Source organism: Acinetobacter tandoii DSM 14970 = CIP 107469 (genome assembly GCF_000400735.1).
GTDB classification, from domain to species: Bacteria; Pseudomonadota; Gammaproteobacteria; order Pseudomonadales; family Moraxellaceae; genus Acinetobacter; species Acinetobacter tandoii.
Window position 1 is genome coordinate 150,942 of the sequence record NZ_KE007359.1, and the last position, 40,943, is coordinate 191,884.

Annotated in this window: 39 protein-coding genes and 2 rRNA genes (1 of these 41 only partly in view); 23 read left to right on the plus strand and 18 right to left on the minus strand. The window is 42.8% G+C overall.

The window, feature by feature from the left end; translation table 11 throughout:
* On the plus strand, positions 1–258 hold the end of the coding sequence (locus tag I593_RS00780; RefSeq protein WP_016165690.1) for an LTA synthase family protein. The gene continues 1,512 nt to the left of window position 1, outside the view; 258 of the gene's 1,770 nt are visible here — the last part of the coding sequence; its start codon lies beyond the left edge, outside the window; the stop codon is at positions 256–258.
* A 4-nt stretch (positions 259–262) separates the two neighbouring features.
* Here I593_RS00780 and I593_RS20565 read toward each other — a convergent pair whose 3' ends face one another.
* Both I593_RS20565 and rph read right to left on the minus strand, forming a co-directional pair.
* A complete protein-coding gene (locus I593_RS20565; RefSeq protein WP_016165691.1) occupies positions 263–424 on the minus strand; it encodes an ABZJ_00068 family colistin stress protein in 162 nt (53 codons plus the stop codon).
* A gap of 156 nt (positions 425–580) precedes the next feature.
* Positions 581–1,297 (minus strand): ribonuclease PH, encoded by a 717-nt coding sequence (gene rph, locus I593_RS00785; RefSeq protein ID WP_016165692.1) that lies wholly within the window; start codon positions 1,295–1,297, stop codon positions 581–583.
* Between the two features lie 193 nt (positions 1,298–1,490).
* Between rph and I593_RS00790 the strand changes: the two genes are divergently transcribed.
* Positions 1,491–2,117 carry a hypothetical protein gene (locus tag I593_RS00790; protein ID WP_016165693.1) on the plus strand — a complete coding sequence of 209 codons (627 nt, stop codon included), beginning with the start codon at positions 1,491–1,493 and terminating at the stop codon, positions 2,115–2,117.
* Between the two features lie 79 nt (positions 2,118–2,196).
* On the opposite strand, the gene I593_RS00795 is transcribed toward I593_RS00790, so the two are convergent.
* On the minus strand, positions 2,197–2,814 hold the full coding sequence (locus tag I593_RS00795; protein WP_016165694.1) for a thiol:disulfide interchange protein DsbA/DsbL: 618 nt from the start codon (positions 2,812–2,814) through the stop codon (positions 2,197–2,199).
* Positions 2,815–2,991: 177 nt separating this feature from the next.
* On the opposite strand from I593_RS00795, the gene ubiG reads away from it, so the two are divergent.
* From ubiG to I593_RS00855, 13 genes are all read left to right on the plus strand, one after another.
* On the plus strand, positions 2,992–3,708 hold the full coding sequence (gene ubiG, locus I593_RS00800) for a bifunctional 2-polyprenyl-6-hydroxyphenol methylase/3-demethylubiquinol 3-O-methyltransferase UbiG (RefSeq protein ID WP_016165695.1): 717 nt from the start codon (positions 2,992–2,994) through the stop codon (positions 3,706–3,708).
* A complete protein-coding gene (locus I593_RS00805; protein WP_016165696.1) occupies positions 3,705–4,394 on the plus strand; it encodes an HAD family hydrolase in 690 nt (229 codons plus the stop codon). Before ubiG ends, I593_RS00805 begins: the two co-directional genes overlap by 4 nt.
* A gap of 33 nt (positions 4,395–4,427) precedes the next feature.
* Positions 4,428–5,174, plus strand: a complete 747-nt coding sequence (locus tag I593_RS00810) for a YciK family oxidoreductase (RefSeq protein WP_016165697.1) — start codon at positions 4,428–4,430, stop codon at positions 5,172–5,174.
* Positions 5,175–5,349: 175 nt separating this feature from the next.
* Positions 5,350–5,505, plus strand: coding sequence for a hypothetical protein (locus tag I593_RS20570; protein WP_016165698.1), 156 nt, complete (start codon positions 5,350–5,352; stop codon positions 5,503–5,505).
* 243 nt (positions 5,506–5,748) lie between these two features.
* A complete protein-coding gene (locus tag I593_RS00815) occupies positions 5,749–6,144 on the plus strand; it encodes an RcnB family protein (RefSeq protein ID WP_016165699.1) in 396 nt (131 codons plus the stop codon).
* A gap of 250 nt (positions 6,145–6,394) precedes the next feature.
* Positions 6,395–6,754, plus strand: a complete 360-nt coding sequence (locus I593_RS00820) for an RcnB family protein (RefSeq protein ID WP_016165700.1) — start codon at positions 6,395–6,397, stop codon at positions 6,752–6,754.
* 134 nt (positions 6,755–6,888) lie between these two features.
* Positions 6,889–8,241: an amino-acid N-acetyltransferase gene (argA, locus tag I593_RS00825; protein ID WP_016165701.1), complete on the plus strand. Its 1,353-nt coding sequence runs from the start codon at positions 6,889–6,891 to the stop codon at positions 8,239–8,241.
* Between the two features lie 442 nt (positions 8,242–8,683).
* Positions 8,684–9,649, plus strand: a complete 966-nt coding sequence (locus tag I593_RS00830) for a sulfonate ABC transporter substrate-binding protein (RefSeq protein WP_016165702.1) — start codon at positions 8,684–8,686, stop codon at positions 9,647–9,649.
* A gap of 18 nt (positions 9,650–9,667) precedes the next feature.
* Entirely contained in the window at positions 9,668–10,663 is a 996-nt protein-coding gene (locus I593_RS00835; protein WP_016165703.1) for an aliphatic sulfonate ABC transporter substrate-binding protein, read from the plus strand.
* Positions 10,664–10,690: 27 nt separating this feature from the next.
* The gene (gene ssuD, locus I593_RS00840; protein ID WP_016165704.1) at positions 10,691–11,866 is read left to right on the plus strand and encodes an FMNH2-dependent alkanesulfonate monooxygenase; all 1,176 of its coding nucleotides are present in this window, start codon (positions 10,691–10,693) and stop codon (positions 11,864–11,866) included.
* The gene (gene ssuC, locus I593_RS00845; RefSeq protein ID WP_016165705.1) at positions 11,866–12,681 is read left to right on the plus strand and encodes an aliphatic sulfonate ABC transporter permease SsuC; all 816 of its coding nucleotides are present in this window, start codon (positions 11,866–11,868) and stop codon (positions 12,679–12,681) included. The genes ssuD and ssuC overlap by 1 nt, the downstream gene beginning before the upstream one ends.
* A gap of 10 nt (positions 12,682–12,691) precedes the next feature.
* Positions 12,692–13,498 carry an ABC transporter ATP-binding protein gene (locus tag I593_RS00850; RefSeq protein ID WP_016165706.1) on the plus strand — a complete coding sequence of 269 codons (807 nt, stop codon included), beginning with the start codon at positions 12,692–12,694 and terminating at the stop codon, positions 13,496–13,498.
* Between the two features lie 298 nt (positions 13,499–13,796).
* On the plus strand, positions 13,797–14,420 hold the full coding sequence (locus I593_RS00855) for a TetR/AcrR family transcriptional regulator (RefSeq protein ID WP_016165707.1): 624 nt from the start codon (positions 13,797–13,799) through the stop codon (positions 14,418–14,420).
* A gap of 53 nt (positions 14,421–14,473) precedes the next feature.
* Here the strand turns inward: I593_RS00855 and I593_RS00860 are convergent, their stop codons facing one another.
* Both I593_RS00860 and I593_RS00865 read right to left on the minus strand, forming a co-directional pair.
* Complete coding sequence (locus I593_RS00860; RefSeq protein WP_016165708.1) at positions 14,474–15,043, minus strand: phosphorylase family protein; 570 nt, start codon at positions 15,041–15,043, stop codon at positions 14,474–14,476.
* Between the two features lie 109 nt (positions 15,044–15,152).
* Positions 15,153–16,283 carry a TDT family transporter gene (locus I593_RS00865; RefSeq protein ID WP_016165709.1) on the minus strand — a complete coding sequence of 377 codons (1,131 nt, stop codon included), beginning with the start codon at positions 16,281–16,283 and terminating at the stop codon, positions 15,153–15,155.
* A 209-nt stretch (positions 16,284–16,492) separates the two neighbouring features.
* On the opposite strand from I593_RS00865, the gene ribF reads away from it, so the two are divergent.
* The 4 genes from ribF to I593_RS00885 all read left to right on the plus strand — a co-directional run bounded on the left by ribF (position 16,493) and on the right by I593_RS00885 (position 21,415).
* Positions 16,493–17,494 (plus strand): bifunctional riboflavin kinase/FAD synthetase, encoded by a 1,002-nt coding sequence (ribF, locus tag I593_RS00870; RefSeq protein ID WP_016165710.1) that lies wholly within the window; start codon positions 16,493–16,495, stop codon positions 17,492–17,494.
* A gap of 64 nt (positions 17,495–17,558) precedes the next feature.
* Positions 17,559–20,405 carry an isoleucine--tRNA ligase gene (gene ileS, locus I593_RS00875; RefSeq protein ID WP_016165711.1) on the plus strand — a complete coding sequence of 949 codons (2,847 nt, stop codon included), beginning with the start codon at positions 17,559–17,561 and terminating at the stop codon, positions 20,403–20,405.
* A complete protein-coding gene (gene lspA / locus I593_RS00880; protein WP_016165712.1) occupies positions 20,398–20,940 on the plus strand; it encodes a signal peptidase II in 543 nt (180 codons plus the stop codon). The genes ileS and lspA overlap by 8 nt, the downstream gene beginning before the upstream one ends.
* Positions 20,933–21,415, plus strand: coding sequence for an FKBP-type peptidyl-prolyl cis-trans isomerase (locus tag I593_RS00885; RefSeq protein ID WP_016165713.1), 483 nt, complete (start codon positions 20,933–20,935; stop codon positions 21,413–21,415). Before lspA ends, I593_RS00885 begins: the two co-directional genes overlap by 8 nt.
* A 64-nt stretch (positions 21,416–21,479) precedes the next feature.
* On the opposite strand, the gene I593_RS00890 is transcribed toward I593_RS00885, so the two are convergent.
* From I593_RS00890 to ilvD (I593_RS00910), 5 genes are all read right to left on the minus strand, one after another.
* Positions 21,480–22,628 (minus strand): acetyltransferase domain-containing protein, encoded by a 1,149-nt coding sequence (locus I593_RS00890; protein WP_016165714.1) that lies wholly within the window; start codon positions 22,626–22,628, stop codon positions 21,480–21,482.
* A gap of 118 nt (positions 22,629–22,746) precedes the next feature.
* Entirely contained in the window at positions 22,747–23,034 is a 288-nt protein-coding gene (locus I593_RS00895; RefSeq protein WP_016165715.1) for a chorismate mutase, read from the minus strand.
* The gene (locus tag I593_RS00900; protein ID WP_016165716.1) at positions 23,015–24,358 is read right to left on the minus strand and encodes a thioredoxin domain-containing protein; all 1,344 of its coding nucleotides are present in this window, start codon (positions 24,356–24,358) and stop codon (positions 23,015–23,017) included. Before I593_RS00900 ends, I593_RS00895 begins: the two co-directional genes overlap by 20 nt.
* Positions 24,359–24,507: 149 nt before the next feature.
* Positions 24,508–26,193, minus strand: coding sequence for a dihydroxy-acid dehydratase (gene ilvD / locus I593_RS00905; protein WP_016165717.1), 1,686 nt, complete (start codon positions 26,191–26,193; stop codon positions 24,508–24,510).
* Between the two features lie 482 nt (positions 26,194–26,675).
* A complete protein-coding gene (gene ilvD, locus I593_RS00910; protein ID WP_026441151.1) occupies positions 26,676–28,505 on the minus strand; it encodes a dihydroxy-acid dehydratase in 1,830 nt (609 codons plus the stop codon).
* 419 nt (positions 28,506–28,924) lie between these two features.
* On the opposite strand from ilvD (I593_RS00910), the gene fmt reads away from it, so the two are divergent.
* Together fmt and rsmB are read left to right on the plus strand one after the other, a co-directional pair.
* Complete coding sequence (fmt, locus tag I593_RS00915; RefSeq protein ID WP_016165719.1) at positions 28,925–29,884, plus strand: methionyl-tRNA formyltransferase; 960 nt, start codon at positions 28,925–28,927, stop codon at positions 29,882–29,884.
* Entirely contained in the window at positions 29,884–31,191 is a 1,308-nt protein-coding gene (rsmB, locus tag I593_RS00920; protein ID WP_016165720.1) for a 16S rRNA (cytosine(967)-C(5))-methyltransferase RsmB, read from the plus strand. The genes fmt and rsmB overlap by 1 nt, the downstream gene beginning before the upstream one ends.
* 49 nt (positions 31,192–31,240) lie before the next feature.
* Here rsmB and zupT read toward each other — a convergent pair whose 3' ends face one another.
* The 3 genes from zupT to I593_RS00930 form a co-directional block, all read right to left on the minus strand.
* On the minus strand, positions 31,241–32,050 hold the full coding sequence (gene zupT, locus I593_RS00925) for a zinc transporter ZupT (RefSeq protein WP_016165721.1): 810 nt from the start codon (positions 32,048–32,050) through the stop codon (positions 31,241–31,243).
* An 87-nt stretch (positions 32,051–32,137) separates the two neighbouring features.
* Complete coding sequence (locus I593_RS19855; RefSeq protein WP_016165722.1) at positions 32,138–32,281, minus strand: methionine/alanine import family NSS transporter small subunit; 144 nt, start codon at positions 32,279–32,281, stop codon at positions 32,138–32,140.
* Positions 32,282–32,291: 10 nt separating this feature from the next.
* Positions 32,292–33,770 carry a sodium-dependent transporter gene (locus I593_RS00930; protein ID WP_016165723.1) on the minus strand — a complete coding sequence of 493 codons (1,479 nt, stop codon included), beginning with the start codon at positions 33,768–33,770 and terminating at the stop codon, positions 32,292–32,294.
* 773 nt (positions 33,771–34,543) lie between these two features.
* Between I593_RS00930 and I593_RS00935 the strand changes: the two genes are divergently transcribed.
* On the plus strand, positions 34,544–35,239 hold the full coding sequence (locus tag I593_RS00935; RefSeq protein ID WP_016165724.1) for a TIGR04219 family outer membrane beta-barrel protein: 696 nt from the start codon (positions 34,544–34,546) through the stop codon (positions 35,237–35,239).
* Between the two features lie 67 nt (positions 35,240–35,306).
* On the opposite strand, the gene I593_RS00940 is transcribed toward I593_RS00935, so the two are convergent.
* Positions 35,307–35,828, minus strand: coding sequence for a GNAT family N-acetyltransferase (locus I593_RS00940; protein ID WP_016165725.1), 522 nt, complete (start codon positions 35,826–35,828; stop codon positions 35,307–35,309).
* A gap of 456 nt (positions 35,829–36,284) precedes the next feature.
* On the opposite strand from I593_RS00940, the gene I593_RS00945 reads away from it, so the two are divergent.
* Positions 36,285–36,770 (plus strand): lytic transglycosylase domain-containing protein, encoded by a 486-nt coding sequence (locus tag I593_RS00945; protein ID WP_016165726.1) that lies wholly within the window; start codon positions 36,285–36,287, stop codon positions 36,768–36,770.
* 60 nt (positions 36,771–36,830) lie between these two features.
* Here I593_RS00945 and I593_RS00950 read toward each other — a convergent pair whose 3' ends face one another.
* The 4 genes from I593_RS00950 to I593_RS00965 all read right to left on the minus strand — a co-directional run bounded on the left by I593_RS00950 (position 36,831) and on the right by I593_RS00965 (position 40,904).
* Entirely contained in the window at positions 36,831–37,142 is a 312-nt protein-coding gene (locus tag I593_RS00950) for an ankyrin repeat domain-containing protein (RefSeq protein WP_016165727.1), read from the minus strand.
* Positions 37,143–37,276: 134 nt separating this feature from the next.
* On the minus strand, positions 37,277–37,438 hold the full coding sequence (locus I593_RS00955; protein WP_016165728.1) for a cupin domain-containing protein: 162 nt from the start codon (positions 37,436–37,438) through the stop codon (positions 37,277–37,279).
* 246 nt (positions 37,439–37,684) lie between these two features.
* A 5S ribosomal RNA gene (rrf, locus tag I593_RS00960) occupies positions 37,685–37,799 on the minus strand.
* 213 nt (positions 37,800–38,012) lie between these two features.
* A 23S ribosomal RNA gene (locus tag I593_RS00965) occupies positions 38,013–40,904 on the minus strand.
* Positions 40,905–40,943: the final 39 nt, after the last annotated feature.

Below are 40,943 nucleotides of genomic sequence, written 5' to 3' on the forward strand. Positions count from 1 at the left end.
TTCCAGCAAAAAAATATTGCAGCACATTTTCTTGCTCCTAAGGTGCTGACAGCAGCTCAATTGCCTCTGCCCCCTTATTACCAATTTATTCAGGCTGTAAATGCCTGTTATAGTGCCATTCATCAAACTGGGGTAGAGCTAAAACCTGAATGTAAATATCCGCATCCACAGTTGTTAAATCAATACAAAGATTTAAATATGGATGTGTTGAATGGGAAGAATCATAGCTATCAACTGCTGACTCAAAAGGCACCGTAAGTTTTTATGATGCTGTTGAATCTTTTGACGTTTGCTGATCTTGTTGTGAGGGATGAATCGTTTGATCCCAAGCAGAAGCCGTTTGTTTTAATTCAGTCGGGCGTGGATCACACGCCATGAGTGCAAAGGTCACCACTGCACAAAACAGGATAAAAAATTGAGCCATAAATCCATGCTCCAATAAAATGAATGGCATGGAGTTTACATCGCGATCATGGGTATAAAATTAAGTGCATGTTATGGATTGAGCTTGATTTGATTAGGTTTTGTAATAAAAAAGCACCCATCTAGGTGCTTTTTTATTTTCCAAAGATCAGACGTATTACCAACCCAAAGCTTCTTGCTGCTTCTGGATCAAGGCTTGAATACCTTGTTCAGCCATTTCTAACATCGCATTGGTTTGAGCACGGGTAAATGGTTTATCTTCCGCAGTACCTTGAATTTCAATAAACTCACCTGCTTGCGTCATGACAACATTCAAGTCGGTCTGACAATTTGAATCTTCTTCATAACATAAGTCCAATAAGACCTCATCCTTGAAGATACCAACAGAAATAGCTGCGACCAAACCTTTTAATGGATCATGCTTAATTTTCTTTTGTTCAAGCAAAACATTCATGGCATCCACTAATGCAACTGCTGCACCTGTAATTGCAGCAGTACGTGTGCCACCATCAGCTTGAATCACATCACAGTCGATAGTAATGGTGTTTTCACCCAGTTTTTTCAGGTCCACCATGGCACGTAAACTACGGCCAATCAAACGCTGGATTTCTTGAGTACGTCCAGATTGTTTACCACGCGCCGCTTCACGGTCACTACGGGTATGCGTTGAACGTGGCAACATTCCGTATTCTGCGGTTACCCAGCCTTGTCCTTTGCCTTTCAGGAAACGGGGTACAGAATTATCAATACTGGCGGTACATAGCACTTTGGTATGGCCAAATTCAACCAGCACAGAACCTTCAGCATAACGTGTGTAATTGCGGGTAATTTTTACATCACGTAATTGATCTAGAGTACGTTGGTCGATACGCATAATTCGCCTTTAATATTGCCAGAAATTCGTTGCGCACAAGTATAGCAGATGCAATCTCGTCAAATGGTATATCCACAACCCTGTCATGAAAAAACTCAAGGCAATAACATGACACCGCTTTTAGCACCAAATTACTGCTGTTTTTCTGGTCAAAAAATTTGTTAAACTCCAGCAAAGCCATTCGAGAGTCCTTATGTCTATACGAGATGAACGTAAACAACAAAGCCGCCAAGCGCTGTTGGATGCCGTCTTAAGTTTAAGTTCATCGGGAATGTCTTTTAGTAGTATGAGCCTACGCGAAATTACTCGCCTTGTCGGTTTAGTGCCAACCGCGTTTTACCGCCATTTCTTAGATAAAAATCAGCTTGGTTTAGAATTAATTGACCAGATCGCCCTACAACATAAACGAGTCTTGCATGAACTCAAATTAGCCTCCTTACTACAACAACCTAGGAATATCGAGCCCCGTTTGGATCAATTCTTTACCGCGGTACAACAGCATCCCGAATGGTGGATTTTTATTAGTGCTGAACGTTGGGGAGGCAATGCTTTATTGCGTTATGCCATTGCCCGAGAAATTGAATATCTCATTGAAGATTTAACTGATGAGTTGAGTGAAGTCGAACCAACTTATGCCTTGAATGACCTTCAGGTATTGTCCAACTTACTGATTAATTCATCTTTTAACTGGGCCATGTCTTGGATTAATTTCATGGTCGCAACAGACAATCTGCAGCAGCTACAACAACGCCAGCATTTTAAAGCTCAAACCATTGAACAAATTGAACTGCTCTTTCGAGGAATCATTCATAAGAAATAAAAGCTTTTGCCTATCCTTAACCTCGAAAATCTCTCATAAAAAACCTGCATCGTTGCAGGTTTTTTTAACACTTCACAAATTATTTGGCTTTACGCTCTTTCTCAACCAAGTAGCTCACGACTTGGGTCACTTTGGCATCTTCACCTTGTACCACATATTTACCATTCACCACGACCGCAGGTACACCTGTTAACTGATACTGTTTTGCCAGTTGATTGGCTTGTGCGACTTTAGAGGTAATCATGAATGAGTTAAACATGCTGTTAAATTTAGCTTCAGGTACACCATATTTGGTAAAGAATTTCGCCTGAGATTGCTGATCAAAAATTTGCTGACCATTCACATGGATCGCATGAAACAAAGGTAAATGGGTCTTCTGACGCACACCTAAGGCTTCAGAAACATAGTAACCACGTGCACCTTGTTCCCACACTGGGTTCATTGCAGCTGGAGTACGCACAAAACGCACATCTTTTGGAATATTTTTTAGCCAAGTCTGCATATGCGGTTCTAACTTAAAGCAATGTGGGCAACCATACCAAAAGAATTCACGCACTTCGATTTTTCCTGGCACTTCAACTTTGCCTGGGTTGGCGACTACGGTGTAGTCCTTACCTGCAACAAAATTCGCTGCCATAACACTACCAGAAAATGCAAATACGGCCGTTGCAAGGCTACCCAAAAGGAATTTTTTCATTGCGTTTGTTGTCCTCTAAATCATTATGATGAGCTTATGCGAAAACTATAAAACAATTTAGTCGATTTCGTTTTCCTTCTGTGAACTTTTTTACTGCTTTTATCGCTTTTTTTAGAATTAACGCTACACTAGCCATATTGATCTTTATACCAAAACAACTTGATTGAGGTGGCGCAAATGTCGCAATTAAATGTTGATCCGCAAGAAATTGCCAAATTTGAAGCCTTCGCTGCTATATGGTGGGATCAGCATTCTGAATTCCGACCACTCCATCAAATTAACCCGCTACGCCTCAATTGGATTGATGAGCATGCCAATGGTCTTGCGGGGAAAAAAGTGCTTGATGTTGGCTGTGGTGGCGGCATCTTGGCAGAAAGCATGGCACGCCGTGGTGCAAATGTGCTGGGCATTGATATGGGTGTAGCACCACTCAATGTCGCACGAATTCATGCAGAACAAGAAGGCGTACAAAATATCGAATATCGCCAAATTCCAGTTGAAGAATTAGCCAAAGAACAAGCAGGTCAATACGACGTGGTGACCTGTATGGAAATGCTGGAACACGTGCCAGACCCTGCTTCCATTATTCAAGCCTGCCAAACCCTAGTAAAGCCTGGGGGGCATGTCTTTTTCTCGACCATTAACCGTAATCCTAAGGCCTATTTATTCGCGATTATTGGTGCAGAATATATTTTAAGAATGTTGGCCAAAGGCACACATGATTATCATAAATTTATTAAGCCATCGGAATTGGCGCATGATATTCGTCAAGCAGGACTTAACCTGAAAGACATGACAGGATTACATTATAATCCGCTGACGAAACGCTACTGGTTGGCGCCGAATGTCGATGTGAACTACATGGTCTACACTGTAAAAGCAGGTGCAGAATGAAAGCCGTTCTGTTCGATTTAGATGGTACCTTAATTGATACCGCTGCGGACTTTATTCGCATTATTCAAGACATGTGCCGTGAAGAAGGTCGTGCAATAGTTGATGCCGAACTGATTCGTACTCAAGTGTCTGAAGGTGCTCGGGCGATGGTCAAACTGGTCTATCCAGAACTTGAAGTCGATGACCCTATTTTTCTGGCACACCGTCAACGCTTTCTAGACTTGTACGGCGCTGAGATTGCAGTAGACACCGACCTGTTCGCAGGCATGTATCCCTTATTGGAACAATTGGAACAGCAGAATATTCCTTGGGGGATTGTCACCAACAAGCCTCGCGGACTCAGCGAGTCTTTACTGACTGCGCTGAATCTGACCGAACGTTGTGCAGTATTGGTTTGTCCTGAAGATGTCAGTAAAACTAAGCCTGATCCTGAACCGATGTATCTCGCAGCACAACAATTGCAACTGCCTGCAGAACAATGTATTTATGTCGGTGATCATCCGCGTGATATCGATGCAGGTCGCAACGCTCAGATGTATACCATCTTGGCGGCGTATGGTTATTTACCATTGGCGCACAAAGATGACCTCGCGGCATGGCAGGCGAATTGTATTGTGAATACTGTGACCGAATTACAACACGTGATTCAACAAAAACTCACGCTCAACAGTGCTATAAATACATAAACTTGATGAAGTAAAAATAAGAAGGAGGTGACCATGAAATATTCTGAATATCAGCCTCGCCCTGATCTACTTAAAGATCGCATCATTTTAATTACTGGGGCTGGTGATGGCATTGGTCGTGCGGCTGCACTCAGTTATGCCTTACATGGAGCAACTGTAGTCTTGCATGGTCGTACCTTAAACAAACTAGAAGTCATTTATGATGAAATTGAAAGTTTGGGTGCGCCACAACCTGCAATTTTGCCGCTGCAATTGTCTAGTGCTTCACCGCGCGATTATGAATTGTTGTACGACACTTTAGAAAAACAGTTTGGTCGTCTGGATGGCATTTTGCACAATGCAGGCATTTTAGGTGAACGTACCGAGCTTGAACATTATCCGATTGATGTATGGGATGATGTCATGGCTGTTAACCTGCGTGCACCCTTCATTTTGACCCAAGAACTATTACCTCTGCTGCAAAGATCTGAGCATGCCTCTGTCGTGTTTGCAAGTTCTGGAGTTGGACGTCAGGTTCGAGAAAAATGGGGAGCTTATTCGGTGTCTAAAGTCGCGATTGAAGCGGTAAGTCAATTGTTTGCCAAAGAAAATCAGCATCCCAATGTCCGCTTTAATTGTATTAACCCTGGTGCAACACGTACAGCGATGCGCGCCAAAGCCTATCCAGATGAAGACCCAAAAACTTTGGCAACGCCAGAATCGATTATGCCAGCGTACTTATATTTAATGGGCGATGATAGTCTGCACCTCAGTGGACAAAGCATTGATGCTCAAGATTAATCTCTTGACCGTTTAAGTCTAAACTAAAAATCCTTTGCTTTCGGCAAAGGATTTTTTTACAGCTCAATAATCGTTTTATTTTATCAATTTAATAAATATATTCGGTTTTATAAATCAAAACATCTCTCTTAAACTCTCTGTATCGGCTTAGCCACTGATTTAGGAGATAATTTTCATGACCGATTTACAACACAAAGCTAAATTGATCCGTTCAATCCAATCCCTGCAACTACCTGAAACGTTCATACACGCCTTGGAGGATGAACAACAAGCACCGAGCGTCATTCAGGCGGTCGACTATTTACAACACTGGACTGAACAGTGGAACTAGAGCATTAACTGACTCAGTATAAAGATGCCTGCCACTGAAAATTTGCACTGTTGTTGCCCCGTATATCGACAGCACAGATAAAATTGACCACGCAGAAAGATTTCCAAAATAGATGATTTCATGGATAATATTCTTAATTTATCTATTTTTTTAAAGAATTAATCCAATTCCTTCACAGTTTCTCTGCATTTTTTTCGTACATTAAGAACTGTGAAATGAATACATCTATAACGAGGGGTCAACATGAAAAAGACGATGGCGATATTGACCATTTCTTTCAGTGCATTGATGGCAAGCAGCCTGAGTTCTGCTGCACCCCACTTTGATCATCGTGGCGATGACCATCCACGTAGTAATCAAGGTAAAGGGCGCGACTTTCGTGATTTTGATCAAGATGATGAACGCATGCAAGATAAACGCCGCATGCGTGAAGAACGTGGGGTAAAACGTTTACAGCAGCATCAATGGCAAACGGGTTATGTCATGCCACAGCATTATCGTGGTAACGGCTATAAAGTTGATTATAAAGACCATAGTCTCCCTAAGCCCGCACGTAATCAACAATGGTACAAAATCAACAATGACTATATTTTAATCGATTCGGGCAGTAATGATATTTTACGGATCGTGAATGATTAAATACTCAACTTAACGGTTCTATTTTCGCCAGTCTTACATCACGTTAGACTGGCTTTTTTATAGCTGTTTTTTTTAAAACGCTTCGATTCACTGTGCTGAAAGGCTTGTGCTTAAACGCTTAGATGCTGTTTACAATCTTCTTTTTTTCTTCATTAAATTCACATTTGCATAATAGTGCTCTCATTGTTTCTCTGCTGTTGTTCGTTACCTTAATCTCATCGAAAGACATAAACAGACATTGAGGTACATCATGAATAAATTGGTTTCTGCTGTAATTTTTACCTTGGGTACTGCGGTGACCGCATCTGCGATTGCTGCTCCAGCTTATGAACATCGTTACGATGAGCGCCGCTACGCAGAACAACATCATGATTGGCACAAAGAAGATGGTCGTTGGCAAGATCAGCGCTATCAACGTATTAATCCAAGCCGCGATTGGCGTGTAGGTCAAACACTACCTCGTGGTTATGATTCTTCACGTTATGCCGTGGATTATCGTGATGCAAAACGCTTACACAAACCTGCCCGTTATCAACAATGGTACAAAATTAATGGCGATTACGTGCTGGTGAACGAACGCAACAACCGCATTATTCGTATTTTGAACTAATACTTAGAGTCCATATAAATTCCTTCCCCTCCGTCGACACCTTAACCAAAGTTAAGGTGTTTTTTTATCTAAGATTGTTCGCCTGTCATTTTTTTGATTAGAATCTACTATTGATCGGCTTTTTTGAGATAGGCATGCAAGCGAATTCGAACGATGTTTCACAAAGCACAACCTTACAATATGTGCACTGGTTTCGACATTCTGCACCCTACATCAACGCACACCGTAACAAAACCTTTGTCATTATGTTTGATGGTGAAGCCGTTCAGCATGAAAACTTCCAACATATCATTCACGATATTGCCTTGCTCAATTCATTGGGTATTCGACTGATTCTGGTACATGGCGCGCGTCAACAAATTAATCAGAATTTAAAAAGCAGTGGGCTCAGTACACCATTTCATCAACACCGTCGCATCACCACCCGAGAATCTCTGGGCTGTGTGATGAATGCCGTAGGTTCGGTTCGCCTACAAATTGAAGCGTTATTGTCTATGGGTTTGGCTAATTCGCCGATGTATGGCGCGCGCATTGATGTCGTTTCAGGTAATTTTATTACTGCTAAACCGTATGGAATCCGCGATGGCATTGATTTTCAACTGACAGGAGAAGTCCGCAGTGTCGACACCGATGCCATTCAAAAACATCTGCAACAACACAATATTGTGATGCTCGGCCCAGTGGGATATTCCACAACGGGCGAAGTCTTTAACTTACCTGCCGAAGAAGTGGCGACCAAAACTGCCATTAGCCTCAAAGCAGATAAATTGATTTTCCTTGGCAAACAGCATGGTCTGCTCAATGCCCAAGGCCAGTTACAACGCGAAATTACCCCTCAAGGTCTAGATCAATACATTTCACAATCACAAGACACTAATTCTGAACTGGCACAGCAACTCCGCAGTGCACAAAATGCCTCACTCAAAGGCGTGCATCGTGTGCATCTGATTTCTTATACCTATGATGGGGCTTTACTTGAAGAGTTATTTACTCGTGATGGTTCAGGCACGATGGTCACAGATGCACATTATGAAGATGTACGCATGGCGAATATTCAAGATGTCGGTGGACTGATCAATTTGCTGCGACCACTCGAAGAAGAAGGAATTCTGGTTTACCGTTCACGGGAACGACTGGAAACGGAAATTGAACAATTTGCAGTGATTGAACGTGATGGCATGATTCTGGCCTGTGCAGCCCTGTATCCGATTCCTGCTCAAGAACATGAATTACGTAGTGCTGAAATTGCCTGCGTAGCTGTGCACCCAAGCTACCGAAAATCAAATCGTGGTAGCCAAATTTTGCACTATTTGGAAGGCAAAGCCCGCAGTATGGGCATACAACAGTTGTTCGTCCTGACCACACGAACAGCGCACTGGTTTTTAGAACATGGCTTTGAAACCGCCAATGTCGATGATTTACCCAATGCACGTCAGGCGTTGTACAACTATCAGCGCAATTCTTTGGTGTTCAAAAAGCGAATTTAAGTCGCTTTACCCATTTTCAAGAACATTTCACTTGAATCACAATGACTTTACCTAGCTCTCAAAAGGCGAGGTAAAGTCTATCTAAGATTGATCTTTGCACCTGAGCATTCACCTGTTCATGTGCCATCACCTTAGCAGCATTTATGCAATGTATATCGTCCAACGTGCTAATTCAGGCTGAAAGCTATATTCCGCTCCAGCATAAACTTATACAGATAGCTTAATTACAAAATAAATTTAATATTTTCAACAAATTAAATAAATACAAATTGATATTCTATTTTTCCTCTAAATCAACTTTAACGCTAAGTTTTGCATTTTTTTATTTATCTTTTTTTTTCATGACCAATCCCTTTTTTTTTATTTTTTTCGCAAAAGAAAGCGCTATAGCGTATCTGCTCAACCTTATATCAGCATTTATTCATTGCGGAGCACATCGAACATGAGCAAGCCATATTTTACTTCAACACGTCCATGGATTCTTTTGACTGTTGTGGCAGGTAGCATGCTCATGGCGGGCTGTACGCCAAAAAAAGTTGAAACCACGACGTTAAATATTGGTTTTCAAAAGTACGGCATCTTACCGATTGTGAAAGCACGTGGCACTTTAGAGCAAGCTTTGGCAGCACAAGGCGTACAGGTGAAATGGGTCGAATTTCCAGCAGGTCCACAATTACTGGAAGGGCTAAATGTGGGTAGTGTAGCGTTGGGTGAAGCAGGTGAAGCACCACCTATTTTTGCCCAAGCTGCCAACTCGAATTTAGTTTACCTCGCCAATCAACCACCCGCACCACAAGCTGAAGCACTGATTGTGCCAAAAACCTCGAACCTTAAAACCATTCAAGATTTGAAAGGTAAGCGTGTAGTGCTGAACAAAGGCTCAAACGTACATTATTTACTATTAAAAGTCCTTGAAGCCAACCAGCTCAAACTCTCTGATATTGAAGTGGTATACCTTCCACCTGCGGATGCTCGTGCCGCCTTTGAACGCGGTGCAGTCGATGCATGGGTAATTTGGGACCCGTTCTTTGCCGCAGCCGAGCAACAGCTTGGGGCACGTGTACTCGCAACGGGTAAAAATCTAGTCAACAACCATCAGTTTTACTTAGCAGATCGCAAATTTGCACAACAACATCCTGACATTTTAAAAACAGTGGTCAATGAATTAAATCAGACCACCACTTGGGTATCACAGCATCAGCAACAGGCTGCTCAGTTGTTACAACAACCGACTGGTTTGCCCGTCGAAGTCTTAAACCGTTCGATTTCTCGCATGGGATTTGGAGTTCAACCTATTTCTGAAGAAGTGGCAAAACAACAGCAATTTGTCGCAGACGCTTTTTATCAACAAAAGCTGATTCCAAACAAAATTGACATTCAAACTGCGCTCTTAAAAGCGACACCATAATAATGAGGAATAGCAAAAATGAACGCCCTTAAAACAATAACTTTCGTTGGCATTACTGCACTGAGCCTTGCGCTGAGTGCTTGCCAAAAATCTGAATCGAGTCAGACCCAAGCGGCCACCCAAAATAAAGCTGAATCGGTAGATACACTTTCTATTGGCTACCAAAAATCTTCCCTAAATTTGTTGGTAGCACGTCAGCAAAAGTTGTTTGAACAGGAATTTCCTCACGCCAAAATTGAATGGAAAGAGTTCCCTGCGGGTCCACAAATGTTAGAAGCTCTAGCTGTAGGCGCTGTTGATTTTGGTGCCGTAGGCAATACTCCTCCCATTTTTGCTCAAGCAGCAGGTAAAGACTTAAGTTATGTCGGTTATGAGCTAGTACCTGCCAACTCTCAGGCATTACTGATTCCCAAAAGCAGTGGCATACAGTCCATTCAACAATTAAAAGGCAAACGCATTGCGGTACAGAAAGGTTCAAGTGCGCATGAATTACTCGCCAAAATTTTGCAAAAAGCTGGCTTAAGTTGGCAGGACATTCAACCGATTTGGTTACCACCTGCCGATGCACGCGCGGCCTTTGACAAACAGTCGATTGATGCTTGGGCCATTTGGGAACCCTACCTCAGTGCGGCGGAGCAAGATGCACATGCCAAAGTGCTGATTGATGGGACCGCTTTCCCAAAAACCTACTCCTTTTATATTGGTAACCCAAAATTCATCGCGGCACATCCTCAAGCGACTGCACAGTTTTTACATGGCTTGAATCAGGCCGATCAATGGGTATTAAAAAATCAGCCGCAAGCCTTAACCGTCTATACCCAAAGTACAGGTTTACAGACTTCAATTGCCCAACGTGTAATTGATAAACGCCTGAAACCATCGCCAATTCAGACCCTAACCCCTGAAGTGGTACAAGCGCAGCAACAAATCGCAGATCTGTTCCAACAGGTTCAATTGATTCCGAAAAACATTCAAGTTCAAACCACCGTTTGGGCAGCACCTAAAACCCACTAATCTGTAGAAATTGTAAGGATATTGATAATGAAAATTTTCTGGTTTATTCCCACCCATGGTGACAGTCGTTATTTAGGAACCAGCAAAGGCGCACGCCAAGTCGATCATGCTTATATGAAGCAAATTGCAGTTGCAGTGGACAATTTAGGCTATGAAGGTGTGCTGATCCCAACGGGACGTTCATGTGAAGATCCATGGATTACGGCTGCCAGTTTGATTGATGCAACCAAAAATCTGAAGTTTCTCGTGGCATTACGCCCAGGCGTAACCACACCTGCATTAGCTGCGCGTATGGCTGCCACGTTTGACCGTTTATCCAATGGACGTGTCTTGTTAAATCTGGTGACGGGTGGTGACGAACAAGAGCTTAAAGGTGATGGCATTTATGAAGACCATGCCACCCGTTATGAAACTGCCAGTGAATACACCAAAATCTGGCGTGAGATTCTGACCCGTTCACACACAGGCGAATCTTTCAGTTTTCATGGAGAACACTTAAAAGTTGATGATGCCAAACTACTTTACCCGCCAGTGCAACAGCCCTACCCACCTTTATGGTTTGGTGGTTCTTCAGAAGCAGCGGTTGAACTAGCAACCGAACAGGTTGATACCTATTTAACTTGGGGTGAACCACCCGCAGCAGTCAAAGAAAAACTTGAAAATGTCCGCGCGAAAGCCGCAGCAAAAGGACGCCAACTTAACTACGGTATTCGTCTGCACGTCATTGTGCGTGAAACCAACGAAGAAGCCTGGAAAGCGGCCGATGAGCTGATTCAATATGTCGATGATGCGACCATTGCTGCGGCACAACAAAAGTTTAAGCAAATGGACTCTGTGGGACAGCGTCGTATGGCTGAACTGCATAATGGTGATCGTAGCAAACTTGAAGTATCACCAAACTTATGGGCAGGGGTTGGACTGGTACGTGGCGGAGCGGGTACCGCTTTGGTAGGTGACCCACAAACTGTGGCAGATCGAATTCAGGAATATGCCGATTTGGGCATCAGCACCTTTATTTTTTCTGGCTATCCGCACTTGGAAGAATCTATTCGTTTTGCTGAATTGGTTTTCCCACTCTTGCCACTTGAAACGCGCAAAAAATTGTCGCAACCAAATCTGACTGGACCTTTTGGAGAAATTGTCGCCAACAATTATGTGCCGAATCAGACCACGGTTTCACGTCCAATTAAGGAGCCTGCCTAATGTCCAAAATAACTGCGACTGAAACTTTCCCAAAACGGAAAGTTTCACGTGGAACAAACTTTGGGCAGCGTTTGCTGCCTTGGTTGTTCCCTTTTTTACTGATTCTGATCTGGCAAATTGCATCCAGTACAGGTTTGCTACAGAGTCGCATTTTACCTGCACCTACAGCAGTGGTCAGTGCATTCTGGCATTTACTCATCAGTGGTGAGCTTTGGCATCATGTCAAAGTTAGCGCAGGACGTGCCTTATTAGGGCTGGCTATCGGTGGTGGCTTAGGGTTGTTGTTGGGCTTACTCAACGGCTCATCCAAAACAGCCTCAACCCTACTCGATACCACCTTGCAGATGATCCGCAATATCCCTGCCCTCGCCTTGATTCCATTGGTAATTCTCTGGTTTGGCATTGATGAAACTGCAAAACTATTTTTGGTGGCGGTTGGGGTATTTTTCCCAATTTATATCAACACCTACCACGGCATTCGTTCGGTCGACCCCCAACTGATTGAAATGGGAAAAAGCTACGGTTTCAGCCGATGGGAACTGTATAAAAATATTATTTTACCTGGGGCGATGCCCTCCATTTTAGTCGGCTTACGCTTTGCTCTTGGCTTAGTTTGGGTCTTACTCATTGTCGCGGAAACTATTTCTGCCCAAGCGGGCATTGGCTATATGACCATGAATGCACGTGAATTTTTACAGACTGATGTGGTTCTGGTCGGCATCTTACTCTATGCCCTATTAGGTAAACTGGCAGATGTGCTAGCAGTCAGTTTAGAAAAATACTTATTGCGCTGGCACCCAGGCTATCAAAAATAAGGAGCCGAAGATGACAGATCTCAGTATCGGTCAGCATGTTGCTGAACAGATTCAACACCCACCGTCACCACAGGCAGATATCCAACCGAATGCCGTAATTGGTGCAGAAATTCTGATTGAACAACTCTATAAGTTTTATGGTGATGTCAAAGTTCTTGAAGATTTAGATCTCCATATTCAACCTGGAGAGTTTCTTGCCATTGTTGGACGGAGTGGTTGTGGCAAAAGTACCTTATTAAGACTGATTGCTGACTTAGAACAACCGAGTTACGGCGAAATTAAATTTAAATCGGCACGCCATTTGCGTGAAGGCATTACCAGTGACGACATTCGGGTTATGTTTCAGGACCCACGTCTGCTGCCTTGGCGTAGTATTGAACAGAATGTACAGCTTGGTCTCCATAAAGATGCACATGCTCAAGCCACTGCCTTATTAGAAAAAGTGGGTTTAAAAGAAAAAGCGCCGCTCTGGCCTGCACAGCTTTCAGGCGGACAGCGCCAACGCACCGCACTCGCACGCGCACTCTCTCATCAACCCCGTGTATTGTTATTAGATGAACCGCTTGGTGCTCTCGATGCCTTAACTCGGCTAGAAATGCAGAATCTAATTGAAAAGCTATGGCGAGAACAGGGTTTTACTGCCGTTTTAGTCACCCATGACGTTAGTGAGGCCGTACAACTGGCCGACCGTATTATTCTACTCGACAAAGGCCATATTGCCCGTCAATTTCAGGTTAACTTACCCCGCCCACGTGAAAAAAATCTAAATTTCGCTGAACTTGAACAGCAAGTCTTGAATGCCGTTCTCGCCACTTAAATGATATTTTTGAGCCAAGCTTAACCCCAAGCTTGGCGTAAAAACTCGAAGTTGATGCGATCGAAGGCATGCGCCGACCTGTCATCAAACTGTCACATTTAAAATAAAAAATGATCCAAATTGATGCATTTTGGTCTTTAGTTATCCTTTTGTTTTTTTTAATGGAATGAATATGAAATCGAGCAGTGTTTTTTTATCCGTAAAATACACGATTTCATCAAATTACCTGATTTGTTGATGCACAAATCTGATGATTTGCCGTACAATTTGACCTTCCCTGAATTTTTTAAAGCTACGAATGGAACAAAAAAAGAGTACTCAAAAGCGCCATCAATTGCTGAATGCCGCACTTGATGTTTTTTCCTTATATGGATTTAACGGGGCTAGTTTAGATGAAATTGCTCAACTTGCAGAAATGCACAAGTCGAACATTTTTTACTATTATGAAAATAAAGAAGCACTATATGTGGAAGTGCTGACGACCGTTTTACAAAAATGGTTAGCGCCACTGCAAATGCTAGAAGCAGAGCTTGAACCGACGGAAGCAATTACCAATTATTTAATGCAGAAAATTGAACTGTCGCGCACTCAGCCGAAAGCATCACGTTTATTTGCCTTAGAAATTATCCAAGGTGCACCGCATATTTTAGAGATCTTAAAAGGTCCACTAAAAAAACTGGTCAAACGCAAAGCTAAGGTCATTAGCATGTGGCAAGAACAAGGGAAAATTTCAGCAGATATTGATCCTGAATTGCTCATTCTCAATATCTGGGCAGTGACCCAAAACTATGCCGACTTTGCAACTCAAATGGAAATGGTGACCGGTAAAACCTTACGCAACCGCAGTATGCAACAACGCGTCATTCAACATACCGTCCATATGATGCTCTACGGTATTCTACCGCGTGAGCAACACAACTAAGCCCTATATTGATTTTGGCATACGACCATAGCCATCTATGGTCGCCGAGCCAATTAAGTCGTAATAGACTGATATAAAGACAATAATTTTTTTGCCCCAAGCATTAAATTTTCTTCCCAGTCGAGATGTGCACTGTCGTCTGCACCATCGGTGATATATTTTACCGAAATTAAACGCACCCCCAGTTTTTTACACACTTTGGCCATCGCATAGCCTTCCATGTCGACCAAATTACATGGGACTTTTGGCTGACCTGTCTCAAAACTATCCCCTGTACCACATACACCTTTCGGTAAATGGGAAAAATAAGGTTCTAAGTCAATTGCCCCAGGATGATCCTGATCCATCGGCGTCACCCCGACTTCAAAGCCGAGCGGTGAAACATCCATATCGCGTTGTACGAAGCTGGTGACTTCGACCAAAGCATGACGCTCAAAGTAAGAACTGCCTGCACTACCAAGGTTTAATAAAGTTTTACAGCCTGTCGCCTGAATCACCTCAAAAGCTTTAAATGCTGCATTGACCTTGCCAATGCCACTGTAATGCACATCAATCTGAGCTTGTTCAAATAAACCTTTCGATTCATTTGGTAAAGCCATAATCAGCGCCAAAGAGGATTTCATCGCATCTACTCAAAATCAGAACGGTGCTATTAAAAATCAAAACCACACTGTGTGCAAATTCTGTCATCCTCTATCTCTCAATGAGTTTTTTAGCCCGTGCTGTGCAACTTTATTTTTGTTGCAGATAGAGGTTTAAACACGGTGAAAAGAAAAGTCGTCCTGCATAAAACCCAGCCACAGTTTTGCTCATAACCAATCCCCATAACAGCATCAACAAGATTGCCAAGCCATAGCCTATATTCAGTAACCAATGAAGCTGCAATTGTTGGGCAAGCTGTAACGTTGCCAAACTGAATACGCCCAATGGGAAAGTCATGCCCCACCAGCCTAAATTAAAAACCAAATGTGAACCTGCGTGTTTCAGGGTAATCATGATCGCTATTCCTAACCACCACACTCCAAAACCAAGTAGCAACAAACTGCTCAAAAACCCTGCCTGATGGAGAAACTCACCCAGTCCGATGAAATGTGTTGCATGTAGTAAGCGTGTAGCCTGCTCACCCAAAAGTAATAATGCCAATGCACCTGTGCCAATCGGCCCGACCGCCAACCAGCCTGTCATGGCTAATTCCTGACTTGGCAATTGGTGCAAGGCCAATCGTAAAAATAAAATGCCCAAAATCAGCATGGCAGGAAAAACTGAAATGCCCCACAAAATATAGCTGCCAAATAAAATACCCACCGCATGAGGAGTTACTGGCAAATGCTGTAACAACACTGCACCCGAAGCTGCTGCCACTTCACAGGCAACTATCGGAAGTAACCAGACTGCAGTCATCTGTTGTAATTGGTGGCGCTGACAACTGAACATACAAAATGGCACCACAAACGCCACCATCACAGCCATCAATACGTCGAGATACCACACCCACTCTGCAATACCAATTATGGCTGTACCATACAGCACTACCCCATATTTCAAGGCACCATTAATCAGCGTCGCCAATGCCATTGGAATGGTCCCTAAAAATAAACTCATACTGGGATGGGCAAAAATCTGTTTGGCTTCCTGCGGGTACAGCAACCAACGCAAAGCATATAAACTGCTAAATAAAGTAAAAATCAGCCCATTCAACAACCACAATCCTGCACCGAATTGCCAAAACATAGGATGAACAGCACTAAATTCTGCCAATATAATCGACAAAATGCCGGTACCCATACAGACGGTAAACCAGTTCGGTGTGAACTGACGGATCACATCATGCCATTGTGGCAACTGATGAAAGGGCTTGTTCATACGGCGTCAACCCAAATTAAGAAGTTATATTGATATTACAACACACCACAAATAAGTAAAATTGATTATTATTCATTTTAAAAATCAGTTTTTATGATATAAAGAGAATTGATCAATAAATTTTTCTGGGTAAAAACACAACAACAAGACGAATGCTCAAGAATATGGCAATATATAAGCCTGATTATTTTTCATTTATTGATTAGCCCATGAAGCTGCTCCGCCTGAATGCTTTAGCGCCAGACTTTCAATTACCTCTAACTGCTGTGACCATTGGTAATTTTGACGGCGTCCATTTAGGACATCAAGCGATGATTCAGCAACTGAAACAGGTTGCTGCACAACAACAACTTAAATCTTTAGTCATGATTTTTGAGCCACAGCCTTTAGAATTTTTTCAAGGTTATGAAGCACCACCACGCATTAGCTCACTCCGTGAAAAAGTGGAATATTTAACTGAATTGGGAGTGGACTATATTGCCGTTGCCAAGTTCGACAATACCTTCCGTAGCTTAAGCGCAGAAGCATTTGCCAGTATTTTAAAAGACCAACTAAATGCACAAAGCCTAATCTTGGGCGATGACTTTCACTTTGGCAAAAACCGTCAAGGCAATAGTGAATTCCTGAAAAATTACGGTTTTGATGTTCATAATTTACAAACCATTGCACTTGAAGGTGAACGTGTCAGTTCAACCCGTATTCGTCAAACCCTTGCAGAAGGTAATTTAGCACTCGCGGCACAGTTATTAGGACGGCCTTATAGCATCACAGGTCGTGTGCAATATGGCGACCAAATTGGACGAACCCTCGATTTTCCAACGATTAATGTGCGCCTCAACCGTCATAAACCCTGTTTAAACGGCATATATGGCGTCGATGTGATTTGTGAAACTACATCTTTACAAGACAAAGTTGTGCAAGAGAATCCTGAACAAAAAGGAGTTCTGGGTTATCAGGAAACGGCTTTGTTTGGTGCGGGGCATGTCGGCACCCGACCTGCCATCAAACAAGAGCATCCAGAATGGCGATTAGAAGTACATTTCCCTAATGTTTCTGCTAATCTGTATGGCTTGTTAATGCGGGTAACTTTCTTGAACTACTTACATGGTGAAAAGAACTACCCTTCGCTGGAAGCACTGAAAGCGGGAATTGATGATGATGTGGAGAAACTACTTGAGTTTCGCCATAACAACCCAACTTTTCCCTTTTAAACACCGAAAAATTTTATGTAAAACGCGTCAGTCTAAACCCTGATAAAATTGGAAGATATCTTGCATGAGCGATAAGCAAACTCCTGAAAATGCAGTGGATTATAAAGCCACACTCAACCTCCCAGGTACTGAATTTGCAATGAAAGCAAACCTTGCAGTACGTGAAGCGAAATGGTTAGAAGAGTGGTATGCCGACAACATTTATCAGCAGATTCGTGCGTCGCGTATTGGCAAGAAAAAGTATGTCCTGCATGACGGCCCTCCATATGCCAATGGTCAAATCCATTTAGGTCATGCGGTCAATAAAGTCTTAAAAGACATTATTATTAAAAGCCGAGTCATGGATGGTTTTGATGCTCCTTACGTACCAGGTTGGGACTGTCACGGTCTACCGATTGAACTAAAAGTGGAAGAAAAAGTTGGTAAGGTCGGCGTAAAAGTCGATGCTTCAACCTTCCGTAAAGCGTGTCGCGAATATGCTTACACCCAAGTCGAATTACAGAAAAAAGACTTTGTGCGTATGGGTGTATTTGGGGATTGGGACAATCCTTACTTGACCATGAACTTCAAACAAGAAGCAGACATCGTACGTTCAGTGGGTGCAATTGCCAAAGCAGGTCACATCGAACCTGGTCTTAAACCTGTGAACTGGTGTTTAGATTGTGGTTCGGCTTTGGCTGAAGCTGAAGTTGAATATGAAGATAAAAAATCAGATGCCATTGACGTAGGTTTTACTGTTGTTGATTTGGCCGACCTTTCTGCACGTTTGGGTGTAGAAGTTGCTGACCGCACAGACATCGTGATCTGGACCACAACGCCTTGGACTTTACCTGCCAACCAAGCGGTTGCATTCCATGCTGAACTTGAATATCAGTTGGTCAAAGCCCGTGGTGAAGAAAAACAGCCACAAAACTTTATCTTGGCGAAAAACCTAGTTGAATCTGCCACTGAGCGTTATGGCTTTAACAGCGTTGAAGTCTTGGCCGAGTTCACAGGCAATAAACTTGAGCATGTCAGCCTACAACACCCACTGATCGCAGAGCGCCAAGTCCCTGTAATTTTAGGTGAACACGTGACCGCAGACAGCGGTACGGGTGCGGTGCATACTGCCCCAGGTCATGGTGTGGACGACTATAAAGTTGGCTTACTCTATAACTTAAAAGTTGACAATCCAGTTGGCGGAAACGGTGTCTACTTACCAACTTCTCCAATTTTTGCGGGCGAGCATATTTACAAAGCCAACCCTCAAATCATTGCGGCTTTAAGCGAGGCAGGCAAACTTTGGGCACATAAGCCAATCAAGCATAGCTATCCACACTGCTGGCGCCACAAAACTCCAATTATCTTCCGTGCGACACCACAATGGTTTATCAGCATGGATGCCAAAGGTTTACGCCAAGGTGCATTGAACGCCATTGAAAACGAGATCAGCTTTGTACCGGATTGGGGTAAAAACCGTATTCAAGCCATGATCGAAGGTCGTCCAGACTGGTGTATCTCACGTCAGCGTACGTGGGGTGTGCCAATCCCATTCTTCGTCCATAAAGACACTAACGAGTTACACCCACGTACAGCAGAATTAATCGAAGAAGTCGCGTTGCTGATCGAACAAGAAGGCATTGACGCATGGTATAACCGCGATGCCAAAGACTTTATCGGTGAGGAAGCAGAGCAATATAACTGCGTACGTGACACCTTAGACGTTTGGTTCGATTCAGGAACAACGCACTATGCTGTGCTACGTGAACGCGAAGAACTGACTGATCCTGCTGATTTATACCTTGAAGGTTCAGACCAGCACCGTGGTTGGTTCCAGTCTTCATTGTTGACTTCGATTGCCATCAATCAACGTGCGCCGTACAAAGGCTTGTTGACCCACGGTTTCGTGGTGGATGAGAAAGGTCGTAAGATGTCGAAGTCTTTGGGCAACATCATCACCCCACAAGACATCATTAAAGATATGGGTGCAGACGGTTTACGTTTCTGGATTGCCTCTGCCGATTACCGTTATGAAATGACGGCTGGTAAAGAAATCTTTAGCCGTGCATCAGATGGTTACCGTCGTATTCGTAATACCTTACGTTTCTTATTGGCAAACTTGAATGGTTTCAAACCATCCACGGATGCCCTGCCTGTCGATCAATTGATCGCACTAGATCAATACATCTTGCAACGTGCGGCAGATGTACAAAAAACCATTCAACAAGCCTATGAAGATATGAACTTCCATATCGTCACCAATGCCTTGACTAACTTCTGTATTAACGACTTGGGTGGTTTCTACCTCGACATCATCAAAGATCGTCAGTACACCACCAAAGCAGACTCACAAGCGCGTCATTCGGCACAAACTGCGCTGTATCACTTGGTGCAAGCTTTTGTCCGTTGGATGTCTCCAATCTTGAGCTTTACCGCGCAAGAAGCATGGCCACTGATTCCAGAACAAACCGAGAAATATGTATTCACCGCGGAATGGTACGATATTCCTGTGGCGTCGACTGCAAACTTATTGTCTGAAGCCGATTGGCAAACCTTGATTACCGTAAAATCTGCGGTGAACAAGCATATTGAAGTTGCACGAAACGAAAAACTGGTAGGTTCTAATCTCTCTGCCAAAGTTGAATTATGGGCAAATGAAGGCTTGAAAGCGGTACTAGATCGCCTAGGCGATGAACTTCGCTTCGTCCTCATCACGTCTCAAGTACAAGTTCATGCCTTTGATGCAACTCAAGGTCAAGAAGCCGATCTAGATGGTTTACGTGTGAAAGTCTCAGCTGCGGAAGGTGAAAAATGTGCGCGTTGTTGGCATGTTCTTCCTGATGTGAATACACATCACGAACATCCAGGTCTGTGTGCACGTTGTATTATTAACCTCCCTACTGGTCAAGGCGAAGAGAGAAAATATGCCTAATCCACAACAGAAAGCGGGCCTGTTTCAATTCTACCTACACAATTTGCTGTGGGTGGGGTTATCCATTTTGGCGATTGTGTTAGATCAATGGACGAAATGGATTGCGTCTACACACCTGAATTATGCAGATCCGGTACCTGTACTGCCTTTTTTAAATTGGACTTTGTTACATAACTATGGCGCAGCCTTTAGTTTCTTGTCCGATGCAGGCGGCTGGCAACGTTATTTCTTTACCTCACTTGCAGCCTTGGTTTCAGTGATTTTTGTGTTTTGGTTAATGCGTATGCCAAAGCACGTCACGATTTTACCCATGGCAATTGCCCTGATTTTAGGCGGTGCTGTAGGAAATTTAATTGATCGCGTGACCTTAGGTTACGTGGTCGATTTTATTCATGTCTATTACAACAATAGCCACTTCCCTGCCTTTAACCTTGCCGACAGTGCCATTACTTTGGGCACCATTTTGCTGCTTATAGATACGTTTTTCTTAGAAAAACATCGAATTCAACGTGCGGATGCGCAACACCATGAATGAAATTATTAATCCAAATGAAGAAACCCGTATTGAACAAGGTTCGAAGGTTGATCTTCATTTTTCCGTTGCCATTGAAAATGGTGTAGAAATTGACAACACCCGTAGCCGTGCTGAACCGGTCAGCTTGGTGATGGGCGATGGCAGTTTACTCCCAGGCTTTGAAAAAGCCTTGTTTGGTTTACGTGCAGGTGACCGTCGTACCGTCAGCCTTCCACCAGAAGATGCGTTTGGGCCATGGAACCCTGAAAATGTGCAGACATTTGATACAGTAAAATTCGAGCAACGCCCTATTGAAGGCCACATGATTGAGTTTGAAGATAAAGCCAAACAAAGCCTGTATGGCGTCGTTAAAACTGTCGGGGATGACATTACCGAAGTGGATTTTAACCATCCATTGGCAGGTAAAAATATTACATTTGAAGTGGAAATCTTCAAAGTGACTCCTGCGGGCCAACAAGGCGTTAAATTCATGTAAAAGCCTACTTTTACAATATAAAAAACCCTTCATCTGTGAAGGGTTTTTTATGTAATTTCAAAAACTATAGATATTTTAAAAATGGTATCTGCTTATTTTGATGCTTAAATTTAGAAAACCACCGCATCAATGGATAAAGCACGATGCACAGAATAATCGCAATCCACCAAAGGGTGGAGACCTGATTTACCCCAAAATAGTCGCCATGATTCTGTCCCCAAAGCGCCACGGCAACCACATACAGTAGTTTTAAAACAAATAAATGCACAATATAAAAGAACATCGGTACTGAACCATAAATAATTAAGGGATGCACCCATGCCTGCTGTTGCACTTTTTCCAATGCTACAAGCAGTAACAGCCCCAAGCCAACATTCCATAAAATAAACAATAAGGACGGCGGATACTTGGTCAGGTTAAAAAAACTCATTAAAGTTTGCAGTGGCGTCGACATCTCTAACCATGCCCTATCGCCATATACATTCAACATTCTCAGGATTACAAATCCAACAATGCTGCTACAGCCAAATATCCATAAATATGTCGTTCTTCGTTGTGGCGTCATCTGCGCTTGAAAAATAGTTGCCCCAATAGAATAACCCAGCAAAATCACCCCAATCCAAGGCAGTACAGGATAAGAAGTACGAAGTTTGAGGAATTCCCCCCATTCAATCCAACCACGCTCATGTAAAATCAACCAAATCGGCTGTAAAATTGGCATTTGTTGCAAAGAAACCTGATCCAATAGGTTATGCCCAAAAATAATCAATACAGCAATCAACCACAAAATTCTCTGTGGCAACCCAATCAGCAGTGCTAAAACAATCATGCTGATCCCAATTGCCCAAATCACTTGCAAATAAATCACGTGCGGTGGGAACTGTCCTGTCCATGCAAAATTGATCACCAATAATTCAAGTATCACTAAAAATAAACCACGTTTAAGCAAAAATTCTCGCGTCATACTCAAGCTGTTGTGTTTCGCTTGATATAAATATGCCGACAATCCCGTCAAAACGACAAAAACAGGAGCACACAAATGCGCCAAAATTCGGCTAAAGAACAAACTGGCTTCCGTTTCCTCAATACGCATTGGATCGAGAACTTGATGGTGTAAATAAAAGGTTTCACGCACGTGGTCGACCATCATAATTAGAATGACTAGACCTCGCAGTGCATCAATCGCCTGTAGGCGTTGAGAAAGTGCAGACATGAGCAAATAAATAGATATGTTATAATATTACATATGCTATTCAATTTTAAGCCCAAAATAAACCTAAGCGCACTATTTAGCACGCTAAAATTTTAAGAAAAATTAAATAAAAAATGATTTATGGGCGAATTTCTTTGAGCTCACGGCGAATAAAATGCTGAATCATTTCCCGATAAATCTGTTCAATTAAGTCTGGATCAGTGCCCTGTTGTGCCGCCTGTTGACGAACTTTGGCAATCACCTGTTCAACCCGCTCTGGCGATTGCACTTCATGTTCAGTGCGCTTAAAACGCACCGCCTGATCGACATAAAACTGTCGGGTCGTAATTAATTCAATCAGGTGCTGATCAATCAGATCAATTTTGTCTCGAACTTGCTCAAGCGACTCACATTTCTCTTTCTGCATTAGTTTTATCTTCTGTTGTTAAGCTGGAGGAATCCGCTTCGTTTTCAATTTTATATTTTTCTTCTAACACATTACTGAAAATACTTTCAATCATCCAGACCCGATATAAGCTATTAAAGGTATAACTTTGCCCATCTATCCGTAATTCGAGCACAGGAAAATCAGGTTGTGACTTCATTTCACACAGGACATCGTTTTCTTTCAACTTGGCTTGAATATCCTCTTGCTTTACTTCCTGCAACTCTAAGCCCAACTCGCGTTGTAGCTCTTGATAGTGCGCCTTAAAGGACAAATCTTTGCCTTGGGTCCATACCGCTTGCAAAATACGGTGCATGGCTGCAATCCGCTGCTCTTCAGGCACACGATAATATAGCTGTGCCATCGCATAAGTAGCTTCTTTGGTCGGACGACAAAATGGGGTAAATGCCACTTCTGTCCGTTTAGATAAACGGGTTGCCAAGCTCCAGTCAAACCAGTCTCGCCCATGATAACTGAGTGGGTACACGGTCAACTGAATATTATAATAATCTGCCAATTCCTCTTTAATATAGGCCAATAACAGCCATGAAACTGGGTCTTCTAACGCAATATATAAATCTAACTCTGGATCAAGTGCTTGAATTTCATTTAGTTCTTCTGCATCACTAATTGAATGCTCGCGCCATTCAATATGATTGATGAGAAAAATCGGATTGCCTGTCAGTAATTTTTGTTGCTTTAAACGGCGGGTTAGACGCAGCAGATCATCTACTGCATGATATTTACGGTCTGAAAATTCAAAATAACTGGCAAGGACGGCATCATCATTAAATACCCGCTCTGGAAAGTGCTGTTCTTGATGATGTTTACTCGCCATGGCATATAACGTGCGCAACTTGCCATACTGCTTCTGCCACAGCATATGAAACACATCTTCGAGTAAATAGAGAAAATCCTGACCTTGTAGCGGAGTATTTCTTAAAATAGTTTCCGCCTGCGCCAAGGCTTCTTGTGACGGCTGTTCAGGGGTTTCGTGGAAACTGAATCGGTGCTGTTTCGATAAAATCTGTGCATCGTTCAAGCAATAGTGTTGCCATTCTTGCGCCGACATGTGATTCGGTGGCTCGGGAGCTTGACTGGAAATAATGACTTTGAGGGGTTTAAGTTCATCACTTAAAATTTCTTCTAATTGTGGCAACTGCTGCACAGCCAAATAGCTATAAACATCGTCTAAACGCAAATGAATATTGAGCCCATGCTCCGTAGGCAATACCTCTTGACGAGTTGGTTTTTGATAAAACCATCTCGATCGGATCGGATCAAACCAACGGCGTAACAGTGACATGAGTTGCCTCTAATGTAAAAAGAGCGAGTGATGTTGTTTCCAACCCGCAGAAAATGACCAATATGGTGAACAGAATGTCTTAAAATACAATAAGTCTTGAGCAAAACGTAACATAATTCAAGACAAAATGTTCAATCCTTCCCGATAGCTTACAGTTCTAAATTTAAATCAGTCACTGCACCCTTTTCGGCTCCAGTGGTCAGTTTAGCAAACTTCGCTAGCGCACCGTGGGTATAATTCGGTTTTGGCTTGACCCAACGGTTTTGCCGTGCAGCGATTTCTTGTTCAGAAACATGCCAAGTCATTTCCCGTGTTTCGGCATTAATCGAGATACGATCTCCATTCTGAACAAGACCAATTGGTCCGCCTTCATAGGCTTCAGGGGTCACATGCCCAATTACAAAACCATGACTGCCTCCAGAAAAACGACCATCGGTAATCAGTGCCACAGATTTGCCCAGACCTTTACCAATAATCGCTGAAGTCGGTTTCAGCATTTCTGGCATACCTGGTCCGCCTTTAGGGCCTTCACCACGGATCACCACCACTTCACCTGCTTGAACTTCACCATCTAAAATGCCACGCATGGCGCCAATTTCACCTTCGAAGACCCGTGCTGGCCCTTCAAAATACAAGCCTTCTTTGCCTGTAATTTTAGCCACAGCACCTGTTGGAGACAAATTACCCTTGAGCACCACCAAGTGAGAGTCTTTTTTAATCGGGGCATCAAACGGTAAGATAATCTGTTGACCTTCAGGGTAGTCTTCAACCTCGGCTAAATTTTCCGCCAAGGTCTTTCCTGTCACAGTTAAACATGAACCATCGAGCATACCAGCATCCAACATCCGCTTCATCAGTGGTTGAATGCCTCCAATCGCAATCAGCTCTGACATCAGATATTGACCTGAAGGACGTACATCTGCCACTACGGGAATATCTTGCCCGATACGAACAAAATCATCCAAACTCAGTTCAACCCCAGCGGTATGTGCCATCGCCAGTAAGTGCAGCACCCCATTGGTCGAACCGCCCAAGGCAATCAGCACTTTAATTGAGTTTTCAAACGCGGCTTTAGTCATGATATCGCGCGGTTTAATATCTAAACGCAACAAATTCATCACCGCTTCGCCTGCTTTCTGACAGTCGATCCGCTTCTCATCGGAAACCGCTTCTTGTGCCGATGAACCCGGTAAACTCATGCCCAAAGCTTCAATCGCAGAAGCCATCGAGTTTGCAGTGTACATCCCGCCACAAGAACCCGGCCCCGGTAGTGCTACTTCTTCAATCTGTTTGACTTGAATGGCACTGATTTCACCTTTGGCGTGCTGACCCACAGCTTCAAAGACTGAAATCATGTCGGTATGCCCTGCGCCCGGCTTAATCGTACCACCATAAACAAACAAACCCGGACGGTTTAAACGGGCTAAGCCCATGATGCAACCCGGCATATTTTTGTCACAACCACCAATCGCAATCACGCCATCATAGGCCTGACAGCCCACTACCGCTTCAATCGAATCTGCAATAATTTCACGGCTCAGCAATGAATACTTCATGCCTTCGGTGCCGTTAGAAATGCCATCTGAAATGGTGATGGTATTAAAAATAATGCCTTTCCCACCTGCCTGATTGACCCCTTTTTCAGCCTCACGTGCCAACTCATTGATATGCATATTACACGGCGTGACATTGGCCCATGTCGAAGCAATACCGACAAAAGGACGAGTAAAGTCCGAATCTTTAAAGCCTGTGGCACGCATCATAGAGCGTGCAGGCGCATTTTCGATGCCTTCATAAACGGGCGCTGAATGTTCGCGGATATTGTCTTTACTCATTGTATTTTTCCTTGGCGGTGGCTGCGTATTGCTCTACGGTCTTGGCAATTTTTTCTATTTTTAGTGTATAGAAAGTAAGCGATACATGAAAGTACAATGAGGCTTTCGAGTTAATAACCGCTAATCTCTTAATAGTCTTAATATTTTTATCCTGAATCTATCCTGTTGTTGGATACACGGAAACGTCATCCGCAACCTGAGCAAGAATAAAAGCATTGCTTTTATTTGCAGCGCAAGACGAAGTAGTTGCCTATTAAATGGACTGTTTTTTCAAGATATTCTTTTAGATGCCGAAAATAAACAGGTTTTGCGGATGACCAATGGTTTTGCCTACTTTTGCCGAAACAAAAGTAGGTCGAACCGAAGGTTATAAACCGCAATTTGAGCTACACCTTTAAGATCCCATTGTGCTGAACCAATAACTTTTAAATAAAAAGCACCCCAAAATGGAGTGCTCTTTCTAATCGGTAAAAAACTACAAATTAAATTTCACGTACCGCACCTTTAGAAGCACTGGTAGTATGCATCGCATAGGCTTTTAAGGCTTTAGACACTTTACGCGGACGCGGCTCAGCAGGTTGCCAACCTTTGGCTTCTTGTACTTCACGGCGCGCTGCCATTGTTGCTTCGTCCACAGCCAAGTGAATCGTACGGTTTGGAATATCAATTTCAATACGGTCACCGTCTTCAACCAAACCAATCGCACCACCTTCAGCGGCTTCAGGCGAAACGTGACCAATAGAAAGACCAGATGATCCACCTGAGAAACGACCATCGGTAAGTAAGGCACAATCTTTACCTAAACCTTTCGATTTTAAATAACTGGTTGGATACAACATTTCTTGCATCCCCGGACCACCACGTGGGCCTTCGTAACGAATTACCACCACATCACCTGCGGTAATTTTCCCACCTAGAATCGCTTCTACCGCAGTATCTTGGCTTTCAAAAACACGTGCTGTGCCGTTGAATTTCAAGATGGAGTCATCCACACCTGCTGTTTTCACAATACAGCCTTCAAGGGCAATGTTACCGTAAAGAACAGCCAGACCACCATCTTGAGAGAAAGCATGTTCAGCATTACGAATAACACCGTTGTTACGGTCACCATCTAAACGAGAGTAGTAACGGTCTTGTGAGAATGCAGTTTGCGTCGGTACACCACCTGGTGCTGAACGGAAGAACTGATACACTTCTTCGTCTTCTGTACGGATAATGTCCCATTTATCCAAAGCATCTTTTAAGGTTTTTTCATGCACAGTCGGTACAGACGTATCCAACAAGCCTGCACGGTCTAATTCACCCAAAATTGACATGATACCACCTGCACGGTGGACATCTTCCATATGTACATCTTGTTTTGCAGGCGCAACTTTACACAAAACAGGCACTTTACGTGACAAACGGTCAATGTCAGTCATGGTAAAGTCAACTTCTGCCTCATTCGCAGCAGCCAATAAGTGAAGAACGGTATTGGTTGACCCCCCCATTGAAATATCAAGGGTCATGGCATTTTCAAAGGCTGCTTTGGTCGCGATAGAACGTGGAAGAATGCTGTAATCTTCTTGCTCATAATGGCGTTTTGCCAGTTCAACAATCAACTGACCTGCTTTTTCAAATAATTTTTTACGATTTGCATGTGTCGCCAAAGTTGAGCCGTTACCTGGAAGCGATAGGCCCAACGCTTCGGTTAAACAGTTCATTGAGTTTGCCGTGAACATGCCTGAACATGAACCACACGTTGGACAAGCTGAACGTTCGTATGCAGCCACTTCTTCATCGGTGAAGCTGTCATCTGCCGCAACAATCATGGCATCGACAAGGTCAATCGCATGTTCATTGCCACGGATTTTGACTTTACCCGCTTCCATCGGCCCGCCAGAGACAAACACCACAGGAATGTTCAGGCGCATAGAAGCCATCAACATGCCTGGGGTGATTTTGTCACAGTTCGAAATACACACCATGGCATCAGCACAATGCGCATTGACCATGTATTCTACAGAGTCTGCAATTAAGTCACGTGAAGGCAATGAATACAACATGCCATCATGTCCCATCGCAATCCCATCATCGACTGCAATGGTATTAAATTCTTTTGCTACACCGCCTGACGCTTCAATTTGACGTGCCACAAGTTGACCTAAGTCTTTAAGATGCACATGACCAGGAACAAATTGAGTAAAAGAGTTGACCACCGCAATAATCGGTTTGCCAAAATCTTCATCTTTCATACCTGTTGCACGCCATAAACCACGTGCGCCAGCCATATTTCTTCCATGTGTTGATGTTTTTGAACGATAATCAGGCATTTGCGTTTCCAACAAAGTTTGTGCTTGATATGAATCTGCGATTCACTCTGGCTAAATAAGACTGATGGATCATCTAGAATCAGTCGAAATATAGGCAACATCATACTACAGCGAAGTGTTTAACAGACAACCAGCATTCAACTTTCCTGCATTCAAACAACACAGGCTATATTCCGACACATGATCTCAAAGAAAGCTTTAATGAAACTACTATAAACCGAACACAGCAGATTAAATACAAAACTTTCATGAATATTTTTTTAATTTTGCATAACTAAAAGTTTTCAAACACCGATACCCTTGCTATTTTTTGCATCGCATATTCAACCAATCCCATGATTGTTACAGCGCATATTGTAGATTCGGCTTGGCGTTGCTTTTGACATATAATAGACGCAAGTTTCTATGGAATTTGATGTGTGAAAATCATCTTTGCCGGTACACCTGAATTTGCTGCATGTGCTTTGGCAGCGTTACTCAAAACAGAACATGAAATTGTTGCGGTATACACCCAACCTGACCGCAAAGCGGGTCGTGGTCAAAAACTGACTGCTTCAGCAGTCAAACAGTTGGCATTGGAACATGATTTACCCGTATATCAACCTTTACACTTCAAATCTTCCACTGAGGAAGGCCTAGCTGCACAACAACAATTAAAAGATTTAAATGCCGATGTGATGGTGGTTGCCGCTTATGGCCTCATCTTGCCTCAAGTGGTACTCGATACCCCCAAATATGGCTGCCTGAATATTCATGGTTCATTGTTACCGCGTTGGCGTGGTGCTGCACCGATTCAACGTGCAATTGCCACAGGAGATGCTGAAACGGGTGTCACCATTATGAAAATGGCGGCAGGCCTAGATACGGGCGACATGATGTACAAGACTTACTGTCCGATTGAGGCGACCGATACCTCAGCCTCATTGCATGACAAATTAGCGCTGCAAGGGGCAGAAGCAATTGTTGCCGTGTTGCACTCTGAACAAACCTTACAGCAATATTTAGCCGAGCGTGAAGTACAAGATGAAGCGTTCACGGTCTATGCACATAAACTCAGTAAAGCTGAAGCGCAAATTGATTGGTCACAAGATGCGATAAGCATTGACCGTAATATCCGTGCTTTTAACCCTTGGCCCGTGGCATTTATTCCACTCGATGAGCAAAATAACTTAAGAGTTTGGAATTCCGTCTTATCAAATGAAACGACAGAAAAGACCCAAGTGGGTGAAATTATTGCCATTGATAAACACGGTGTACATGTTGCCTGTGCTAATCATACCGTCATCATACTCACAACTTTACAATGGCCAGGCGGTAAGCCACTGAATGCTATACAAATTTTACAAACCCAAAAACTGAATATTGGACAAATTTTATAATGAAACAATCTCCCCACGCCTCAGGTAAGACTTTAAACTTACGTGCTCAGGTTGTTAAAACGTTATTGGCTGTCCAAAATGGTCAATCACTGGCATCGGTGCTTCAACAACACATGGCCATTGTGTCCGACAAAGACCGTGCCTTGTACCATGAATTAGTTCTTGGCTGTTTACGCCAATGGCACGCACTGAAACAAGTGACGTTACCATTGCTGTCTAAACCACTTGAAAATCAAGTGGTTGAAACCTGTTTATACGTAGGTTTATACCAATTGCTGTGTACCCGCGTTGCAGCGCATGCGGCTATTTCTGAAACGGTAGATGCAGCAAAACAATTGGGTATGGAAAGCTTAAGCGGTGTGGTCAACGCCATTTTGCGTCGTGCAACCCGAGAAACAGAACAGTTCTACGATGTTTTAGAGCAAGCATCGAATTTGCCAAGCTGGTTATCCAAACGTTTGAAAAAAGACTGGGGGGAGCAACTGGCTGAAATCAGCTATGAACTAAAACAAGTTGCCCCCCTAACCTTGCGCGTCAATACCTTACAGGTCAGCCGTGACGAATATTTAGAAATCTTAGAAGATGAAGGCATTGAAGCACATGCATGTGAACTTTCTAATGTCGGGATTGTGCTCGATGAGAGTATTCATGTGCCTAGCCTTCCTGGTTTTGAAGCGGGTGGTTTTTCAGTACAGGATGAACATGCACAACTCTGTGCAACCTTGTTGCCCGACTTAAATGGCAAATTTGTGATTGATGCCTGTGCAGCACCTGGAGGCAAAACAGCACATATTTTAGAGAAATATCAGCCGAAAAAACTGATTGCCCTCGACCAAGATGAAAAACGCCTAAAACGTGTCGCTGAAAACTTAGAACGTTTAGCTTTAAGCGAAGAGTCTGTAGAAATTATTACAGCCGATGCTGTGAAATGGACATCACCTGAACTTGCAGATTGTATCGTCCTCGATGCACCTTGTTCAGCAATTGGCGTGATCCGTCGCCATCCAGATATTCGTTTACTACGTCAATCAAGTGATATTGCCCAAACAGTTGAGCTACAAAAGAAAATTCTTGAAAACATGTGGCAACAACTCAAAGTGGGCGGCACATTGCTATACATTACCTGTTCAATTTTAAAAGCAGAAAATGAACAGCAAATGGTCGATTTCTTTGCCAAACACACTGATGCGAAAGAAATTAAAATTAATGCTGATTGGGGGATTGAGCAGATTCATGGTCGTCAATTGTTCCCACAAATAGGGCATGGCGACGGTTTTTATTATTGCTTAATCGAAAAAACTGCCTAAAACTTTTCAGGAAAACAGAAACGCTCGTTTCTGTTTTTCACTCTCCAAGCTAACTCACATACTTAAACATCACCAGACTCAGTGCCAAACATGCCATACCTGTAACTAAACCATAGACTGTTTCATGCCCTTGCGCATATTTTTTGGCCGTCGGGAGTAGTTCATCTAAGGCCAAATACACCATCACCCCACCAATAATGCCAAATACGGTGCCATACACACTAAAACTTAAATACGGTGCCAAAAGAAAATAACCAAGCATTGCACCTAAAGGTTCAGCAAGCCCCGAGACCAGACTGGCAATTAATGCTGCACTTTTTTTCTGAGTTGCCATATAGACTGGCAAAGCAATCGCAATTCCTTCAGGAATATTATGAATACCAATCGCTACCGCAAGCGGTGCCCCAAGTGCGGGACTTTCTAAAGTCGCAAAAAAAGTCGCTAAACCCTCTGGCAAGTTATGTGCCGTAATTGCGAATAAAGTCAGTAATCCTGTCCGTAATAATTGTTGTTGATTAATGCCCTGCACACTTTGGTTTTCAATGGTTTCATGAGGGTTGGGAATACAACGGTCGAGAATTAAAACTAAAACCACACCCAGCAATAATGATAAAGTCCCAAAGGCATAGCCCGTTTTATCATCAAAAGCCAGACTAAAAGAATGAATGGATTTATTTAAAATTTCTGTCAAAGAAACATAAATCATCGCCCCTGCGGAAAATGCCAATCCAAACGAGAGAAAGCGATAACTCGGCTGTTTAAAGAATACAACCAAAATACCGCCCAGAACTGTCGCCAGTCCTGCAAGCAAGGTCACGCCAAATGCAACCCACACCTGATGCGGTAATAAGGTGTCCATAAAGTGATGCTCTAAATAAGAAAGCCATTATCTTAAATGATAATGGCTTTCATTTGCATATACTTAGTATTTACTGAAACAAATTATTTACAACGTGTGCTGATCTTTTACTTCGTCCAGCACTTCATCCAATTCTTCAGGGTTTTTCATCAAATGGAGAATCGACAATGCCAACCCGCCCCAGAGAAATACCATTGAGATAATCATCATTATGATAGCTTTAGTATTCATTCTGCTTCTCCTAGCGATCTTTGATTTTACTGAGGATAACGGCAACCACAGCGCAGAAAATTACACTGCCCCATCCAAATACGCCTTGTAAGCTCATACTATAAGTATCATAACCATTTTGAACTAGGTTAAAAATAGTCATGGTCAAAGTCGTTAACAAGATGAAAGACGTAATGACTGTTAAAGTAAAGTCCCAGCCCTTGCCCAACTGAATGGTTGAAATGCGGTTCACATGATCACGGAGCTCAATCAGCGCAGAACGCTTAAACCATGCAATACTGATAATCGATATTAAAGCACCACCGATAATTCCGATGTTGTTGATAAAGTGGTCAATGATATCTACCAACTTAATCGCATTTACGCTAGAGAATAAAAAGATCGAAACTAGCGCGCTACCACCACCAATAATCGATACAGCTTTTGGACGGCTCCATTTTAATTTGTCTTGCATGGCTGCAATTGGAACTTCCAAAATACTCACCATAGAAGAAATACCTGCTACAAATAGCGAGGAAAAAAATAGAAAACCAAATAAATCTGCACCAGCACCCAAGCTCGAAATAATTTTCGGGAAGGCAATGAAAGCAAGACCAATACCACCACTCACGACATCTTTAACATCTGTACCCGCAGCATGTGCCATAAAGCCCAATGCAGCAAAAATACCAATACCCGCCAAGATTTCAGTTGATGCATTGGCAAAACCAACAATCAAGCCAGAACCCGTTAAGTTAGTTTTCGGTTTTAAATAAGATGAATAAGTCACCATGATCCCGAAACCCACTGAAAGTGAGAAGAAGGTATGACCGTATGCTGCTAACCATACCTTATAGTCCATCATTGCAGACCAGTTCGGGGTAAAGAATGCGTTTAAACCTTGAGCTGCACCTGGTAAACGTAAAGCTTGAATCACCAAGAAAGTGAACAATACGAATAGCAAAGGCATAAAGATTTTATTCGACAGTTCAACCCCTTTCTTTACACCACCAAACAAGATGATCAGAGTCAGTGCCCAAATACCTACAATTGGCCAAAACAAATGACTAACAAACTGTAAATCTAAGCCTGTTGCCTTTGTGGTTTGTAAATAAGTATTGAAGAAGAAGCTTTCTGGATCATTGCCCCAGGCTTGGCCAATCGAGAAGTAAACATAACTTCCTGCCCAAGTGAGTACGCTGGCATAGTACAAGCCAATAATGATACACACACAGACTTGCCACCAACCGAGCGTTTCACCTCCTTTAAATAAAGCGCGATACGCTTTTGGTGGAGAGTTATTGCTACGATGCCCGACAGCATAGTCTAAAAATAACAGTGGTAACCCTGCAGTAATTAATGCAAGTAAATAAGGAATAAGGAACGCACCGCCACCGTTTTCATAAGCAACGTAGGGGAAACGCCAAATATTACCTAAACCAACAGCCGAACCAACAGCTGCAATAATAAAACCAGATCGTGACGTCCAGTTTTCACGAGAATCTGCCATGAAACACACCTAAATCTTGGGGTAACTTTTATTGCTGCTTGTTATACGGATTAATATGGCTAGCAAAAAAGTACCATTCAAAAATATTTTTGTTGTTTGATTTAGCTTCCACCTTTTGGGTGTTTCGTTCTAAATTGCAAACAGATGAAATGCACACAAAATCTTGGTTAAAGTCTTTCGGATTGTTTTCACCTCTTAATCATTGAACAATACTCACTTTTGTTATTTTTTGCTGTAATTTCTGGATGAAAGTTCGTCCTTTTGTATTCTATTTTTAATCAATTGATCAAAATATAGCTCTTTTTTTATCATATTTTTTAAAATAGATTAACAAAGCCCAAAATGCAAGATTTTTAAAATAATGGAAAATTCCCTTAATTTATTGATTATTTTGTGCCTACATTTTATCTATCTAAAAATTTTTTAGTTGAGTACAGTGATTTAGCATCATAATCACACACCAAACTCCAAATTTTAAAATAAATTTATGATTTAATTAAGTTTTATGTTAAATCTCCCACAAAACTCTAGCTCAGTTCAACCAAAGTAAAATTCAAAATCTATAAAGATGTTTGTCACTCACAATCATTTTTATACCTAAATCAGAAATCTGCTTCTAACAGATTCGTCATTCTCTGAACTTTTATGTAAAAAAGCACTTTGACTACTGTTTCTTTTTTCGCATCGCTATATCATGCTCTGAAATACAACCGAATAGCTCTTGTTTTAACCTTTTTTTAACACAAACACACAACACAATTTAGGATAAAAGCATGAAAGTAGCACAAGCAGGATTATTAGCATTAGGCGTAGGTTTGAGCGGCTTAGCTCAAGCAGATTTAGTCGCACTTAAAGGCGATATCAGCTATTGGGCATATGATGGTCATGCCGAAATGAATAATACAGCCCCTTTTTCAAAGGAAAAACTAGACAATGAAGGTGCAGTCCAATTTTCTGTCGCTTTAGAACACCCAGTTCCAATTATTCCAAATGCCAAAATACGCTATGTTAATTTAGACACTCAAACAGAGAAAAGTGTTGCAGGGCAATCTAATTATGCAGTTAACCTTGATCACGCTGACTTCATTCTCTATTACGAAATTTTAGACAATGTTGTTGATCTGGATATTGGTGCAGGTGCGACCACTTTGAATGGTGATATCACCAATTTTGCAGGACAACGTACCAGTATTGATGAAACCTATCCGATTATTTACGGTACAGTCGGCGGAAAATTGCCATTTACAGGTTTAAGTGCGAAAGCAGAACTAACCTATAGCAACTTTGATGATGCGCAGTTAACAGATGCTTTGGCAGAAATTCAATACAATTTTATTGATAACATGCTCGTCGATGTTGGTGTAAAAGCAGGTTACCGAATTTTCACTGTTGATTTAGATGACTATAACCGTAATGACATTAAACTTGACTTCAAAGGTCCTTATATTGGTTTAAATGCACATTTCTAATTTCTGAAGTTCCCCCTAAAAAAGCTGAATGTTCACATTCAGCTTTTTTATTTGCCCATCTATCCAGTTAAGATGCAGCATTAAAACTGGCATGATATTGAACATAGCCTTGTGGAATTTCATTTTCAAATGCAAGTGCTTGAAAATACTCGGCAGGCACTCCTTCCAGTACCAATTGACTCAGGGGCCGAAAGCCAAACCGAGCATAATAATCAGGCTCTCCCAACACCACACACCCTTTTGCATGCTGCTTTTTTAATTGGGACAAAGCAGTTTCAATTAAATCTCGACCGATGCCTTGCCTCTGAAATTCAGGTAAAACTGAAACTGGACCTAAACCATACCAACCTTCTTTACCTGATGAAATTCGCACAGGAGAAATCGCAACATGTCCAATGATCTGCCCATCAAGTTCGGCAACTAGAGAAATACTGAGTTGTCCTGACTGCCGTAATGCACACAGGATAAATTGCTCATGATGATCGCTATAAGCAGCCGATTCAAATGCCTTAATCGTCAAGTCTTCGATGTGATCAACATCTTTAGGTTGCTCAGCCCGAACTGACCATACAGGCTTTTTATTTTGCATAAGCACCTCAATATTCAAATTCTTTGTGTATGTTTTTGCTTACAGAGAACAACGATTTTTACGTCTATATACATTCCTTATTTCCTTTTATTCTAAAAACATAGAGAGACAGGAAGTTTCTTTAAATAATAACAAAGATTGCAGGAAGCATCGTAATTGACAGGAGTTGATTACATCAAACCTTATACAGGAAAGCCCTGTCAGGATGATTGGGCTTTTCTTTTATACCAACAGTAGAATTCAGAATCTAAATAAACCAAATCGGATAAACATTACAGAATGCTTCTATTCCTTAAAATAACTCGTATTGACTCCCTATATTGCACTACCTAACATCTTAAATATTTTAATCACATCAGGAATTTTATTTTGTTGCACGTGCCCTCTCTAAACCATTTAGCTATATTGAAACCATCAACCGGAATAAAATTCGGCATTATTGCGTTAAGTATCTTCATGATCACAGGCTGTTCAGGTTTAGGCGCTGGCTCTTTAGAAAAACGTGCAGCAAAGCTATCTACTGGTATTCAAAAGGCATATGCCGTTGACTCAATCACAGCAAACCGCGTTGCACCGATGATTGTGCAAAGTGCAGAATTACATCAGGTCGATCCTTTACTGATTGCTGCCATGATTCGGCAAGAGTCAAGTTATCGTAACTATGCAGTTTCACCCGCTGGTGCTGTGGGATTAACTCAAATTATGCCGATATATTGGCAACAAAATTGCCCTGGTGATTTATTTGAAGAAGCCAATAATATCAATTGCGGTACCTATATTTTAGCCAAATATAATCAATCTGCTGGGAGTTGGAAAAAAGCCCTTGCCTATTATAATGTTGGACCTACAGGCTATGAGTCGAGTTGGAAAATGCGCCACCAAGGGAAAAAATATGCCAAACAAGTGAAGCAGCATGAAGATAAACTTAAAGATTCACTCTAAAATTTGGTTTTAAGTATTTAAAAGCCCAACTTAAGATGGGCTTTGATCATAAAGCTATATTTACAAACTTTTTAAATATGCAATAACATCTTTATTTTCAGCCATTTCAGCCAATTCAAGTGCGGTATATTCTGAACGATGATCGATTCTTGCTCCCTTACTCACGAGTAATTTAACCACATCTAAATGATCATTCTCCGCCGCAGCTTGTAGTGCACTATAGCCCTCTTCATCTGTCTGATTTGGATCAGCGCCATCCAATAACAACTGCTCGACTTGCTCCACATCACCCAAAGATGACCAGTAAACCAGTTCTGGAAGATGGAGTTCATCATCATTTTCAGGAATAGGAGTAAAAGAATTAAGTTCCATTAGATTTACCTTTTTATTTTAACGTTTCAATCTCCTATTAAAGCTTAAATCTTTACAGACATCTATATAGATTCAAGGACAATCACATACTTCAACCAGATAAGAATCTGATTAACAATGTATTATATGATCTCTTAAGATTTATAAAAAATAGCAAGCCAGATAGTGATTTGGTTAGGATCTGTCTGAACCACTTTGTGTTTAACGTGTGCAGGAATATTGATGTAATCGCCCGTGGACAACTCACGTTTTGAACCGTCCTCAAATTCTAGTGTTGCTTTCCCTTCAACAACCATGACCCATTCATTCTCATCCTGATCATACCAACCTTTATCAGGAGAGCTATGTCCTTTAGAAACAATACGCTCTATTCTTATACTTCTACACTTAGATCTTTTGGCAGTGAATCGAATATATTAACTGAATTCATTCTTATAGATTCGTCTTATGTAATGTATCCAATTATATCTCATTCATCTATTCATTATTTTCCATATAAAAAAACACCCCCTTCTGTATAGAAGGGGGTGTTTGAATTAATGAGCTGGCGATGACTTACTCTCACATGGGTAACCCCACACTACCATCAGCGCTAAGAGGTTTCACTTCTGAGTTCGGGAAGGGATCAGGTGGTTCACTCTTGCTATTGTCGCCAGCACAACTGTTTATGGACTTGTTCGGGTTTTATGCTCAGATCCTATGATCTTATTGCTACCGTACTTTGTACCAAATGAGTTATTAACGGATTAGTTAACTGAGTCGAATTTTATGTTCTAGCTTTCACTAAATCAAGTTTTTTGTTTCAGATCAGGTTTAACTGATCTTTTATGAATCGATTATAAGCTTTACATACAACTGCTTGGGTGTTGTATAGTCAAGCCTCACGAGCAATTAGTATTGGTCAGCTTCACATATCACTATGCTTCCACATCCAACCTATCAACGTCCTAGTCTCGAACGGCTCTTTAGAGGACATAAAGTCCTAGGGAAATCTTATCTTGAGGTAGGCTTCCCGCTTAGATGCTTTCAGCGGTTATCCCTTCCGAACATAGCTACCCGGCGATGCGACTGGCGTCACAACCGGTACACCAGAGGTTCGTCCACTCTGGTCCTCTCGTACTAGGAGCAGATCCTCTCAAATTTCCAGCGCCCACGGTAGATAGGGACCGAACTGTCTCACGACGTTCTAAACCCAGCTCGCGTACCTCTTTAAATGGCGAACAGCCATACCCTTGGGACCTGCTTCAGCCCCAGGATGAGATGAGCCGACATCGAGGTGCCAAACACCGCCGTCGATATGAACTCTTGGGCGGTATCAGCCTGTTATCCCCAGAGTACCTTTTATCCGTTGAGCGATGGCCCTTCCATACAGAACCACCGGATCACTAAGACCTACTTTCGTACCTGCTCGACTTGTGGGTCTCGCAGTTAAGCGCGCTTTTGCCTTTATACTCTACGCGTGATTTCCGACCACGCTGAGCGCACCTTCGTACTCCTCCGTTACTCTTTAGGAGGAGACCGCCCCAGTCAAACTACCCACCAGACATGGTCCTCGTCCCGGATAACGGGACAGAGTTAGAACCTCAACATTACCAGGGTGGTATTTCAAGGACGGCTCCATTGGAACTGGCGTTCCAACTTCAAAGCCTCCCACCTATCCTACACAAGTAAGGTCAAAGTTCAATGTCAAGCTGCAGTAAAGGTTCACGGGGTCTTTCCGTCTAGCCGCGGGTACACTGCATCTTCACAGCGATTTCGATTTCACTGAGCCTCTGCTGGAGACAGCGCCGCCATCATTATGCCATTCGTGCAGGTCGGAACTTACCCGACAAGGAATTTCGCTACCTTAGGACCGTTATAGTTACGGCCGCCGTTTACTGGGGCTTCGATCAAGAGCTTCGCTTACGCTAACCCCATCAATTAACCTTCCAGCACCGGGCAGGCATCACACCCTATACGTCCACTTTCGTGTTTGCAGAGTGCTATGTTTTTAATAAACAGTTGCAGCGGCCTGGTTTCTGTGGCTGCCAATAGCTCAGGGAGCAAGTCCCATCACCGTCAGCAGCGTACCTTCTCCCGAAGTTACGGTACCATTTTGCCTAGTTCCTTCAGCAGAGTTCTCTCAAGCGCTTTGGTCTACTCGACCTGACCACCTGTGTCGGTTTCGGGTACGATTCCTGTGTAACTGAAGCTTAGAGACTTTTCCTGGAAGCATGGTATCAGCCACTTCACTGTACAAGTACAGCTTGCTATCAGTTCTCAGCATAGAGTACCCCGGATTTGCCTAAGATACATGCCTACAACCTTCCACCTGGACAACCAACGCCAGGCTGACTTAACCTTCTCCGTCCTCTCATCGCATTACACAGAAGTATTGGAATATTAACCAATTTCCCATCGACTACGCCTCTCGGCCTCGCCTTAGGGGTCGACTCACCCAGCCCCGATTAACGTTGGACTGGAACCCTTGGTCTTTCAGCGAACGGGTTTTTCACCCGTTTTGTCGTTACTCACGTCAGCATTCGCACTTCTGATACCTCCAGCATACTTCTCAATACACCTTCATCGGCTTACAGAACGCTCCCCTACCACTTGACTAATGTCAAATCCGCAGCTTCGGCACATAGTTTTAGCCCCGTTACATCTTCCGCGCAGGCCGACTCGACTAGTGAGCTATTACGCTTTCTTTAAAGGGTGGCTGCTTCTAAGCCAACCTCCTAGCTGTCTATGCCTTCCCACATCGTTTCCCACTTAACTATGATTTTGGGGCCTTAGCTGGCGGTCTGGATTGTTTTCCTCTTGACTACGGACGTTAGCACCCGCAGTCTGTCTCCCGGATAGTACTCATAGGTATTCGGAGTTTGCATCGGTTTGGTAAGTCGGGATGACCCCCTAGCCGAAACAGTGCTCTACCCCCTATGGTATTCGTCCGAGGCGCTACCTAAATAGCTTTCGGGGAGAACCAGCTATCACCAGGCTTGATTAGCCTTTCACCCCTATCCACAAGTCATCCCCTGGCTTTTCAACGACAGTGGGTTCGGTCCTCCAGTTAGTGTTACCCAACCTTCAACCTGCTCATGGATAGATCGCCTGGTTTCGGGTCTACACCCAGCAACTAAACGCCCTATTAAGACTCGATTTCTCTACGGCTCCCCTATACGGTTAACCTTGCTACTGAATGTAAGTCGCTGACCCATTATACAAAAGGTACGCAGTCACCGAACAAGTCGGCTCCCACTGCTTGTATGCATGCGGTTTCAGGATCTATTTCACTCCCCTCACAGGGGTTCTTTTCGCCTTTCCCTCACGGTACTGGTTCACTATCGGTCAGTCAGGAGTATTTAGCCTTGGAGGATGGTCCCCCCATATTCAGACAAGGTTTCACGTGCCTCGCCCTACTCGACATCATCATATCAGCCCTTTCGTGTACAGGACTATCACCCACTATGGTTGCACTTCCCAGAGCATTCCACTAAAACTGATATGACTTAATGGGCTTTTCCCCGTTCGCTCGCCGCTACTGAGGGAATCTCAATTGATTTCTTTTCCTAAGGGTACTGAGATGTTTCACTTCCCCTCGTTCGCCTTGCAACACTATGTATTCATGTTGCAATACCTACCTTATAGTAGGTGGGTTCCCCCATTCAGAAATCTCCGGATCAAAGGATATTTGCCGCCTCCCCGGAGCTTATCGCAGGCTATTACGTCTTTCATCGCCTCTGACTGCCAAGGCATCCACCACATGCACTTAATTACTTGACTATACAACCCCAAACAGTCGTTATTACCTACAAGTAGTAA

Coding starts and splice junctions, on each gene's coding strand:
- I593_RS20565 (WP_016165691.1), bottom strand. CDS start 424: ATGGCTCAATTTTTTATCCTGTTTTGTGCAGTGGTGACCTTTGCACTC.
- rph (WP_016165692.1), bottom strand. CDS start 1,297: ATGCGTATCGACCAACGTACTCTAGATCAATTACGTGATGTAAAAATT.
- I593_RS00790 (WP_016165693.1), top strand. CDS start 1,491: ATGTCTATACGAGATGAACGTAAACAACAAAGCCGCCAAGCGCTGTTG.
- I593_RS00795 (WP_016165694.1), bottom strand. CDS start 2,814: ATGAAAAAATTCCTTTTGGGTAGCCTTGCAACGGCCGTATTTGCATTT.
- ubiG (WP_016165695.1), top strand. CDS start 2,992: ATGTCGCAATTAAATGTTGATCCGCAAGAAATTGCCAAATTTGAAGCC.
- I593_RS00805 (WP_016165696.1), top strand. CDS start 3,705: ATGAAAGCCGTTCTGTTCGATTTAGATGGTACCTTAATTGATACCGCT.
- I593_RS00810 (WP_016165697.1), top strand. CDS start 4,428: ATGAAATATTCTGAATATCAGCCTCGCCCTGATCTACTTAAAGATCGC.
- I593_RS20570 (WP_016165698.1), top strand. CDS start 5,350: ATGACCGATTTACAACACAAAGCTAAATTGATCCGTTCAATCCAATCC.
- I593_RS00815 (WP_016165699.1), top strand. CDS start 5,749: ATGAAAAAGACGATGGCGATATTGACCATTTCTTTCAGTGCATTGATG.
- I593_RS00820 (WP_016165700.1), top strand. CDS start 6,395: ATGAATAAATTGGTTTCTGCTGTAATTTTTACCTTGGGTACTGCGGTG.
- argA (WP_016165701.1), top strand. CDS start 6,889: ATGCAAGCGAATTCGAACGATGTTTCACAAAGCACAACCTTACAATAT.
- I593_RS00830 (WP_016165702.1), top strand. CDS start 8,684: ATGAGCAAGCCATATTTTACTTCAACACGTCCATGGATTCTTTTGACT.
- I593_RS00835 (WP_016165703.1), top strand. CDS start 9,668: ATGAACGCCCTTAAAACAATAACTTTCGTTGGCATTACTGCACTGAGC.
- ssuD (WP_016165704.1), top strand. CDS start 10,691: ATGAAAATTTTCTGGTTTATTCCCACCCATGGTGACAGTCGTTATTTA.
- ssuC (WP_016165705.1), top strand. CDS start 11,866: ATGTCCAAAATAACTGCGACTGAAACTTTCCCAAAACGGAAAGTTTCA.
- I593_RS00850 (WP_016165706.1), top strand. CDS start 12,692: ATGACAGATCTCAGTATCGGTCAGCATGTTGCTGAACAGATTCAACAC.
- I593_RS00855 (WP_016165707.1), top strand. CDS start 13,797: ATGGAACAAAAAAAGAGTACTCAAAAGCGCCATCAATTGCTGAATGCC.
- I593_RS00860 (WP_016165708.1), bottom strand. CDS start 15,043: ATGAAATCCTCTTTGGCGCTGATTATGGCTTTACCAAATGAATCGAAA.
- I593_RS00865 (WP_016165709.1), bottom strand. CDS start 16,283: ATGAACAAGCCCTTTCATCAGTTGCCACAATGGCATGATGTGATCCGT.
- ribF (WP_016165710.1), top strand. CDS start 16,493: ATGAAGCTGCTCCGCCTGAATGCTTTAGCGCCAGACTTTCAATTACCT.
- ileS (WP_016165711.1), top strand. CDS start 17,559: ATGAGCGATAAGCAAACTCCTGAAAATGCAGTGGATTATAAAGCCACA.
- lspA (WP_016165712.1), top strand. CDS start 20,398: ATGCCTAATCCACAACAGAAAGCGGGCCTGTTTCAATTCTACCTACAC.
- I593_RS00885 (WP_016165713.1), top strand. CDS start 20,933: ATGAATGAAATTATTAATCCAAATGAAGAAACCCGTATTGAACAAGGT.
- I593_RS00890 (WP_016165714.1), bottom strand. CDS start 22,628: ATGTCTGCACTTTCTCAACGCCTACAGGCGATTGATGCACTGCGAGGT.
- I593_RS00895 (WP_016165715.1), bottom strand. CDS start 23,034: ATGCAGAAAGAGAAATGTGAGTCGCTTGAGCAAGTTCGAGACAAAATT.
- I593_RS00900 (WP_016165716.1), bottom strand. CDS start 24,358: ATGTCACTGTTACGCCGTTGGTTTGATCCGATCCGATCGAGATGGTTT.
- ilvD (WP_016165717.1), bottom strand. CDS start 26,193: ATGAGTAAAGACAATATCCGCGAACATTCAGCGCCCGTTTATGAAGGC.
- ilvD (WP_026441151.1), bottom strand. CDS start 28,505: ATGCCTGATTATCGTTCAAAAACATCAACACATGGAAGAAATATGGCT.
- rsmB (WP_016165720.1), top strand. CDS start 29,884: ATGAAACAATCTCCCCACGCCTCAGGTAAGACTTTAAACTTACGTGCT.
- zupT (WP_016165721.1), bottom strand. CDS start 32,050: ATGGACACCTTATTACCGCATCAGGTGTGGGTTGCATTTGGCGTGACC.
- I593_RS19855 (WP_016165722.1), bottom strand. CDS start 32,281: ATGAATACTAAAGCTATCATAATGATGATTATCTCAATGGTATTTCTC.
- I593_RS00930 (WP_016165723.1), bottom strand. CDS start 33,770: ATGGCAGATTCTCGTGAAAACTGGACGTCACGATCTGGTTTTATTATT.
- I593_RS00935 (WP_016165724.1), top strand. CDS start 34,544: ATGAAAGTAGCACAAGCAGGATTATTAGCATTAGGCGTAGGTTTGAGC.
- I593_RS00940 (WP_016165725.1), bottom strand. CDS start 35,828: ATGCAAAATAAAAAGCCTGTATGGTCAGTTCGGGCTGAGCAACCTAAA.
- I593_RS00945 (WP_016165726.1), top strand. CDS start 36,285: ATGATCACAGGCTGTTCAGGTTTAGGCGCTGGCTCTTTAGAAAAACGT.
- I593_RS00950 (WP_016165727.1), bottom strand. CDS start 37,142: ATGGAACTTAATTCTTTTACTCCTATTCCTGAAAATGATGATGAACTC.
- I593_RS00955 (WP_016165728.1), bottom strand. CDS start 37,438: ATGGTTGTTGAAGGGAAAGCAACACTAGAATTTGAGGACGGTTCAAAA.